The following is a 57,671-nucleotide window of genomic DNA, read 5'->3' as shown; positions in this document are numbered from 1 at the left end:
GCCGTCAGCGCCTGCTCGCCGCCCGACAAAAGCGACAGCGTCTGCGGCTTCTTGCCCGGCGGCTTGGCGATGATCTCGAGGCCGGCCTCGAGCGGGTCGTCGCTCTCGATCAAATGCAGCGCGGCCTCGCCGCCGCCGAACAGCTCGGTGAAGAGACGCTTGAAGTGATCGTTGACGGTCTCGAACGAGGATTGCAGGCGCTCGCGCGCCTCCTTGTTGAGGCTCTGGATGCCCTGGCGCAGCCGCTTGATCGCCTCGACGAGGTCGTCGCGCTCGGTGGTCAAAGCGGTGTGCGAGCCCTCGACCTCGGTCAGCTCCTCCTCGGCGCGCAGATTGACGGCGCCGAGCCGCTCGCGGTCGCGCCGCAGCTTCTCCAGGGTCTCTTCGATCTCGTGTAGCGGCGGCAGCTCGGTGTCCGGGCCGATCTCGGCCATGGCGGCGACGGCCTGCGGCTCGCATTCGAGCATGTCGTGGATCTCGCGCTCGACGTCGGCGACGCGGCGCTTGGCGCTTTCCAGCCGCTCCTCGGCGCGGGCGGCGGCCTCGCGCGCCTTCGACAATGCTTCCAGCGATGCCTTGGCGGCGCGATCGGTGTCGCCCATCGCGGTCTCGGCCTCGGCCAATGCGTCGGCGGCGACCTGACGCTCTTCCTCGGCGATGGCGAGTTCGTCGATCAGGGCGCTGCGCTTCTCGGCGAAGATCTCCGGCGCGTTTTCCAGCTCGGCGCGTTCGTCCTTCACCTCGGCGATGCGCGCCTCGATGGTGGCGATCTGCGAGCCGGCGCCGCGGATGCGATTGAACCAGTCGTTGCGCTCGGTGATGATCGCCTGGACGCGGCGGTCGGCGAGCTCGGCTTCGCGGGCCAGCGCCTGCGCTTCGGCGCGGACCTGCGCCGCGGCGCGCCGCTTGGTCTCGATCTCGGCGCGCACGGCGGCCAGCCGGCCATCGGCCTCGGTGGTTGCCGGCAGCTCCTCGATCGCTTCCAGCGCATTCTGATGCAGCTCGGCGATCTCGGCGCGGTCATGGGCGAGGCGGGTGGAGGCCTCGACCAGCGCCGATTTGCGTGCCGAATGGCGGTTGATCTCGCGCTCGGCATTGGCATGGCGCTCGCGGGCGGAGTTCACCTCGCGTTGCGCGGCGCGCCAGGCTTCGCGCGCGGCGCTCTCGGCTGATGTCGCCGCCTTCACCTCGGCCTCGGCGCTCTCCAGCGCCTGGCGCTTGTTGGCGGCATCGACGCGCGCCTGCTCCAGCTCGGCCTCGATGTCGATCAGGCGGGCACGCTCGGCGAGACGGCGGGCCGCGCCGGTCGGCGCATGCGCCGCGGCGATGAAGCCGTCCCAGCGCCAGACGTCGCCTTCCGGCGACACCAGCCGCTGGCCGGTGCGCAGCTGCGACACCAGCTGGGCGCCGCGATCGCGCGACACCACGCCGATCTGGGCGAGGCGGCGCGACAGCTCCGGCGGCGCCTGGACATAGGCCGCGAGCGGCTCGACGCCATCGGGCAGCGCGGGGTCGGTGACCTCGGCGCCGGCGACCGTCCAGTGCATCGGCGCGGAGGCATCGACCGGCGCATCGAGGTCGTCGCCGAGCACCGCGCCGAGCGCCTTCTCATAGCCCTTGGCGACCGTGACGCCGTCGATGATCGGCGGCCACAAATTCTTGGTCTCGCTATTGACCATCTTGGAGATGGTGCGCGCCTCGGTCTCCAGCCGCTGCGCCCGCTTCTCGGCCTCGGCGAGCGGGGCGCGCGAAGCTTCGAGCTTCTGCCGCGCATTGGCCTGCGCCGACTCGTTGGTCTGCACCGCGGCCTCGGCCTGCGCCTCGGCTTCCTCGGCCGCTTCGAGCGCGGCCGCGAGGGTGTCGAGATCGCCGAGATGGGCGGTCTCCTGCGCCAGCCGCGCCTCGTCAGCGCGGACATTGGCGATGTCCTGGTCGAGGCGGGCGAGCCGGTCGCGATGGCTTCGGACGTTAGCCTCTAACTGGTTGCGCCGCGCGGTAAGATCGGCGAGCTGCGTCGTCAGCTCGGTGAACTGGCGCTCGGTCTCGGTGAGCAGGGCCTCGGCCTCGGCGACGCGCTCGTCGACGCCGCTGCGCATCTCGACGCGCGCCTTGATCTCTTCCTTCAGTTCGGCGTCTTCGGTCTCCAGGCGCTGCAGCGCGACCTGGGCGTCCTGGTTCTGCTGCTGCTCGCGCGCAACGTCGGCGGTGAGCTGCATCAGGCGGCGATCGAGCTCGCCGGCGCGCTCCTTGGCGCGCAGCTCCTCGCGGTCGAGCAGGTCGCGGGCATTCTTCAGCCGCTGCATCGTCGCCGCGGCGCGGGCCTCGGCCTCGCGCAGCGCCGGCAGATGCGCGGAGCGGATGGCCTGGATGCGGGCGGATTCGGCCTGCTCGCGGGTCCGCTCCGCCATTTCGCGGACGCTGAGATCGTGCACGCGCGCGGCGTCGTTGAGGTCGGCATGCGCGCCCATCCAGCGCAGATGATACAGCGTCGCTTCCGCCTTGCGCACCTTGGCGGCGACCTCGCGATAGCGGATCGCCTGGCGCGCCTGCTTGCGCAGGCCTTCCATCTGGCCGGAGAGCTGGCCGATGACGTCCTCGACGCGCAGCAGGTTGGTCTCGGCCGCCTTCAGCCGCAGCTCGGCCTCGTGGCGGCGCGCATGCAGGCCGGCGACGCCGGCGGCGTCTTCCAGCACGCGGCGGCGCTGCTCAGGTTTCGCTTGAATGATCTCGCCGATCTTGCCCTGGTGGACCAGCGCGGGAGAGCGCGCGCCGGTGGCGGCGTCGGCGAACAGGATCTGCACGTCGCGGGCGCGCACGTCGCGGCCGTTGATGCGATAGACCGAGCCGGCCTCGCGCTCGATGCGGCGCGAGATTTCGAGAATGTCGCGGTCGTTGACGGCGGCCGGCGCGGTACGATCGCTGTTGTCGATCGTCATCACCACTTCGGCGTGGTTGCGCGCCGGACGGGTGTTCGAGCCGGAGAAGATCACCGCGTCCATGTCGGCCGCGCGCAGCGATTTGTGCGAGGTCTCGCCCATCGCCCAGCGCAGCGCCTCGACCAGATTCGACTTGCCGCAGCCGTTCGGGCCGACGACGCCGGTGAGGCCGGGTTCGATCACGAAATCAGTCGGTTCGACGAACGTCTTGAAACCGTGAAGACGAAGACGCGTGAGTTTCATGCACAGATTCTCTGTTGGCGGGAGACGAATCTCCCAGCCCCGACAATACCATGGAAGGCAATGTCAATGTGGACTGAGTCGCCGGGGGCCGCCCGTTCTAGGGGCCGGACAATGGCGAGAGCCGCCCACGAGGGCAACCCGCCGGCCCTGCTTTTCCAAGGCTTTCTCGTGGCAATGGGCCCGCCAAACAGAAGCGGCCCCACGAAGGGGCCGCGTTGTGTCCTCCAGGACTCAGTCAGTCCTGCTGATTCGAATCAGCTCTTCAGAAGCGGGTTGATGCGCTTCTGAAACTCCTCGATCGAGGATTCGCCTTTGATCTTCTCGCCATTGATGAAGAAGGTCGGTGTCGAATCCACTTTAAGAATGTCGCTCGCGTATTTCTGGTCGGCGGCGATCTTGTCGAGCAGCGCCTGGTCCTTCAGGCAGGCTTCCACCTGCTGCTGGCTGAGGCCGGCCTGCTTGCCGATCCGCGTCAGGGTCTCGGTGGTGTTCTTCACCACCCAGTCGTTCTGCGAACGGAACAGCATGTCGGTGACGGCAAAATACTTCTGCGCGTCGCCATTGGCGATGCAGCGCGTCAGCATCGAGCCAGCGGCGGCCTTGATGTCCAGCGGGAACTCGCGGAAGATGTAGCGCACCTTGCCAGTATCGATGTACTCGGCCTTCAGCTTCGGGAACACGGTGGCATTGAACGCCGCGCAATGCGGGCAGGTCATCGAGGCGTATTCGGTGATGGTCACCGCGGCGTCTGCCGGCCCGATCGCCATGTCGGGCAGCGACTGCGGCTTGGCGACATCGGCGGCGCTCTGCGCGAGGGCGTCCGAGATCAGCCGCAGCGGCGACAGGCCGGCCAGCGCGGCGAGGCCGGTCAGGGACAGGGCAGCGGTGAAGGCGCGGCGGGTGATGATCAAGGCTCTGCTCCGGAAATGGGCGCATCTCGCGCCTGAAACGCTCGTAACTCGGCTTTTCGCTAGCTTGAAACCCCGTCTGAGGCAATGCCGGGCCGCAAGGCCGGATCAAACAGCGAACGTCAATTTCGCTTGATGGCGGCGCCGAGCCGCGCCAGCGCGTCGCGCAGCGCGTCGTCCTCGATCGCCGTCAGGGTTTGCGCCACTTTCGAGACTGTTGTCGGATCGGGCGGGGCCGGGCGGCGCTTCACCGGCGGCCGGGTCAACGGGCCCTGGCGCAGCGCCAGCTTGCCCACCGCGTGCCAGCCGAAGAAGCGGTTGACCCGTTCCAGGATGACATCCGACGAATGCTGGATCTCCAGCGCCATCGGCCCCTCGACGCGCAGGATCAAGGTCGCCGGCTCCTGCGGCTGGCCCTCGACCGGCCGCGGCCATTGCATCTTCAGCGGCTGGGCATGCTCGGCAATGTCGCGTCCCGCGATCTCCGGCCAGCGCGTCACCAGCTCGCGCGCGGCAAAGCCCTGCTTGGCATAGGCGGCCGACAGCACGTCGCCCATCATCAGCGACAGCGGTTTTGCGGTGAGGCGGCCGGGTCTTGCCATGGATGCGGGCTCTTGTGGTCTGCCGCCAGTCCGAACCGCCGGGGCTCGAAGAAAGCCGTGGATGCCGCAGACGAGACGACGGTCCAGCGGGGCGACGTTGGCCCCTGACGTACTAGATTAAGCCAATGGTGTCATCAGCCCTTCCTTCCAAGCGCAAGAGCCAGCCAGAGAAACCTGGTCCCGCCGAGCGCCCCGCGCAACTGCTCGCCTGGTACGACCGCCATCGCCGGCGGCTGCCCTGGCGCGCGCCGGTCGGGCAGCGCTCCGATCCGTATCGGGTCTGGCTGTCCGAGATCATGCTGCAGCAGACCACGGTGAAGGCGGTCGGGCCGTATTTCGAGAAGTTTTTGGCGCGCTGGCCGGATGTCTCGGCGCTCGGCAGCGCCGATCTCGACGACGTGCTCCGGATGTGGGCCGGCCTCGGCTATTATTCGCGGGCGCGCAACCTGCATGCCTGCGCCGTCACCGTGCTGCGCGAGCATGGCGGCGTGTTCCCGGACACCGAGGAGGGGCTGCGCAAGCTGCCCGGCATCGGTCCCTACACCGCGGCCGCCATCGCCGCGATCGCGTTCGATCGCCTGACCATGCCGGTCGACGGCAATATCGAGCGCGTCGTCTCGCGGCTGTTCGCCGTCGAGGAGGCGCTGCCGCAGGCCAAGCCGCAGATCCAGGCGCTGGCGGCGACGTTGCTCGGACCATCGCGCGCCGGCGATAGCGCCCAGGCGCTGATGGATCTCGGTGCCACCATCTGCACGCCGAAGAAGCCGACCTGCTCGCTCTGTCCGCTGAACGACGACTGCACGGCGCGCGCCCGCGGCGACCAGGACACCTTCCCGCGCAAGGCCGCCAAGAAGACCGGCACGCTGCGGCGAGGGGCGGCGTTCGTCGTCGTCAGGGGCGATGAGCTACTGGTGCGCTCACGCCCCGCAAAGGGCCTGCTCGGCGGAATGACCGAAGTCCCCGGCTCGGACTGGCACGCCGGCCAGGACGATGCCGACGCCCTGGCCCAGGCCCCGGAGCTGGCGAGCGTGAAACGCTGGCACCGCAAGCTCGGCGTCGTCACCCACGTCTTCACCCATTTCCCGCTGGAGCTCGTGGTCTACACGGCCAAGGTGCCGGCCCGCACGCGCGCGCCCGACGGCATGCGCTGGGTCCCGATCGCCACGCTCGACGGCGAGGCGCTGCCGAATGTGATGCGCAAGGTGGTGGCGCATGGGCTGGGTGAGTGACCTCCGATGCTGTTACAGGGCCGGCAGTCTCGCGGAGCGAAGGATAACGGTGGGGATGCCAGATCTCTCTTCCGTCGTTGCGAGCGCAGCGAAGCAATCCAGGGTGGTGTGCGGGACTCTGGATTGCTTCGCTGCGCCCGCAATGACGACCTGGCGAACTGATGAGCTGGAGCCACGTACGCCGCTGTCGTCCTGGCAAGGTGCTTCTCAGCAACGCGCAGGGGTGGATGCTGAAAATCCGTCCGTGAACCGGTCGTGCGCATCAGGCACCGAGGACCCCGCACGAGTGTGGGCACGCAGCCGCCCTGCCGGGCGGCTGCTTTGCGCACACTTGTAATAGCGACTACCGTCAATGCGGCTTTGGCGTCTCCACCACGAGCGCCACGATCCGCCGCACCAGCGGAAGCACGGCGAGCAGCGTGGGGAACGCAACGACCCAGGAGATGGCCCAAGCTGCGGGCCAGGTCGCGATGAATGCCGGGGTCGGCCCAAGGCTCCTTAGGGTTGCGATCGCCGAGACCACGAAGGTCATCAGCACCGAGAGCGTCAGCGGCATGATCACGGCCGCATAGCGCGCCGGCAGTCTTCCGCGCGAGCGCGGTTCGGCAGTTTGTTTCATGATGTCATTCTGGATTTCGATCGGTCGATCACGGGCAACGCATCATGCATTCCTCCGGATCGAGCCGATCCGTTGAATGCGTTGCCTGACGTGAGACGCTTACGGCGCGCAGGAGCGCAGCAGTGACTTGATAGCGCGACGACGGGCCGGGCGCCAGTCAAAAGTCCTTACGATTCGGGATCCGTACCGGCGGTGTTCGTATGACGGAAGGCCGTCTTTCCATGACGACCGTGAGCATGACGGTCAATTGTCTCGCACCGGCAAGGCCCCGGCCGATCGTCGGCAAGCGGCGCGTCGTCCGGCTCGACAAGACCATCGCTTCATCAAGGGAAGCCAGCTGTCTCGGAGTACGCAGCATCACGGCGAGCACGCCGCCGCTCTGCGCTCCCCCTATGCGACAACCCACGGCTGGCAGTCGTGCCGAGCTGGGGACAGCGTTGCGGACACCAAGTGTGTCTCCCGTCATTGTGAACGCAGCGACGCTGCGAAGCAATCCAAAACCTTTCAGAAGAATATGCCGCGCCGTCAATCGTGCTGCCGGCATCCCAAACCCGCCGCCCGTAACGTTTTCTTGTTCGGATAGTGAGCAGTAATGACCATTCATCCGTGGTGCGCTGCGAGTAAAGAAACGTAGACACCCATGCATCGTTTGATGACTCAGTTCTGAGGATGCCTTGGTTGAGCTCTATGGAGGATTCAATGACCGGTTTTGCTCCCGTACAAGAAAAGCTCGCCGCAATAGCCACTGCTCACTCCGATTATGCGAAGGCGGCTTTCGAGGCGAACAAAGCGTATTTCGAGAAGTTCGCCACTTTGAAGTCTCCCAATGACGCCGCGCAACTGACGTCTGATCACATCAAGTCGGGCTATGAGACGTTCGTTGCCGAGTCCAAAAAGATCGGCGACATGTACAAGGATTTCTTTTCATCGGCGTTCACGCCGGCAGCTCACTGACATCCTAGAATTTGCGACGAACTGCCCGCCGCGTTGGCGGGTTTTTCGTTTGGCTAGTCGGCATCGGGCTATCACGATCCGATCGAGCCAGAAGCAGGCCCGGCCATGTCAGCTTTCAGAATGCGCCGACCTTTCCCGTCATCCGATCCGTTGCTGCGCTCCGTTCTGGTTGCGTATTCCGTTTTTCAGAATTTTCCTTGACGCCAATCCCAAATCAGGTGTCTTATCCGCCCCGTTCCGTCCCGGCAGGAGGGGCGTACGCGTCGTCACGACACGCGGGGCGGGATGCGGTGGCTGCGACGGCGTCGTCGGACGAACGATGTCGATCGGTCTCGTGCAGCGCTGCGCCGGCTTGCCGGCGTCAAGCGGGTGCGAGGTCTTTCGCGGACGTTGAAATCGTGTAGTCCTGGCATCCCGATGCTGATGTCAACTCACGTTGAGGCTTCGCTTCGCGTGGGGATGGTGGCCAGAAAGCCCGGCGCACCAGGGAGATCACGTATAAGACGGTAGCCCATCGCGCAGGGAATGCCGGATGATCCGGCTGGACCTGTGGTGACTGCCGCCTGCTTATCTTTCTGCAGGCGGGCCATGGGTAGCGGCCAGCGCCCGGCATTCCCTGCGCCCTCCTCAATTGCGAGGGTCCTTTCCGGCAACAGCTCGGGCGCGTCGCGCCGCGAGAGCGCGAGATCATGTCTCTTGTCGCGGTGCGATCCATCATCGGGAAGTGTGCCTGTATCCATTCGGGTCAGGCGTGCGGCATGGAACCTCCGGCCCGTGCCGATGTGGCCCGCGAAGGCAGCGACGATCGCATGGCGACAGGCCACGAGCTGAATCCTTCCGCTTGGCTTGTCTTTTACGTTGCGACCGCATTGCAGATGGAGATAATCTTAGATTGTGTTGAGAGGTCTCGCGCAATCAAAGGTGCCGCCTTGAGGCTCGCTGCTGTTGCGCCTCACCCTCAGGAGCCCGCCGAAGGCGGGCGTCACGAAGGGCGAGGCCAGGATTTTGGCCTCATGGTTCGAGACGCGCCTGCGGCGCTCCTCACCATGAGGATGGAGTTCCGCGACCGGAGTCGTCCATTGGCCATGGGCTGCGTGTTCACACAGGGGGAGGCCTCAGCGTCAACTTCAACAGATTTTTCGCCTTCGTCAGCTCGGACCAACGCGAGCGAGAAACAAAAGCAGTTTTCGGGAGGGAGAGATGGCAATGCCTACAGGACTCTCACGTCGTTCGATGCTAGGTCTCGGCGCCGCTGCAGGACTATACGGGCTGTCCGGGATTACGAGCCCAGGTGCGCTCGCCAAGGGGCCATTCCTCAACACCCAGGCGCCGACCTTCTTCCGCTTCAAGCTCGGCGCGGCCGAGGCCACCATCATCTCCGACGGCGTGCTGCCGCTCGGCGATCCCCATGCGGCGTTCCTCGGCATCTCGCCCAGTGATCTCGATTCGATGCTGACGAACAACTTCCTGCCGGTCGGAGCGGCGACGCTCGAGCAGAACATTCTCGTGCTCAACACCGGCGACAAGATCATCATCTTCGACAACGGCATGGGCGTATCGAAACTGTTCGGCGACACCACCGGCAAGATGCTGCTGACCCTGAAGCAGGCCGGCATCGAGGCCAAGGACGTCGATGCGCTGGTGATGACGCATGCGCATATCGATCATTGCGGCGGCGTCATCGGCCCCGACGGCAAGCCGAGCTTCCCCAATGCCGAGCTGTTCATCTCCGAGGCCGACTTTATCTTCTGGACCGATGAGGCCAAGGTCGGCCCCAATTACAAGGCGTTCTACGAGCAGGCGGTGCGCAATCTTCTCCCCGTGAAGGATCGCATCACGTTCTTCAAGGATGGCCAGGAGTTCCTGCCGGGCGTGCAGGCGATGTTCACGCCGGGCCATACGGTCGGACATACGATCTTCCTGATTCAGTCCGGCAAGGACCAGCTCGCCTATATCGGCGACATCTCACACCATCCGGTGCTGCTGATCGAGAAGCCGCTGATCGAATTCGCCTATGACACCGATCCGAAGCAGGCCGCCAAGACCCGCGTCCGTGTGCTCGACATGCTCGCGGCCAACCGCACGCGGATTCTCGGCTATCACTTCCCGTGGCCGGGCATCGGGCATATCGGCAAGCTGGGCGATGGCTTCCGCTACTACCCGACGGCGGTGCACACGATGGATGTGGCGCCGATCTGAGCAGAGCTTTGTCCGTCGTCTCTGAAGCAGTGATGGAGTCCGCGTCATGCGGGCGCCCGCAACAGCTATGTTGCGACGTCGCGCGCAACGCTGCAAGGCACGAGGGAAGGCACGAGGGAGGGGAACCGTGCACGTCAGTCTGAAGTCTCGGAAGTCGGGTCGGCTTGGCGTCGCCGCGCTGGCCGGGCTCGGTCTGCTGGCCCAGGCCACGCTGGTGCAGGCCGGGGCAGGTGTCGATTGGCCCACCTACAACAACGACTACATGGGCCAGCGCTATCAGCGGCTGAAGCAGATCAACACCAAAAACGTGGCTGAGTTGAAGGAGGTCTGCCGGGTCCAGCTGCAGGAGGGCGGTCCGTTCCAGACCGGCCCGGTCGTGATCGACGGCGTGATGTATGTGACCACGGCGCGGCTGACGTTCGCGCTGGACGCCGCCACCTGCAAGGAAAAATGGCGGCACACCTACGAGTCCGCGCGCGAGGATGTCTGGCCGGTGAATCGCGGCGTCGCCGTCATCAACGGCCGCGTCATCCGCGGCACCCCCGATGGCCACCTGCTCGCGCTCGATGCGCAGACCGGTGCGCTGATCTGGCACAACATGGTCGGCGACTCCCTGCTGGGCGAGTTTCTGTCGGGGGCGCCGATCGGTTGGAACGGTCTCGTCTTCACCGCCACCGCGGGCTCCGACTGGGGCGTGCGCGGCCGCGTAATGGCGTTCGACGTGCTGACCGGGCGCGAGGTCTGGCGTTTCGACACCATCCCGACCGGCGACCAGCCGGGGGCCGAGACCTGGCAGAACAAGAAGTCGGCGCTGACCGGCGGCGGCGGCTCGTGGTCGACGCTGTCGCTCGACATCACCACCGGCGAGCTGTTCGTGCCGGTCGGCAATCCCGCGCCGGACATGTTCCCGGACTATCGTCCCGGCGACAATCTCTACACCGACTCGCTGGTCGTGCTCGACGGGCGCACCGGCGCGCTGAAATGGTATCATCAGGTCAAGGCCAATGACGGCATCGACCACGATCTCGGCGCCGCGCCGACCCTGTTCCGCTCGCCTGATATCCAGGACATCGTCGTGTTCGGCGGCAAGGACGGTTTTGTCACCGCGATCGACCGCGCGACGCGCAAGCCGATCTATCGCGTTCCGGTTACCACGATTGACAATGTCGCGGCGCGGCCGACGGATGCCGGCGTGCATGTCTGCCCCGGCCTGCTCGGCGGCGTCGAATGGAACGGCGGCAGCTACGACCCGGTCAATGGCGCGATCTATTTCGGCGCGGTCGATTGGTGCGGCACGTTCAAGAAGGGCGTCGCCAAATATGTCGCCGGCGAGTTCTTCTTCGGCGGCGAGCCGACACTCGATCCGCCGGACCAGGCCGCCGGCTGGGTGACCAGCCTGAATGCCGTCAGCGGCGAGGTGAAGTGGAAATACAAGGCGGCCAAGCCGGTCGTCAGCGGCATCACCGCGACATCGGGTGGGGTCGTGTTCGGCGGCGATACCGGCGGCAATTTCTTTGCGCTCGACAGTCAGACCGGCAAGCCGCTCTACACGCTGGCGACCCAGGGCATGATCGCCGGTGGCGTCGTCACCTACCAGGCCGGGGGCAAGCAATATGTCGCACTGACCTCCGGCAACGTCTCGCGCATCACCTTCGGCGAGCTCGGCAATCCGACGCTGATCATTCTGGGATTGCCGAATTGAGGGTGGAGACAGTTGTCGCGGTCGCCGCCATGCTCATCATCCTTGATGCGGCACCGGCCCGTTCAGGCGCCGACCTCGGCGAAGCCCAGTTCAAGAAGAACTGCGCGATGTGCCATTCGCTCGAGCCCGGCCGCAACCGGCTCGGACCGTCGCTGTTCGGCGTGCTCGACCGCAGGGCCGGCACCGTGGCCGGGTTCAACTACTCCTCGGCCAATAAGAGCTCCGGCCTGGTGTGGACGCGCGAGACGCTCGACGTCTATCTCGCCGATCCGCAGAAGATGGTGCCGGGCACGCTGATGGTGTTTCCCGGCGTGAAAAATGCCGGAGACCGGCAGGCGCTGGTCGACTTTCTCGCGAGCCAGCATGACTGAGGCGGCGCGCATGCATGGTCCAGGGTGGACGGCCGGGATCTGCGCGGCTAGGGTCGCCCATCATCTGTCAGGGATCACCATGCTCAAGCTCTATGTCGCGCCCGGCACCTGCGCGCTCGCCTCCCACATCGCGCTCGCCGAGACCGGCGTCGACTACGCGATCGAGAAGCTCAGCTTCAAGACCAACCAGCAGAACAGCCCCGAGTACCTCGCGATCAATCCCAAGGGGCGGGTGCCGGCGCTGGTGACGGAGCAGGGTATCCTGACCGAGACGCCGGCGATGCTGGCCTATGTCGCGCAGCGCTTCCCGCAGGCGCGGCTCGCGCCGCTCGACGACATCTTCGCCTTTGCCGAGGTGCAGTCCTTCACCAGCTATCTCTGCTCGACGGTCCACATCGCCCACGCCCACAAGATGCGCGGCCATCGCTGGGCCAACGAGGAGTCGTCGTTCGCCGACATGAAGAAGAAGGTGCCGGAGACGATGGGCGCCTGCTTCGCGTTGATCGAGCAGAAGATGCTGCGCGGGCCGTGGGTGATGGGAGAGCAGTACACGATCTGCGATCCGTATCTGTTCACGATCGCGCAGTGGCTCGAAGGCGATGGGGTCGACATCAACGCGTTTCCGAAGGTCGCCGATCATTTCAAGCGAATGGCGGAGCGGCCGGCCGTGCAGAAGGCGCTGGCGGAGCTGGCCTGACGGCCGCCGAGCTTCGTCCTGCTCGACGTCAACCTTGGCGGGGAAAGCAGCCTTCCCAACGGACACAGGTTGAAAGAGCCGAGTGTGGCGTTCATGTTCGCCACAGGCTGCTATCGGACAATATGAATCGGTGGACACGCCGCTCACATCCGCGTGTTGTCCCGACCGGGACGTTGCAGAACAGCGGCCGCCACGTGGGATATTCCAGCTGTTGCTGCGACAAAACAGCCCAAAAAAATTAGAACGCATCAAAAGGACACCGCCGTTCTAACATTGTTTCGACAAATGGAACCTCGGCAGCCTTATTCCGAACGAAGTCATCGTCGAAACGGCGCATCGGGGCGTGTTCAATCGTCGGAGGTCTGATGACGAAGCGAACGACGAGTTTGTTGCCGTGCGTTGCTGTCGCCGTGTTGGCGGGAGTGGCTGCGACGACAATCGAGTTTCAACCGGCATCGGCTGCTGACGAATGCCTGACCAAGCCGAAGGAGACTCCGGCAGGCAAGCATTGGTTCTACCGGATCGATCGCACAACGAAGAAGCAGTGTTGGTATCTTCGCGACGACGACCGCGCCTCACAGGGCGCCTCGCTCGTGACGCGGAAATTGGCCTCGCATCGCGATCGTACAGAGCTGTCGCAGTCGGCGGCCGACGCGCGGGCGGAAATCCAGCCGTCGCCGAGCCAGGCCGCTGACGATGTCAAGGTCACGTCGTCGACGCCGAGCGCTGCCGCCCGGTCTTCGGCAATGTTCCCGCCGGTTGCGGCGGCCGCTGCGCCGGCTGTCACGCCGCCTGCGGCAATGGCGCCCGCAGCCGCCGCGCCGACGAATGCTGCTCCGGCCGACTCGGTCGCCGGCGATTCGGCGCTCACATCGCGCTGGCCGGATTCGTCAGGCACATTGCAGGCGCAGCCGGCGCCGGCACCGCGTTCGAATTCCTATACGCTTGCTGCGGCGTCAAGCGACGCTGCTCCGGCCGAGACCGTCGCGCCCACGGCGTCGTCCCAGACCGTGGCCGAGGCTGCGCCGACGGCGTCGACCGTGGCGGGGCTCGACGACCCGGCGCGGACGCGGCTGTTCGCGTTCCTCGGTGCCGTCGCCGTCGCCGGCTTTTCGACAAGCGTTCTGCTCGCGCGCGCGCGTGCCAAGCGGCAGCTGCGCCTCGAGCCGGTCGCCGCGCGGCGCGTGGCCCGCTGGCCGGCCGAGCCGGAACTCGATCGGATGCATCTGCCGCCGGTGGATCGATTCCATCCGGCACTGGCGCGCGGCGAACAGCCGGTCAAGCGCGTATCGCAGGTCTCGATGGTGCCACGCGACGACGTTCGCTATGACGATCAGTACGAGGTCGAGGATCTCCTGGCGCGCTATTCCGGCCAGGCACGCCGGAAGTCTTGAGCGTCAGGCCGCGGACATCTCGGCGCGAATCTCGGCGCGAAGCTCGTCGATCAGCTTCAGGCCGCGCGTCGTCTCCACGTGCCAGAACGTCCAGCCGTTGCAGGCCGGCAGCCCCTGGGCGACTGCGCCGATGCGGTGGATCGAACCGACCTTGTCGCCGAGCATGATGGCCCCATCGGCGCGCACCAGCGCGCCGTGGCGCCGCTTGGAGTCGACGAGTTTCGTGCCCGGCGAGATCATGCCGCGCTCGATCAGCTCGGAGAAGGCGACCCGCGGCGCCTCGCGCGCGGTCATGAACGGCGCCAGCGTCGCCTCGGGCAACGGCTCGACGGCGGCGATGCGCCGCTCGGCAGCCTCAGCATAGGTCTTGTCGCGCTCGAAGCCGATGTAGCGGCGACCGAGACGTTTTGCCACGGCGCCGGTCGTGCCGGTGCCGTTGAACGGATCGATCACGAGATCGCCGGGCTTCGAGGATGACAGCAGCACCCGCGCCAGCAGGCCTTCCGGCTTCTGCGTCGGATGGACTTTCTTGCCGTCCGCATCCTTCAGCCGCTCCTCGCCGGTGCACAGCGGGATCAGCCAGTCCGAGCGCGCCTGTACGTCCTCGTTGGAGGCCTTCAGCGCTTCGTAGTTGAACGTGTAGCCCTTCGCCTTCTCGTCACGCGCCGCCCAGATCATGGTCTCATGCGCATTGGTGAAGCGGCGGCCGCGGAAGTTCGGCATCGGGTTCGATTTGCGCCACACGATGTCGTTGAGGATCCAGAAGCCGAGATCCTGCATGATCGCGCCGACGCGGAAAATGTTGTGATAGGAGCCGATCACCCAGATCGTCGCGCTCGGCTTCATCAGGCGCCGCGCGGCGAGCAGCCAGGCGCGCGTGAAGTCGTCATAGGCGGCGAAGGAGGAGAACTTGTCCCAATCGTCATCGACTGCATCGACCTGCGATTCGTCGGGACGCTTGAGCTCACCCTTGAGCTGCAGATTGTAGGGCGGATCTGCAAACACCAGGTCGACGGACGCGCCTGGCAGTTTCGACATCTCGGCGACGCAGTCGCCGACGATGATTCGTTGCTCTTCAAGAGTCTGAAATTTAGTGCGGGGCGCCCTTGCAGACGCCCCGCGACGCGACTCAACCATGACTCAAGAACTCTGACTCAGGCGACGCTGTCGGCGACGCGGGACCTAACAACCGACTGCCCACACATTGACCCGGCAAAGTAAAAATGGACTTAATCGGGAAAATTTTTCGCATCTCAGCGCATGTTTTCATCACGTGCATTGGCGATGAAGAGCGCTTCGACGACGCGCGGCATACGCGGCGCAACGCGACGATCGCGAAGGGTTTTTCGCGATGCTGCGCGCGAAAGGCGGTGCCTGCGGGTGCGGCGCTTGCGCCGGTTTATTTGCCGGCGCTAGGCAAAATTTGCCGGCCGGGTTATTGATTAACACAGTGGAAATTTTACCTGTTTGCCGCGTTGGCCATTTCGCGCAGAGCCGCGCAAGAATCGTGAGGAAAAGCCGCCATGCGTTACGATGATTTCCGTCGCAGCGACGACATCGACGACCGTCGCGACGAAGGTGGCGGGATGGGCGGCGGTATGGGTCTGCCGATCGGCGGCGGCGGGCTCGGCATCGGCACGATCATCGTGCTCGGCCTGATCGGCTACGCCTTCGGCATCGATCCGCGTATCCTGATCGGAGGAGCCGAGATGCTGAGCCATGGCAGCGCGCCAAGCTATCAGGCCGATCGCCGCTCTCCCGGCAAGACCGGGGCGCCGAAAGACGAGATGGGCGACATGATCTCGGGCGTGCTCGGTGAGATCGACGATCGCTGGAGCGAGATCTTCCAGGCCAGCGGCCAGACCTATACCGGGCCGAAGATCGTGCTGTTTCGCAACAGCACCAATGGCGGCCGCTGCGGCATGGCGCAGTCGGCGATGGGGCCGTTTTACTGCCCGCCGGACCGGCAGATCTTTCTCGACACCAGCTTCTTCCGCGAGGTCGAGACGCGCTTCCGCGGCTGCTCGGGCAATGCCTGCAAGTTCACCGCGGCCTACATCATCGCGCATGAAGCTGGACACCACGTGCAGAACCTGCTCGGCATCCTGCCGCGCGTGACGCGGATGCAGCAGCAGGTCGGCAGCAAGGCCGAAGCGAACGCGCTGCAGGTCAAGGTCGAGCTGCAGGCCGATTGCCTCTCCGGCGTCTGGGTCAATCGCGAGGAGAAGAAGCGCCCGGGCTTCATCGAGGAGGGCGACATCGACGCCGCGCTGACCACCGCCTCCGCCATCGGCGACGACACGCTGCAGCGGAAGGCGACCGGGCGCGTGGTGCCGGATTCGTTCACCCACGGTTCGGCCGCGCAGCGCAAGCGCTGGTTCATGGTCGGCTACCAGCAGGGCACGGTGCAGGCCTGCAATACATTCGGCGCCAATTCGCTGTAAGGAGTCGCGTGATGGCGATCGACGAGAGCAAGAGCTTCATTCCCCTCAACATCGCCGTGCTGACGGTGTCGGACACGCGTTCGCTCGCCGATGACAAGTCGGGCACGACCTTGAGCGACCGCTTGACGGCCGCTGGTCACAGGCTGGCCGCGCGCGAGATCGTCACCGACGACGTCGAGAAGATCCGCACCGTGGTGCGGGCGTGGATCGCCGATCCCGGCGTTGACGTCATCATCACCACTGGCGGCACCGGCTTCACCGGTCGCGACGTCACGCCGGAAGCGATCGAGCCGCTGTTCGAGAAGCGCATGGACGGCTTCTCGATCGCCTTCCATCTGCTGAGCCACGCCAAGATCGGCACCTCGACCATCCAGAGCCGCGCCACCGCGGGCGTCGCCGGCGCCACCTATATTTTCTGCCTGCCGGGATCTCCCGGCGCTTGCCGCGACGGCTGGGACGGCATCCTCGCCGCGCAATTGGATTACCGCACGCGGCCCTGCAATTTCGTAGAGATCATGCCGCGGCTGGACGAGCATCTGCGCAGGCCGAAGGCCCAGGGCGCGACGGCGTAGGGGCGGGCCCGCCAGCACGAGATGGCCGGGCGGCGAGGGCCAATCAACGGCTCGGCACGAATTCGAACGCGCCACCGCCTTCGATCGCCGCGCCGACCAGTCCTCCGACCACATTGGCTGAGTAATTCTTTGTTCGCGGTACGACGACCATCTTGTAGGTCTTTCCCGGGACAGCGGTGAAGCGATAACTCGATGATCCCGGTGTGGACCAGGTCGACACCTTGATCTCCGTGGGGCCGGGGGCGATGGGACCGTTGAAGCTCTCGCCGCGGCCGAGGCTCGCCACCTTCGTGCCTTTGATTTCGATCGCCGCCGGCGCGGCCAGAAACAGCAGATCGGTCGAACGCGTGATTGCGACAGCCGCGCTGCCTTTGGGCGCGGCATGAGCGGCTGTCGAGGCGCCATCAAGCGGCGGCAATCGCTGCGACCACCAACAGCGCGGCCGGAATGGATCGACGCAAGAGTCCCATTGTTCAGATGCCCCCGTTCACATGCCTTCGAAAACACCGGGCACACTACGTCGATGTTGGAACTCATCAATCCCGAGATGAGTGTAGTTGCAGTCGGTGCGTTGAATTGCCTGCGGTTGAGCTCGTCGCCGGCGGCGCGGCGCTACAGTGTCAACGTCCAGGTCTCGCCGATGAGCTCGACGCCGAACCGAGGTGTGCGGCTGCTCCGCGATCTTGCGGAAGCCGGCCCGCGCGTAGATGTCACGCGCGGTGGTGAGGATGCTCTGCGTCCACAGCTCGATGACCTTGTAGTGCCTGTCCCGGGCGAAGCGGATGCATTGTTCTGTCAGCGCCCGGCCGACGCCCAGCCCGCGGGCCTTCTTTTCGACCAGCAGCAGCCGTAGCTTGGCGATGTCGTCGCTGCCCTTGACCAGGAAGATCGAGCCGACCGGCTCGCCGGCGAGCTCGGCGATCCAGCAGTGCTCGCGGTCCGCATCGTAGCACCGGATGAACTGCGCGCCGATCTCGGCGACCAGCGCCTCGAAACTGGCGTCCCAGCCATATTCCTCCGCATATACGCCGCCGTGCCGCGAGATCACCCAGCCGATGTCGCCGGGGCGATGGCTGCGCAGCAGAACGGCTGGACGCGTCTGCGACGGCGGCTCCAGCAGGTCTTCGATCGTGGCCATTGCGCCGACGAGCCGCGCGCGCGAGGGCACCGGCAGGTCTGCGAGCATCGCAGCGATTTCCTGCTGCGAGCTGCGGTCGAGCCTGGCAAAGGCCTGGCGGCCCTTGGCGGTGAGGCTGAGCTGCTGCTGCCGGCGGTCCGATGGCAGCGGCGTGCGGCTGATCAGGCCTTTCTCGTCGAAGCTCTGCACGATGCGGCTGAGATAGCCGGCGTCGAGACCAAGGAGAACGCCGATCTCCTTGGCCGTGGTCGTCTCGCGATGGGCGAGCTCATAGAGCACCCGCGCCTCGGCAAGCGAAAACGGACTGTCGAGCAGGTGCTGGTCGAGCGCCCCGAGCTTTCTTGTGTAGAAGCGGTTGAACGCGCGAACGGCGGCGACGGAGTGGTCGGTCGGCAGAGCAGGCATGGCGCACCCTTTTTCAATACTTGCCATTGTCAACAAATTAATTGACTTTGGCAAGTATCGTTTGGGGCTAGACCATGACGATCCGGCTGCGTAGCGTGGTGCGGGAGGCGCGGCCGAGCTGCCGCAACAGCAACGTTTCGGCGCGCTTGGATTCGGGCCTGTAGCCGCCGACCTGGCGGTAATGCTCGCGCGCGATCAGCAGGCCCTGGTCGCCCAGCGGGCCGATCACGACCCGTGCGACCGCCCGCAGGCGGTCGCGCAGGCTCATATTGGCGTAGGGGGAGCGGGCATAGCGGAACACGCCCGCTCGCGGCCGTCCGGCCGCTGCCACGCTCTGCACGAACTGCATGGTCTCATCGATCCAGCCGGGATCCAGCACGGCGCCCGCCGGCAGAAACATCAGCCAGGGCGCGCGCGCCTGCGCGGCACCGGCAGCGAGTGCGGCGGCGGGCGAGCCCAGGAACGTCATGAAGTGGCAGCCGGCGACGTCGGCGACGCGTTCCATGACGCTGGGGTCGGGAGAACGGTCGACCAGCAGCACCTCGCTGACCACGCCAGCGGCTGCTCCCGGCACCAGCGCGGAGAGGGTCGCGACCACCGGCTGTTCGGCTCCCTCGGTCGGGATGATCACGCTCAACATCGGCCTGGCATCGTTGTTTTCAGCACCTCTGCCAGAGTTGTTATCACTTTGTCATATGCAAATCAGCCCGTTGCGGTGCGGAATTTTGCGGCACCCCGGCAGTAGGTACCGCACGGAGCGGATGTCAGGCCGACAGCCGTCGGCCGGGCTGCAGGTCACCGTGGCGCCAGGCCACGACCTCGGCGAGCTCGGCGTCCGGACGCGCAGTCACGATCTCCAGGCGGTCGCAATAGACGCGGCCCTGATCGCCGTCGATCGTGACCCAGTCGCCGCTGGCAATCCAGGTCGAGCCGAGCAAGGCACGCTCAGCGTCGCCGCTGATCGTCAATGCGTGACATCCGACGATGCAGGGCCGGCCGAGTTGGCGCGCCACCAGCGCCGCATGTGCGGTGCGCGCACCGACCGTGGTCACGATGCCCGCGGCCGCCGCGAAGCCGGCGATATCGGCGGTCGAGGTGTCCGGGCGCATCAGGATGACCGGCTCGCCGCTGTCGGCCAGACGCTTTGCGGATTCCGAATCGAAGGCCGCGCGCCCCGCCGCGATGCCGCCCGAGGCCGCAATGCCGGTCGCGGCGGGTTCGCCGGCCGCGACCAGCGATGTCTCGACGAGTTGCTCCAGATCGATCTCGCCCAGACGCTCCAGCGCCTGCTGCGGCGAGATCACCCGCTCATGCACCAAGTCGACGGCGATCTTGAGCGCCGCACGGGGCGTGCGCTTGGCGGCACGGGTCTGCAGAATCCACAAGCGGCCGTCTTCGACGGTGAACTCGACATCCTGCACGTCGCCGAATTCCGTTTCGAGCCGTCGCAGCACCGCGACAAGCTCCGTCCGCAGGTTCGGCAAAGCGCGCGCGATGGTCTCCTCGCTGTCCGGCGTGCGGCGTCCGGACACGACATCCTCGCCCTGGGCGTCGAGGACGAGGTCGATCATCGGCAGCTTGGCTCCGGTCGAGGGATCGCGCGAGAACGCGACGCCGGCCCCCGAGGCGAGGCCGCCATTGCCGAACACCATCGCCTGCACCGTGACTGCGGTGCCCGGCAGGTGCTCGAGATTCTGCAGCTTGCGATAGGTCTGTGCGCGTTCGCTGGCCCACGAATGATACACGGCGCGGGCTGCGGCATGGAGTTGGCCTTCGGCATCCTCCAGCCAGCCGTCGTTGCCGGTCTCGACCAGCGCCTGCTCGTCGGCGGCCAGCCGCGCGATGGCTTCGCTGTCCAATTCGCGGTCGGTGGCGACGCCCTCCTGCGTCACCAGATCGCGGCACAGCGTCGCCAGTCTCGTGGCCTCAAAGCCGAGGACGGTTTCAGAGAAGCTCTCGATCAGCCGGCGCCGGCAGTCGAAGGCGAGGCGCGGCCGTCCGGTGCTGCGGATCAGGCCGCGCGCGGCGGCTGACGTGCAGCCGACATTGAGGACGGTGTCGAGCATGCCGGGCATCGATCGTGCCGCGCCGGAGCGGACCGAGACCAGCAAGGGCTGGCGATGGTCGCCGAAGACGCGGCCGGTCGCCTGTTCGAGAAAGCGAATGCCGCGGCGCAGGCCGTCGCGCAGCCGCTGCTCGGCGTCGGCCTGATTGGCGATGATGTCGGCACAGAGATCCACGGGAAGCACGAAAGCGGGCGGCACCGGCAGTCCGAGCGCGGCCATCCGGGCGAGATTGGCAGCCTTGGCGCCGACCGTTTCGGCCGAGCAGGGGACGGTGTCTTTGCCGAAGATGCGGACGATGGACATGGCAGTTCCTAACCTGCGAGATCGATCAAGATGTATTGGCGCAGCAGATGTCCGAAGCTGGCCATGCGGTCGGTGGCACGCTCGACGGCGCGCGCCAGCTCCAGCGCGGCCAGCGACGTGGCGACATCGAAAGCGCCGGTGAAGACCAGGGTGGTGATCCTGCGCTCCTGTGCGTCGGCAGCGTGCTCGGCGTCCATCAGGCGCAGCACGGCGGCGAGCGCATCGTCGGAATCGACGCGCCGGCCCTCGGGCACGTCGGCAGCCGCAGCGAGGCCGCTCGCGGCCGCTTCGATCGCGCCGGTCGCGACCTTGCAGAGGTCGGCCAGTGCGGCCAGCAGGTCCGCCGGCATCGCGGCCGGGGCGAGCGAGGCGATGAAAGCCGCCTGTTCCAGTTCGTCGACGGTCTCCTCGACCCGGTCGACGAGCTGCGCGATCAATGGCTCGGCGTTGAGGCGCGCAATTTCCTGGCGGGCCTCGATCGCAATGCGGTCGGCCTTCTGCTCGATCCGTGCGGCGCGGGCGGCCAGCAGCTCGCGACCGCCGGTCAGCCCGGACTGAAACGCCCCGAGATCGCGGCTCAGTGCGGCGGCGATGTCATGCGCGAGCCCAAGCTGGCGCAGCACGATGCCGAGCAGCGCGCCGTCGGCCCGGTCGAGATGCCGCACCAGATCAGCCTCGATCTGGCCGCGGACCAGACGCACCGAGCGGCCGGCGAGCAAGCCCTCGGTGGCGTCGCGCAGCGCCGCCTTGAGAAATTCGATCGCGGTGGTGCGGCCCAGGGCGCGGTCCAGGCGTTCGCCGAAGCCGATGCGGTTGGGCGCCGCGTTGCGCACCGCGCCGCCCAGCAGCTCGTTGCCGCCGAGTTCGAGGAATGCGCGATGGCCGATCCGGTTGCGGGCCGCCCAATCGAGGATCTTGAGAGCGTCCTCCTTGGAGACCCACGTGCGCAGCAATTTGCGCGCCTTGTTCCAATCGATCAGAAACACCAGCGCGGCGCCGAGGGCTGCGAGGAACTCATCGCGCGCCTGCAGATCGCCGCCATGAAATTGGCCGGTGACCAGCACGAAGGCGTTCTCGTCGGCCAGCCCCGCCCCGGTGCGCCGATCGAGGCCGCTCCAGCTCGCCGCGAACGCATCGAACAGGCGAATGAAGAACTTCGCGCGCGCCTGATGCACGTCGGTGTAGGTGATGGTGACAGAAAGTCCGTCGACCGTGATGACCATGACATGGGCGTCGGTGGTGCCGATATCGTTCTGAATGACGAGCCGGTCGCCGGAGCGGGTCGCCATCGTATCAAGGCCGGGATGGTCGAATTTGAGGGCGCGCGTCGCGTTCAGGCCGCGCATGAAGGCGACAATGGCACTCCTGTCTTCGGTCGCGACGCCGTACACATGGGCGCCGTCGATGGTTTCCTCGGCGCAGTCGGCCGCGATGCGGTTGAGGGCCTTGTGCAGATCCATCACCAGCCGGTGCAGGCTGTCCGACTCGTCCTGAGCGGCGGTCAGCCGCGCCACGCGGTCAAACGCGATATCGTCGCTCGCCGTCAGCAGACCGGCCTGCTGCATCGTGTCGAGCCGCCGCTCGGCCGCGTCGCCCTCGGTGCTCCGTCCGGCTTTGACCGCGCGGATCATGGCCCGCGTGTCGCTTTCGATGTCCTGGACCAGCCGGGCGAGACCGGGCGCCGCAAAGCGTCCGGACGCGGTGGCGTGTGCACCGCCGATCAAGCTCGCGAGCTCGGCCGGTGCGATGTTGGCGGCACGGCACTCGGCCGAGAGATCGGTGGGCCGCGACTCCGGCGCATGCGCATGTTGCGCGGCGGCTTGCAGTGCGCTCAGGCGCACCTTGACGCGGTCGTTGGCGGCGAGTCCGTCGGCGATCAGCGACGGCAGCAGGATGTCGGCTTGGCCGAGCTCCTTGATGATCTGAGATTTCATGACGACATCGATCAGGTTTCGATGTCGCCATGATGTCGCAACGCCGCAGCGCCGGCATTGCGTTAGATCATTCATGAAACCGTCACATCAGCAAGCGCTGCTACTCAGTCGCCAGCCTACGCCGGAGTCGTTCCGCCTAGACTGTTGGGCCAGACCCAATCGCGGATCGCAGGCATGTCCTCGCCGTGCTCGCGGACATAGCGCGCGTGTTCGATCAGCGCGCCGCGGAATGTCTGCTTCACATGGGCGGCCGAGACGCTGAGCCCCGGCACGCGCTCGATGACTTCGATGGCGAGATGGAAACGATCGAGCTCGTTGAGCACCACCATGTCGAATGGCGTCGTCGTGGTGCCTTCCTCGATGAAGCCGCGCACATGCATGCCGGCATGATTGGTGCGGCTGTAAGTGAGTCGATGGATGAGATGCGGGTAGCCATGATAGGCGAAGATGACAGGCTTGTCGGTCGTGAACAGGCTGTCGAAATCGCGGTCGCTCAGTCCGTGCGGATGCTCGGTGTCGGGCTGCAGCGTCATCAGATCGACGACGTTGACGACGCGGATCTTGAGCTCGGGCAGCGCCTTGCGCAACAGGTCGACGGCGGCGAGCGTCTCCAAGGTCGGGATGTCTCCGGCGCAGGCCATCACCACGTCGGGAGCCGCGTCGGCCGGCTCGGTGCCGGCCCATGACCAGATGCCGATGCCGGCATCGCAATGCGTCGCCGCCTCCTGCATCGTCAGCCATTGCGGTGAGGGCTGCTTGCCGGCGACGATCACGTTGATGCGGTCATAGGTGCGCAGGCAATGGTCCGCGATCCACAGCAGCGTGTTGGCATCGGGCGGGAAGTAGATGCGAACGATGTCGGCCTTCTTGTTGGCAACGAGGTCGACGAAGCCGGGATCCTGATGGCTGAAGCCGTTATGGTCCTGACGCCAGACGTGAGAGGTCAAGAGATAGTTCAGCGACGCGATCGGCCGGCGCCACGGCAGATGGCGCGACACCTTCAGCCATTTGGCGTGCTGGTTGAACATCGAATCGATGATGTGGATGAAGGCCTCATAGCACGAGAACAGGCCGTGGCGGCCGGTGAGCAGATAGCCTTCCAGCCAGCCCTGGCAGAGATGTTCGCTCAACACCTCCATGACGCGTCCGTCATGGGCGAGGTGGACGTCGTAGGGCTCGATGCCTTCCATCCAGACCCGCGCGGTGACGTCGAACACCGCATCCAGCCGGTTCGAGGCGGTCTCGTCCGGGCCCATGATGCGGAAGTTTCTCGCATCCGCATTCAGCGTGATGACCTCGCGCAGGAATTTTCCGAGCTCGCGCGTCGCTTCCGCGATGGTCTCACCGGGGGCGCGCAGCGCGACGGCGAAAGCGCGGAAGTCCGGCAGCTTGAGCTCGCGCTTCAACAGCCCGCCATTGGCGTGCGGATTGGCGCCCATGCGGCGCGTGCCTTTCGGCGCCAGCGCCTGCAGCTCCGGCACCAGCCGGCCCTGCGCGTCGAACAGCGTCTCCGGCTGATAGCTCTTCATCCAGGCTTCGAGCAGCGACAGATGCTCCGGCTTGCCGCGCGGATTGGCGATCGGCACTTGGTGCGCGCGCCAGAAGCCTTCGACCTTGAGGCCGTCGACCTCTTTCGGCCCGGTCCAGCCCTTCGGGCTGCGCAGCACGATCATCGGCCAGCGCGGGCGGTGGATCACCGCATCCGGCAGCCGCGCATTCTGCTGGATCGAGCGGATGCTGGCGAGCGCGACATCGAGCGCGTCCGCCATCTGCCGGTGCATCGCCTGAGGCTCGTCACCCGCGACGAACAGCGGCGCGTAGCCATAGCCTTCGAACAGGCATGTGATCTCGGCGTCGCTCATGCGGCCGAGCACGGTCGGGTTGGCGATCTTGTAGCCGTTGAGATGCAGGATCGGCAGCACCGCGCCGTCATGGGCCGGGTTGAGGAACTTGTTCGAATGCCAGGACGCGGCGAGCGGGCCGGTCTCGGCCTCTCCATCGCCGACCACGCAGGCGACGATCAGGTCGGGATTGTCGAAGGCGGCGCCATAGGCGTGGACCAGTGCATAGCCGAGTTCGCCGCCTTCATGGATCGAGCCCGGCGTCTCCGGCGCCGCATGGCTCGGGATGCCGCCGGGGAAGGAGAACTGCCGGAACAGTTTTCGCAAGCCGTCCGCGTCGCGCGTGATGTCCGGATAGATCTCGCTGTAGGAGCCTTCGAGATAGGTGTTGGCGACCATGCCCGGGCCGCCATGGCCGGGGCCGCAGACATAGATGACGTTGAGATCCTGCATCCGGATCGCGCGGTTGAGATGCGCGTAGATGAAGTTGAGGCCCGGTGTCGTGCCCCAATGGCCGAGTAGCCGCGGCTTGATGTGCTGCGGCTGCAGCGGCTCGCGCAGCAGCGGGTTGTCCAGCAGGTAGATCTGCCCGACCGAGAGATAATTCGCCGCGCGCCAATAGCGGTCGAGCAGGTCGAGGTCGTCGGCCGTGTGGGTCTGCTGGGGAGAGGTGGTCTGCATGGGAGCTCGCTTGCCATTCGTTTCGCGCCTGCGGGAGAGTGCATTAGAGTAATGCCGCACCGTCCTGTTCCAGCGTGGCTGCAGGATAGAACGGGAATGTGATGGCTGGCGTTGCGCAGCCTCAGACGTCGGCTGCGGGGATTGTTCTTTATTGTTCTTGTAATGTTCCTCTTGTGTGCTATGTCTTGGCCATGAGCCGAGCATCTTCACATGCCCTCAAGCGCCCGCCGGTCCCGGTGCCCTCCGAGCCGGTGGGCGCGCCTTCCTCGGGTCTTGAAAAAAGCAGTCCTGAGAGGGACTTTCCCGAACTCGCGGTCGCCATCGAACAGGGCCGGCGCCGCGGTCGGGGAGCACAATCCAATGCGAGCGGCCGCTATGAGGCGGAGGCCCGTGTTGTGTTCGACGATGGCTGGCAGAGTCTCGAGGACTTGCCGCCGTTCAAGACGACGGTCGCAACCGACACGTCGCGCAAGGTCATTACCCGCAACGACTCGCCGGACATCGGCTTCGACCGCTCGATCAATCCGTATCGTGGCTGCGAGCATGGCTGCGTCTATTGTTTCGCGCGGCCGACCCACGCCTTTCTCGGCCTCTCGCCAGGCCTCGACTTCGAATCCAAGCTGTTCGTCAAGCCGGATGCGCCCGCGCTGCTGGAGAAGGAACTCGCCGCCAGCGGCTATGAGCCGCGGATGATCGCGATCGGCACCAACACCGATCCCTATCAGCCGATCGAGCGCGAGCGGAAGATCATGCGCGGCATCCTCGAGGTGCTGGAAAAGGTTGGCCATCCCCCGTCGGGATCGTGACCAAGTCGGCGCTGGTGATGCGTGATGCCGACATCCTGGCGCGGATGGCCAAGAAGAACCTGGCGAAGGTTGCGATCTCCGTGACCACGCTGGATCCGAAGCTGGCGCGCACCATGGAGCCGCGGGCCTCGACACCCTCGAAGCGACTGGAAGCGCTGCAGGCGCTGTCGAAGGCGGGCATCCCGACAACCGTGATGGTGGCGCCGGTGATCCCGGCGCTCAACGACAGCGAGATCGAGCGCATCCTCGATGCCGCCGCCCATGCCGGCGTCAAGGAAGCCGCTTATGTGCTGCTGCGATTGCCGCTGGAGGTGCGCGACCTGTTCCGGGAATGGCTGCTCGAGCATTATCCGGATCGCTACCGCCACGTCTTCACCTTGATCCGCGACATGCGGGGCGGCCGCGACTACGACTCGCAATGGGGCACGCGGATGAAGGGGACGGGGCCGATGGCCTGGATGATCGGCCGCCGCTTCGAGATCGCCTGCGAGAAGCTCGGCCTGAACAAGCGCCGCACCAAGCTGACCACCGATCACTTCGTGCGGCCGAAGGGCGGCGGCCAGCAGCTGAGCCTGTTCTGAGGCGGACGGAGGTCGAGCCCATGAGTGCACTGTCCGTCGTCCCGCGGTTCACCGTCATCACGCTCGGTGTGGCCGACATGCGGCGGAGCATCGCCTTCTACGCGTCGCTTGGTTTCGCCAGGAAATTCCAGGCGACGGGCGAGGCGGTGGCCTTCTTCGACACCGGGGGAACGGTGCTGGCATTGTACCCCTGGGACGCGCTGGCCCATGATGCGGGCGTGCCGGACGCGCCGCGGCCGCAGGCGTTTCGCGGCGTCACGCTCGCCTGGAACTGCCGCTCGGAGGCCGAGGTCGATGCGGCGCTCGCGTCGGCGGTGGAGAAGGGCGCGAGATTGCTGAAGCCGGCACAGCAGACCGATTATGGCGGTTACAGCGGCTATTTCGCCGATCCGGACGGTCATGTCTGGGAGGTGGTGACGGCGCCGGGGATCGATGTCGGCGAGGATGACCGGGTGTATCTGCCGCCTTAGCCGGTCGCCGGCCAGGTTGCGAATAGCGGGGAATTGAGCCCCGTTCGGGTTGCGTCGCTGCGGGCTGTTCCGCACCATGCCGGCCATGATTCGAGACCAAGCCAAAACACCGGGCAGGGCGAAATCGGCCACTGCTGCCAAGACCAGCGCCACTGCGAAAGGCGTCGGCAGGAAGGCCACCGGAAGCGTGGCGGGCAAGGCTGCGGCAAACCCCGCCACCAGCAAGTCCGGCAAGGGCGTCATCGCGGTGGCGCTGCCGAGCTTCCGGCGCGAGCGCGCGCTGTTGAAACAGGGGATCTGGCCGGTGGCCGGGTGTGACGAGGCTGGCCGTGGTCCGCTGGCCGGCCCCGTGGTCGCGGCCGCGGTGATTCTCGATCCCAACCGCATCCCGAAGGGGCTCGATGATTCGAAACGGCTGAGTGCGGAGCAGCGCGAGGCGTTGTTCGACAAGATCTGCAAGACATCGGCCTTCGCGGTCGCCTTCGCCTCGCCGGCGCGAATCGATCGCGACAACATCCTGCGCGCGTCGCTATGGGCGCTGTCACGCGCGGTGAAGGCGCTGCCCGAGACCCCCAGGCACGTGTTCGTCGATGGCCGCGACCGAATCGATGTCGACTGCAATTGCGAGGCGGTGATCGGTGGGGATGGGCTGGTGATGTCGATCGCGGCGGCCTCGATCGTCGCCAAGGTCACGCGCGACCGTCTGATGTGCGCCTTGGCGCAGGATTGCCCGGGCTACGGCTTCGAGCAGCACAAGGGCTATGGCGTGCCTGAGCATCTCGCCGCGCTGGATCGGCTGGGTCCCTCGGTGCATCACCGCAGCCTGTTTGCGCCTGTGGTGGCGGCACGGCGCAAGCATCAGCCCTGGACCGACGTGCCGGAGCCCGATCTCTTCGCGGACGTGACGGTGGTGACATCCAGCGAAATCGCGCTCGGCGCCTGATGCCGGTTGCCTCGACGGCGCCGCGGTCTTAATAGTTTTGCCAGCCAACCAGCACGAAGTGTCACTCCTCGCAGCGGGGGCGGTGTTGTGCGCCTCGATCATGCGGTATCGATTGCGGGCGTCGGACAACGCGGCTGCGGATGAGGGACGGTCCTGCCGGCCTCCTCGACGTCCTCAGCGATCCAGCTAAGCGATCCAGCCGTTCATGCGTTTCACGTCACTGGTTGTCGAACTGATCCGTGCGCGGCCTCGGCTGGTCGTCGTCATCGTGGTGCTGTGTCACGCCCTGCTCTGGCTGGGCATCGCGCTGGTGTTCTACCGCAGCCCTCCCGGCCAGCTCGCGATGTCGATTGCCTTCGGACGGGAGTACCAGGTCGGCACCGATCTCGGGCCGCCGCTGCCGTTCTGGCTTGCGGATATCGCCTATCGCTTCGCCGGCAACCATCTGTTCGGCGTGTATGTGCTGGCCGCGCTGTGCTCGGCCGTGACCTTCTGGGTGATCTATCTGCTCGCTCGCGCCATCGTCGGCGGCCAGCAGGCGGTGCTGGCGGTGCTGTTGACGATGACCGTCACGGCGTTCGGGGCACCGACGCTTGAATTCGGGCCGGACGTGCTCGCGCGCCCGCTATGGGCGCTGCTCCTGCTGCATAGCTGGCGGATCCTCGGAGAGGGCCAGCGCAACGCCTGGTTTGCATGGTCGATCGAGGCGGGTCTGCTGCTGCTCACCACGCCCGCCGCAGCCGGCCTGCTGCTGCTGATCGCAGGCTTCACGGTGTCGTCCGCCGAGGGCCGGCGCGTGCTGCGATCATTCGATCCGCTGTTCGCACTGCTGGTCGTGCTGGCGCTGGCGCTGCCCTACGTCATCTTCGTGCTGCGTTCCGACGGCGTCGGGCTTTCGGCCTTGCCGGTGCTGGCGGAGCTCTCGGCGCGCGCTTGGCATTGGCTCGCTTTGGCCGGCGGATTGCTGCTGGCGATCTCCGCCATGCTGTTTCTCGTGGCGCTCGACGCCGGCTGGTTCGCCCGCGGTGAAGCCGACGCTCCAATCATCTACCGCCGGCCGGTGCCCGCGCTGGCCCGCGACTTCGCTTATTGCTTTGCGATCGCCCCCGCTTTGCTCGGCAGCGTGATCTCGGGTCTGTTCGGCCTTCCCACCGTGTTCGGCGGCACCGCCGTCGCGCTGACCATGGTCGGCCTCGCCATGGTGGTCGCCTCGGGCGATCTGATCTATCTGCGGCGCCAAAGGCTGCTGCGCAGCGTGTGGGCCGCGGCCGTGGCGGCGCCCGCCGTCCTCGTGGCTGGCAGCACGGTGATTGTCCCGTTGCTCGGCGATGGTGAGGTTGCGACCGCGATGCCGGCGCGCGACATCTCCCGCTTCTTCGTCGAGAGCTTCGAGCGCCGCACCAATCAGCCGCTGCAGGCGGTGGCCGGCGATCCGCAGCTTGCCAGCCTGGTTGCGCTCGGCCGCCGCCGCGCGCATCTGTTTCTCGACGCCGCGCCGCAGCGGACGCCCTGGATCAGCCCAGCCAGGTTTGCCGAAACCGGAGGCGTCGTGGTGTGGCGTGCCTCCGACACAGTCGGCACGCCGCCGCCGGAGCTTGCCCAGCGCTTTCCAGGCCTCGTGCCGGAGGTGCCGCGCAGCTTCGACTGGCTGATCAACGGCCGCCAGCCGCTGCTGCGCATCGGCTGGGCGATCATGCGGCCAAAGGCGCCGTAGGCTTTCCACCAGCGACGTCCGGCGAGCATACCGTAACGCTCTCCGCGTCATTGCGAGGAGCCCTTACGACGAAGCAATCCAGAGTCGCGGGCGGGACTCTGAATTGCCTCGTCGCTTCGCTCTTCGCAATGACGGCGAAGACGGTCGTCAGACCGCCATCACCTTCGCGATCGCGCGCAAATCCTGCCAGGACAGCCGCTTGTAGGACGGCGAGCGCAGCAGATAGGCCGGGTGGAAGGTGGCGATGGCGCGGATGGTCCGTTTGCCGGTGTCGTAGTCGCGCCATTTGCCGCGGCTGCGCATGATGCCCTCGGTCGTTCCGAGGATCGCCTGGGTCGACGGGTTGCCGAGCGTCACCAGCACGTCGGGATCGACCAGCTCGATCTGGCGGCGGATGAAGGGCAGGCAGATCTGTGTCTCCTGCGGCGTCGGCGTGCGGTTGCCGGGCGGCCGCCACGGAATGACATTGGCGATGTAGACCTTGCTGCGGTCGAGCCCGATCGCGCCGATCATGCGGTCGAGCAGCTTGCCGGAGCGGCCGACGAACGGCAGCCCTTCGATATCCTCGTCACGGCCCGGCGCCTCGCCGACCAGCATGATGCGCGCCTGCGGATTGCCGTCGGCGAACACCAGCCGCGACGCGGTCTGCTTCAGCGCGCAGCCGTCGAAATTCTCCAGCAGTTCGCGGAGCGCCTCCAGGGTCGGCGCCGTCAGCGCCGCCTCGCGGGCAGAGGCAATGGCGGCCTCCGGTGGGGGCGGCGGTTCGCCGCGTGGCGGAATAATCGCCGGTGCCGGCAATCGGCCGGCTGGCGACGCTGCCGCCGGACGCGCCACGGCAGCGGCCGGGGCCGGCGCCACCTCGGGCTCCACCAGGCGATTGATCGGCTCGTCGGCCAGCGCGCAATCGACCCCGGCCTCCAGATAGAAGGCGAGCAGTTGCCGGACGTCGGGGAGGGGCTCGGGAGTCATCATGATTTGCGACAGTCTACGCCGCCTTGGCGCATGGCGGAATGCATTTACGTGGTTGTCCTGCCCCGAAAAATCGGAAACAAGAGCTTGGAATAACCCAAAAAAAGGGACGGAACGCCCTAGTGTTCCGGCGCCGGCCTTCGCTCCCCTTCAGGATCACCTCCAGCGGACGGCCAACGCCTTCGGAACCCTAGTTAAGTCATTGTTGCTATTGCAGCTCTCCGGGTTTGACCTTTGCTTGCGCCAGGGGGCTGCAAAGGCCACATCCACTGCACCAGCCGGGCCTGAGATCGAGAGACATGAGCACCGAAGAATTACCTCCGCGCGAATCCATGGAGTTCGACGTCGTCATCGTCGGCGCCGGCCCTTCGGGCCTGACCGCCGCGATCCGGCTGAAACAGCTCAATGCCGACCTTAACATCGTGGTCGTCGAGAAGGGCTCCGAGGTCGGCGCGCACATTCTGTCGGGGGCCGTGATCGATCCGCTCGCGCTGGACAAGCTGATCCCGGACTGGCGGTCGGACGACGATTGCCCGCTGAAGACCCAAGTCAAGGACGACAAGTTCTTCTGGATGACCGAGAGCGGCGCGATCAAGCTTCCGGCCTTCGCGACGCCGCCCTTGATGCACAATCATCACTGCTACATCGGCTCGCTCGGCAATGTGTGTCGCTGGCTGTCGCGCAAGGCCGAGGCGCTCGGCGTCGAGATCTATCCGGGCTTCGCGGCGACCGAGGTGCTGTATGACGAGCAGGGCGCGGTGCGCGGCATCGCCACCGGCGACATGGGCATCGGCAAGGACGGCAAGCCGAAGGCCTCGTTCACGCGCGGCATGGAGCTGCTCGGCAAGTATACCCTGTTCGCGGAAGGCGCGCGCGGCAGCCTGTCCAAGCAGCTGATCGCGAAATTTGCGCTGGATGCCAAGAGCGAGCCGCCGAAATTCGGCATCGGCCTGAAGGAAGTCTGGCAGATCGATCCCGCCAAGCACCAGAAGGGACTGATCCAGCACTCGTTCGGCTGGCCGCTCGACATGAAGACCGGCGGCGGCTCGTTCCTCTATCACTACGACGACAACCTGGTCGCGGTCGGCTTCGTCGTGCATCTGAACTACGACGATCCCTATCTGTCGCCGTTCGAGGAATTCCAGCGTTTCAAGACGCATCCCTCGATCCGGGGCGTGTTCGAAGGCGGCAAGCGTCTGGCCTATGGCGCGCGCGCCATCACCGAGGGCGGCTATCAATCGGTGCCGCGGCTGTCGTTCGCCGGCGGCGTACTGATCGGCTGCGCGGCGGGCTTCGTCAACGTGCCGCGTATCAAAGGCGTGCACAATGCGATGGGCAGCGCCATGCTGGCGGCCGAGCATGTCAATGCGGCGCTCGCGGCCGGCCGCGCCAATGACGAGCTGGTCGACTACGAGAACGCCTGGCGCTCATCGCCAGTCGGCGAGGACCTGTTCAAGGTCCGCAACGTCAAGCCGCTGTGGTCGAAGTTCGGCACCGTGCTCGGCGTCATCCTGGGCGGCTTCGACATGTGGTGCAACACGCTCGGCTTCTCGCTGTTCGGTACGCAGTCGCACGCCAAGCCGGATCGCGCAACGCTCGATCCTGCCAAGGCGCACCAGCCGAAGCCCGTGATGAAGCCGGACGGGAAGCTGACCTTCGACCGGCTGTCGTCGGTATTCTTGTCCAATACGAATCACGAGGAAGACCAGCCGGTGCATCTGAAGGTCGCCGACATGGCGCTGCAGAAGAGCTCCGAGCACGACGTCTATGCTGGCCCGTCCAACCGCTATTGCCCGGCGGGCGTCTATGAGTGGGTCGAGGACGGCGCCAGCCCGCGCTTCGTCATCAACGCGCAGAACTGCGTCCACTGTAAGACCTGCGACGTCAAGGATCCCAATGGCAACATCACCTGGGTTCCTCCGGAAGGTGGCGGGGGGCCGAACTACGAAGCCATGTAGCGCAATTCACGCACGATTGCGTGAGGCGGTCGCCCCTGCAGGGGCGACCGGCCACGATACGGCCATACTGGCGCGGTTTGACGCAGGTCACCTTCGTCAAAGGGGTTCGCGGCTGACCCGAATATCCTGCAAATCCTTGCGGTTGGCCGCCAAACGCGGCATTGTCGGCGCCTTGAAGAGCGGCCGACCGGGGTCGCGTCCGATACGACCATTCCTTTCCAACAACCAGAGCGCACCGTGATGTTATCCATTCGCAATCGCTGGACCGCAATTGCCGTTGCCGCCGTGCTGCTTCCGGGCGCCGTTCTGGCTCAGACGCCAGATCACCCGTCGGATAACAGCGCGAAGTTTCCCGCCGGCGTCGATCTGAAGTCGCTCACCACCTCGGGCAGCTATCTGGCGGCCCGCCACGCCAGCGTCGAGCGCGATGCCGCGTCCGCCGCCGCGTTCTACCGTTCCGCGCTGCGCACCGACCCCAAGAACAACGAGCTGCTCGATCGCGCCTTCATCTCCTCGGTCGCCGATGGCGACATCGAAGAAGCGGTCAAGCTGGCGGAGCGCATCCTCACCGTCGACAAGTCGAACCGCATCGCGCGTCTCGTCGTCGGCGTGCAGGACATCAAGCAGAAGAAATACGCCGCCGCCCAGACCAACATCAATCAGTCGGTGCGTGGACCGATCACCGATCTCGTCGCGACCTTGCTGTCGGCCTGGGCCGCGGCCGGTGCGGGTGACGCCAAGACCGCGGTCGCCAATATCGACAAGCTGACCGGTCCGGAATGGTATCCGCTGTTCAAGGATCTGCATGCCGGCATGATCCTGGAGCTGGCCGGCAAGGAGAAGGAAGCCGGCACGCGCTTCGAGCGCGCCTACAAGCTCGACGATTCGATGTTGCGGATCACCGAGGCCTATGCGCATTGGCTGTCGCGCAACAAGGATGCCGCGTCCGCCACCGCGATCTATGAGGCGTTCGACAAGAAGCTTGCCCGTCATCCGCTGGTGCAGGAGGGCCTGCGCGACACCAAGGCGGGCAAGAAGCTGCCGCCGCTGGTCGATTCGGCGCAGGCCGGCGCCGCCGAGGCGCTGTACGGCATCGGTGCGACCTTGAGCCGCCGCGGCGGCGAGGATCTCGCGCTGGTCTATCTGCAGCTGGCACTGCACCTGCAGCCCAGCCATCCGCTGGCGCTGCTGTCGCTCGCCGATCTCTACGAGACGGTGAAGAAGCCGCAGATGGCGATCAAGGTCTATGAGCGGGTGCCGGCGAGCTCGCCGCTGAAGCGCAACGCGCAGATCCAGCTCGCCACCGATCTCGACAGCGCCGACCGCAGCGACGAGGCGATCAAGATCCTCAAGGACGTGATCGCGCAGGATCCGAAGGATCTCGAGGCGATCATGGCGCTCGGCAATATCGAGCGCGGCCGCAAGAAGTTCGCCGATTGCGCCAAGACCTATTCGCTCGGCGTCGACTCGCTGCCGGCGAACAATGACAAGGCCAACAGCGTCTATTACTACTATCGCGGCATCTGCCTGGAGCGCTCCAAGCAGTGGCCCAAGGCCGAGGCCGACATGCGCAAGGCGCTTGAGCTGCAGCCCGACCAGCCGCATGTGCTGAACTATCTCGGCTATTCCTGGATCGACCAGGGCGTCAATCTCGACGAAGGCATGAAGATGATCAAGCGCGCCGTCGAGCAGCGTCCGGACGATGGCTACATCGTCGACTCGCTCGGCTGGGCCTATTACCGCATCGGCAATTACGAAGAGGCGGTGAAGCATCTCGAGCGCGCGATCGATCTGAAGCCCGAGGATCCGACCATCAACGACCATCTCGGCGATGCCTATTGGCGCGTCGGCCGCAAGCTGGAAGCGAAATTCCAGTGGGCCCATGCCCGCGATCTGAAGCCGGAGGCCGAGGAGCTGCCGAAGATCGAGGCCAAGATTCAGAATGGTCTGACCGACGATCCGGCGCCTGCGGCGGCGAGCGCGGACACCAAGGACACGCCGTCCGACGCCAAGAAGGACGACGGCAAGGGCGGTTAGTTCGTCCAATCACGGTTTGAGAGCGATTGCGGGCTCCTCGGTTTGCCGGGGAGCCCGGATGATTTTGATGAAGCATGTGGCGGTGCCGGCCACGTTCGTTTCGGCCGCGGGCTGACAGCGACACCGGACCCCGCCACCGAGTTGGGGGCATTGCGCCGATGTTGGCGTCCACGGTCACCGGCGCGCCGCTGCAGGAGCAGGGCCGCGCCAAGGTCAATCTGACATTGCGCGTCGTCGGCCGCCGCGTCGACGGCTATCATGATCTCGAAAGCGTCGTCGCCTTCGCCGATTGCGCGGACCAGCTCACCCTGGTCCCTGGGCCGGAGCTGTCGCTGACCACCACCGGGCCTCTTGCGGCGGCCTGCGGCGAGACCTCCGACAATCTGGTGCTGAAGGCGGCGCGTCTGCTGGCCGAGGCCGTTCCCGGCCTGAAGCTCGGCGCGTTCGAATTGGAGAAGGTGCTGCCCGTCGCGGCCGGCGTCGGCGGCGGCTCCGCGGATGCGGCGGCCGCGCTGCGGCTGCTCGCCAGGCTGAACGACCTTCCGCTTGATGATCCGCGTCTGCAGGCGGTGGCGCTGAAGACCGGCGCGGACGTGCCGGTCTGCGTGCCCTCGCGGGCCTGCACCATGACGGGCGTCGGCGAAAATCTGCAGCCGCTCGCGCTGCCCGTCCTGCCCTGCGTGATGATCAATCCGCGCGTGCCGGTGGCGACCAAGGACGTGTTCCAGGCGCTCGGTCTCAAGCCGGGTGATCTCTTGGTCGGCGTGACCGATGTGCTGATGGCGCCGTCCTGGCCAGCGGCCGGCGGCACCATCGCCGACTGGGTCGATGCGCTCGGCCAGGTGAAGAACGATCTGGAGCCGCCGGCGCTGCAGGTGCAGCCGATCATCGGCACCGTGCTCGACGCGCTGCGCGCCAGCCAGGGCGTGTTGTTCGCCCGAATGTCCGGCTCAGGTGCGACCTGCTTTGCGATCTACGGCAGCGAGGCCGATGCGAAGGCGGCAGGCGCTGCAATCGCCGCCGCGCACCCCGAGTGGTGGGTGCATGCGGGGACATTGAGTTAGCTTGCGCAGCCGTCATTGCGAGCGAAGTGTTCAGACCGGGGACATAGCTTACACCTGTTCGGAGACATAGTTGACACTTTTCGGGCAGCGCAAATCGATCGCTGCGATCTGATGCGCGGCAAAGAAAATTCCGAATTTTCCGTCGGAACTGAGCGGACGAATAGCGAGCCGCTCACCGCGAAAGGCTTGCGGGACTTTCCAGAGCCGTCCCTTGAAACTGACATAGGCCTTGGTGGTGGATACCGAACGGACGATCTCGCCATCGTCGTATTCCACCGTCGGAAGGCGATCCAGCATCGTGCGCTGGCTGGGTCGATAGCGGCTTGCGGGCACATCGAAGTCCAACGCCTCGTGCGGCCGGTCGAGATTGTAGACGGCCCGCCAGTCGTCGAACGCCCGCTGGACGTCGATCAGGTCGCGATAGCGCTTGAGGGCAAAGACCTCGGCCTTCAAGGTGCGGTGGAAGCGTTCGTTCTTGCCCCGGCTCTGAGGATGGTAGGGCCGGCTGTGGATCGTTCGGACGCCGAGCTTCAGAAGCCACACCGTCAGCGTGGTCCAGGGGTCTTCAAGGGTGAAGCCCCAGGGGCCGCCATTGTCGACGAACATCGCATCCGGCAGTCCGTAGCGGCGGAACGTCGTCTCCAAATGGCCTTGTACCGTAGAGCCTCGTTCGTTGTCACAGGCGGCCAGGCACAAGGAGAAGCGCGAGTGGTCGTCCAACGCCGTCAGCGGATGACAGGACACGCCGTTCTCCAGCGCGCTGTGCCCCTTGAAGTCCATCTGCCAAAGCTGATTGGGCGCATCCTTCTCGAAGCGCGTGTAGGGCTGCCCGGGCGTGCCTGCAGGCTCGCTCACGCGATCGTAACGGCGCAGGATGGAGTGCACGGTGGATATCGCCGGGACAGCTTGCCCATCGCGCTCGAGACGACGTGCGAGCTTGCGCGCGCCCCAGGCCGGGTGAGCATCGCGCAGCGCGACAATCTGCTGCTCAGTCGCAGCCGCCGTGCGCTCCGGACTCCGATGCGGCCGCCGCGATCGGTCCGCCAGCGTCGTATCGCCAGCATCATCCCGCTGGATCCACTTGTAGCCGGTCTGGGGGCTGATGCCGAACTGCCGACACAGCTGCCGCCGGTTTACTCCCTCCTGCTTGGCAAGCATCACAAACTCTCGTCGCTGATCCATGACAGACACCTCTCGCCACGGCATCGCTCGCCCCCTTGTTTGACGAATCGAGCCGATTTTGACGTGTCAAACCATGTCCCCGAACACCCGTCAGCCATGTCCCCGGGCTAAACAGAAGCGAAGCAATCCAGAATCTTTGTCGCGCCCCTGGATCGCTTCGTCGCTTCGCTCCTCGCGATGACGGTGAGTGGAGCTACGGTGCTCGTCAATCAGCCCGCGCAGTCATCGCCCGGCTTGACCGGGCGATCTAGTATTGCAGAGGCTGTCGTGTCGATCGCGACAGGGCGGCGTAGTGGATACCCCGTCTGCGCGTGGCATGATACCCGCGATGGAGCCGGCAGGCGAACGAACTAATGCGACCTCGCCAGACAGAACGCGACGACCTGCTCGAGCGCGGTCTTCATCGGCGAGGCCGGGAACAGCGCTAGCGCGTCGACGGCCATGGCGCCGTAATGATGGGCGCGGCTGATCGTATCCTCCAGCGCGCGGTGCTTGTTCATCAGGCCGATGGCGTGGTCGAGATCGGAATCGCTGATCTCGCCGCGCTCCAGCGACTTGATCCAGAAGGCGCGCTCGCTGTCGCTGCCGCGGCGGAAGGCGAGCACCACCGGGAGCGTGATCTTGCCTTCGCGGAAATCGTCGCCGACATTCTTGCCGAGCTTGGCGGCCTTGCCGCCATAATCGAGCACGTCATCGACGAGCTGGAACGCAATGCCGAGATTCATGCCGAACGAGCGCGACGCGGTCTGCTCGGCCTTGGGACGATCGGCGAGCACCGGGCCGACCTCGCAGGCGGCGGCGAACAGCTCGGCGGTTTTGCCGCGGATCACGGCCAGATATTCATCCTCGGTGGTCGCGGTGTTCTTGGCGGCGGCGAGCTGCATGACCTCGCCCTCGGCGATCGTGGCCGCAGCAGCCGACAGGATGTCGAGCGCGCGCAGCGAACCGACTTCGACCATCATGCGGAACGCCTGGCCGAGCAGGAAGTCGCCGACCAGCACGCTGGCCTCGTTGCCCCAGAGCATGCGTGCGGACAATTTGCCGCGGCGCATCTCGCTCTCGTCAACCACGTCGTCATGGAGGAGCGTCGCGGTGTGCATGAATTCGACCGCCGCGGCGAGTTTGACATGGCCGTCGCCAGCATAGCCGGTGAGATGCGCCATCGCCAGCGTCAGCATCGGCCGCAGCCGTTTGCCGCCCGAGGAGATCAGGTGGTTGGCGACCTCGGGAATCATCGTCACGTCCGAACCGGTACGTGACAGGATCGTGGCGTTGACCCGTTCCATGTCGGCTGCGACCAGGCCGACCAGCCCATCGATGGAAGCGCCCGATGGACTCTCGAAAGGTACGATAACCGCCACGCTGGTCTCCAATTTTGCTATTCTGGGTTCGACAATAGAAACTGCGGCCGCAGGCGGCAAGGGCGGACACGTAACCTTGACCCAACCCGCCCCTGCATGGACCTCAGCCTGCACGGAGACATAACGATTGAAGGAATTGGTTCGGACCAACGATATCGTGCTGGTTTCGGCTGTTGGCGCGCTGCTCGACGGCGCTGATATCCACCATCTCGTGCTCGACCAGAATATGAGCATCATCGAGGGCTCGCTCGGCATTTTGCCGCGACGGATCCTGGTTCACGAGGACGACAATCTGCAGGCCCGCCGGCTTCTCACCGACGCCGGGCTCGGGCATGAACTCCGTCCCGATGAGTGACGCGGTCGCGATCTCCGAAGATGCCGTGCTCGGCGGCCGATTGCGGTTGAGGCAGCCGACCTCGGGTCATCGCGCCGGCCATGACGCCATCCTGCTGGCCGCAGCAACCTCCGCGCGTCCCGGCCATCGCGTCGTCGATCTCGGTGCGGGCGTCGGAACCGCCGGGCTGGCGCTGGCATGCCGCATCGGTGGTGTAGCCCTGACGCTGGTCGAACGCGAGCCTGAGCTGGCGCGCTTGGCACAGGACAATGCACGCGCCAATGAATTGCCTGCTGATGTGGTCACGCTGGATGTCGGCGCGGACGCTGCGGCCTTTGCCGCGGCTGGGCTCGGCCCCGACAGTGTCGATGTCGTGCTGATGAATCCGCCTTTTCACGACGCCGCGCGTCACCGCGCCTCGCCGGACAGTGCGCGGGCGACGGCGCATATGGCGACGGCAACGACATTGGAGGTCTGGACCCATGCCGCGCGCCGGATGCTCAAATCCGGTGGCGTGCTGACCTTGATCTGGCGGGCCGATGGTCTCGGTGAGGTGCTGGCGGCGCTGGCGCGCGGCTTCGGTAGCCTCGGGGTGCAGCCGGTGCACGGGCAGGCCGGGAAGCCGGCAATCCGTATCCTGGTCAGGGCCGTTAAAGGAGGGCGGGCACCCCTCCAGATCTGGCCGGGGGTGATGCTCAATGAGGCAGCAGGTGTACCTCATGACGACGTTGTGCGCGTGCTGGAGGGGCAGGGGGCGCTGGCCTTGGCTGGCTCCGGGCACCCCCTGAACGGTTGATCGAGGCCGCGCGTTATTGCGTCTGCGCTTCGGATTGGCGTTCAGTTACCGTCGTGAAACGGATCGCAGTCAAGAGAGTACCGATCAGCAGCATCAACAGGTAGACCTTCATGCATTCCTCCGCCGCACTCTGCAACTTGGCTCGCCGTGCAATTGCCCAGGGGATTGCAAGGCTCGTTCCAGCCCATTGAATGGCAGTGCCACGATAAAAAGTGGTTAATCCGAGGTAACAGAATGGTGGACAATTTGACACAAGTCGGCGCTGCAGAGGGGCCTTTGGATCGGTTGAAGGCGCTGCTTCCGGCGCGGCTGCGCGGCGCACCGGTCGTGCCCGTTGTCCGCCTCTCCGGCGTGATCGGCGCGGTGACTCCGCTGCGTCCCGGGCTGACGCTGGCCGGGGTCGCCAAGATGCTGGAGCGCGCGTTCGCGATGCGCAACGCCAAGGCGGTGGCGCTGGTAATCAATTCGCCAGGCGGCTCGCCGGTGCAGTCGCGCCAGATCTATCTGAGGATCCGGCAACTCGCGGCCGAGAAGAAGCTGCCGGTGCTCGTCTTCGTCGAGGATGTCGCCGCGTCCGGCGGCTATATGATTGCCTGCGCGGGTGACGAGATCTTCTGCGATCCCTCGTCGATCCTCGGCTCGATCGGCGTGGTCGGCGGCTCGTTCGGATTGCAGGACCTGATCAAGAAGATCGGCATCGAACGGCGGCTGTATACGGCCGGCGAGCACAAGGCGATGCTCGATCCGTTCCTCCCCGAAAATCCCGACGACGTGGCGCGGCTGAAGCAGATCCAGCGTGAGATCCACGCGCAGTTCATCTCGCTGGTGAAGCAGAGCCGCACCGGCCGGCTGAAAGGCGCCGACGACGTGCTCTTCACCGGCGAGTATTGGGCCGGCGATACCGCGGTGACGCTCGGGCTTGCCGACGGCATCGGCGATCTTCGCGCCGTGTTGCGTGCCCGGTTCGGCGACAAGGTGGCGATGCCCGTGGTGGCGCCGGCCGCCGGATTGTTGTCCGGGCTGCTCGGGCGCCGGTCCCCGGGGGCCGGCAGCTTGGCCTTCGGCTGGGCCGGATTCGCCGAGGAGCTGATCTCGGCCGCCGAAACCCGGGCGATCTGGGCCAGATTCGGGTTCTAGGCCGTCGTCCCGCGCTGTTTTGCCCCCTGCGATCCGGATTGCAGGGGGAACCGGGATCGGCGAGAATACGAATCGGGGGTGGCACTCATGATGGACAAGGATCGACCAATGCCGCCGTTCGTTGCATTCGCAGGGTTGGTGGGCGGGCTTGCCGTGGTTCGCTGGGCCTACAAGACCGCGCAGAAGATCAACCGCGAGCTCGAAGAAGCGCGGCTGTCGCGCGTCGCCGAGGCGGCCCAGACCGCTGAGATCAAGACCCTGCGCCGCGATCCGGTCACGGGCGCCTATCGGCCCGGCTGACCTCACGACCTGAGCGTCGAACTGGCGGCACGCTGGCCGCCCGGCCGCGATTGCTATTGCCTTGATTCCTGGTGGCCTCGCCGATACGGTCCGCGCGCTTTTCCGACCCCCGCGCGAAAGACCGATACCGACGATGGATTCGCTGCCTCAGCACATGCGCCCCGAACGTTCGTTCCAGGGCTTCATCCTGGCCCTGCAACGGTTCTGGGCCGAGCAGGGCTGCGTGATCCTGCAGCCCTACGACATGGAGATGGGCGCCGGCACCTTCCATCCGGCGACGACCCTGCGCGCGCTCGGCCCGAAGCCGTGGAATGCCGCCTATGTGCAGCCGTCGCGGCGGCCGAAGGATGGCCGCTACGGCGAGAACCCGAACCGGATGCAGCACTACTACCAGTTCCAGGTGATCATGAAGCCGTCGCCGCCGAACCTTCAGGAATTGTACCTGAAGTCGCTCGGCGCGATCGGCATCGACGCAGCCTTGCACGACATCCGGTTCGTCGAGGACGATTGGGAGAGCCCGACGCTGGGCGCATGGGGGTTGGGCTGGGAGTGCTGGTGCGACGGCATGGAGGTGTCGCAGTTCACCTATTTCCAGCAGGTCGCGGGCTTCGAATGCGCGCCGGTTGCGGGTGAGCTGACGTACGGGCTCGAGCGTCTGGCGATGTATGTCCAGGGCGTCGACCGCGTCTATGACCTCAACTTCAACGGCCGCGACGGCGACGCCAAGGTCACCTATGGCGACGTCTTCCTGCAGGCCGAGCAGGAATATTCGCGGCACAATTTCGAGCATGCCGATACCGAGATGTTGTTCGAGCAGTTCAAGATGGCCGAGGGCGCCTGCCGCAAATATCTCACCGCCGGCTGGCAAGAAAATTCAAAGCTGGGCAACCGCAAGGAGCATCTGATGGCGCTGCCGGCCTACGACCAGTGCATCAAGGCCAGCCACGTCTTCAACCTGCTCGACGCGCGCGGCGTCATCTCCGTCACCGAGCGCCAGAGCTACATCCTGCGCGTCCGCGAACTCGCCAAGGCCTGCGGCGAGGCCTGGCTGCATACGGAAGCGGGCGGGGTGGGGGCTGGTTAGAACGAACACGGCTGCTTCCGGGCCTCATGGTTCGAGACGCGCCGCGTGCGGCGCTCCTCACCATGAGGGTTTCCGTATCCCGCCGCAAAATCAGACCTCGTCCTGAGGAGCCCGCCGAAGGCGGGCGTCTCGAAGGACGGTGGAGGGCGCGCTTCCTTCCACGAGTTTAGCAATTCGCGATGGCCTGTCCTTCCAGGGGAAGGTGGTTCTTCGTGCAGAGAGACCTGAGATATGCCCGACCTGCTTCTCGAACTGTTCTCCGAAGAAATCCCCGCGCGCATGCAGGCCAAGGCGGCCGAGGATCTGCGCCGCATGGTCACCGACAAGCTGGTCGCCGAGGGCCTGGTCTATGAGGGCGCCAAGGCGTTTGCGACGCCGCGGCGGCTGGCGCTGACCGTGCATGGCATTCCGGCGCGGCAGGCAGACCTGAAGGAGGAACGCAAGGGCCCGCGCGTCGGCGGACCCGATGCCGCGATCCAGGGCTTCCTGAAAGCGACCGGCCTGTCCTCGCTCGAGGAGGCGACGATCCAGCGCGATCCGAAGAAGGGCGACTTCTACGTCGCGCTGATCGAGAAGCCGGGCCGCGCCACGCTCGATGTGCTCGCCGAGATGCTGCCGGTCATCGTGCGCACTTTCCCCTGGCCGAAATCGATGCGCTGGGGCAAGCGCTCGGAAAAGCCGGGTGCGCTGAACTGGGTGCGGCCGCTGCATGCGATCACCGCGACCTTCGGTCTCGAAACCGAGGAGCCCGATGTCGTCAGCTTCGCCGTCGACGGCATCGAAGCCGGGCAGACCACCTATGGCCACCGCTTCATGGCGCCCGCGCCGTTCCAGGTGCGCCGCTTCGAGGACTATGAGGCCAAGCTGCTCGACGCCAAGGTCGTGCTCGATCCGCAGCGCCGGAAGGACACCATCGTCACCGACGCCAAACAGCTCGCGTTTGCGCAAGGCTATGAGCTGGTCGAGGACCCTGTCCTGCTCGATGAGGTCTCAGGCCTCGTCGAATGGCCCGTGGTGCTGATGGGCTCGTTCGATCCGGAGTACCTGAAGGTCCCCGGCGAGGTGATCCGCGCCACCATCCGCAACAACCAGAAATGCTTCGTGGTGCGCGACCCCAAGACGGGAGGCTTGGCGCCGAAATTCATCCTGACCGCCAACATCGAGGCGACCGACGGCGGCAAGACCATCATCGCCGGCAATGAGCGCGTCATCCGCGCCCGGCTGTCGGACGCGAAGTTCTTCTATGAGACGGACCTCAAGACCAAGCTCGAGGACCGGCTGCCGAAATTCGAGCAGATCGTGTTCCACGAGAAGCTCGGGACGCAGGCGGAGCGGATTAAGCGGATTGAACAGCTCGCAACGGAAATCAGTGAGGTTATCAGAGCGGACGACATAAAGGTCAAACGAGCTGCGAAACTTGCGAAAGCAGACCTGCTTACCGAGGTGGTTGGCGAGTTTCCGGAAGTGCAGGGCCTGATGGGCAAGTACTACGCGCTCGCCCAGGGCGAGGACGCCTCAGTCGCCGCGGCTTGCGAGGAGCACTACAAGCCTCAGGGACCAGCCGATCGGGTGCCAACCGATCCCGTCAGCGTCGCGGTGGCGCTCGCCGACAAGCTGGACACGCTAGTCGGTTTTTGGGGGCACGATGAAAAGCCGACGGGAAGCAAGGATCCGTTCGCACTTCGGCGGGCTGCGCTCGGCATTATTCGGCTCGTGACCTCAAACAATATTCAATTGCCTCTGCTCCGATTCATTCACGTTGCCTGGCAAGGATATGCAGCAAGCCATGCAGGAGTCATTGGTCAATCGGACAAGTTTGCCGCCGATCTTCTCTCCTTCTTCGCAGACCGCCTCAAGGTCCAGCTGCGTGAGCAGGGTGCGCGGCACGATCTCGTCGACGCGGTGTTCGCGCTCGGCGGCCAGGACGATCTCCTGATGGTCGTGCGCCGGGTCGAGGCGCTCGGAAAGTTCCTCGATACCGACGACGGCAAGAACCTGCTTGCTGGCACCAAGCGCGCCTCCAACATCCTCGCCATCGAGGAGAAGAAGGACAAGCGCAAGTTCGACGGCGCGCCGGATGCTGCGCTCTACAGGCTCGACGAGGAGAAGGCGCTGGCCAAGGCGATCGGCAAAGTTGCGGCTGACGCCGGCGCTGCCGTCGCCAAGGAGGACTTTGCCGCGGCGATGCGCGCGATGGCCAAGCTGCGTCCGGCGGTCGACGCGTTCTTCGACAAGGTCAAGGTCAACGACGACGATCCGGCCATCCGCGAGAACCGGCTGAAGCTCCTGAACGAGATCCGCAGCGCCACGCGCGCGGTGGCCGACTTCTCCAAGATCGAAGGCTGAGTTCGCAGACTGTCGCGGGGGCCATGACCGGAGAAACTGTCTGCGTGGCCCCTGGATCGCGTCGCTGGCGCTCGCGATGACGGCGGTGCGAGCGAACAGCGTCCGAAAAAAAGTAAGCCCCGCCCGGCGGGGGGGACCGGGCAGGGCCTTTACATCTGGCCGCTTGCGGGGGCGTTGGCGACCAAATGCAGCTCGATAACTATTCAACCACCTGAATGATCCGTCGCGATCGCGGTTCGACCAGAACAGTTTCGCCGTTCACCACCGTGTAGCGATAAGGTGTCGCACCGAAACGCTGCGGAACGTCGTAATATGTAACACCGGACTCCGGCAGAATGGTCCCAACAACCACGCGATCGGGGATCACATAGTTGGGAACACGCTCCCGCACGACATATTCGCGGAATTCCGGACGCCGCTCGACGGTGATGACAGGCGCGTCCTCCTCGACGACGACGCGCCCCACGGTGGTGGATTGCGCCTCGGCCGCCACCGGAATCACGAGTGCGGCCACGAGGCCTGCAAGGGTGAGATGGGTTCGCATGGACGGAGCTCCTCGCTGTTGATCCGCTGACTCTCGAGGCCGGCACAGGCCGGCACCTGCCTCCCAATGCCATCGGCCGCGCATCGGTCCGCGCCGGCGGGACCCAGGCCGGAGGCATTGTCCCGGCAGTTCCCGACGGCGGGGAACCGGAACCGGTCCTGTTGCGTCTCCTATTCCGCCACGATGAGCCGGGATAAAGTCCGGCCGCCTCGAATCGCTCACCTCATCCTTCCATCAATTCAGAGTTCGCCTATGACCCTGACCGTTGCCCATATCTCGCCGATCATGTCCGTGATCGCCGGCGTGCTCATCCTGATCATGCCGCGGCTGTTGAACCTGATCGTCGCGATCTTCCTCATCCTGAACGGCCTGATCGGCATGGGCCTTCTGAAGTGGCTCCATTTCTAGTCTCCCGGCCCTCTCGTCCCAAGTTTGGGAACCTCTGTGCTTGCGCCGCAGCGCCCAAAGTGGTGTAAGGCGCGCGATTTCTCCTCCCCATTTGCGGATCGAACCATCTCATGGCCAAAGCGGTAGCGAAGTCTAAGAAAGTTACAGCGAAATCAAAGCCTTCCAAGCCGGGCAAGGCGAAGGCTGCTCCGCTCGCTCCGCCGCGCAAGGCGCTGAAGACGGCGCCGAAGCCGGCGGCCAAGGCCCCCGCCAAGGTTGCTGCTAAGGCCGCGCCCAAAGCCCCGGTGAAAACAGCTCCGAAGAAGCCGGCCAAAACAGCCGCCAAGCCGGGGGCCAAGTCCGTTGCCAAGCCTGCCAAAGCCTCGGTTGCGAAGCCTGCGGCCAAGAGCGCGGCGACCGCGATCAAGCCGAACAAGTGGGTCTATACCTTCGGTGACGGCAAGGCCGAGGGCAAAGCCGGCCTGCGCGACCTGCTCGGCGGCAAGGGCGCCAATCTCGCCGAGATGGCCAATCTCGGCCTGCCGGTGCCTCCGGGCTTCACCATTCCGACCTCGGTCTGCACCTACTTCTACGCCAATGACAAGACCTATCCGAAGGAGCTGCAGGCACAAGTCGACAAGGCGCTCGACTACATCGGCAAGCTCACCGGCAAGACGTTCGGCGATCCGGAAAACCCGCTGCTGGTCTCGGTGCGCTCCGGCGCCCGCGCCTCGATGCCGGGCATGATGGACACCGTGCTCAACCTCGGCCTCAACGACCAGACGGTGGAGGCGCTGGCACAGCTGTCCGGCGACCGCCGCTTCGCCTTCGACAGCTACCGCCGCTTCATCACGATGTATTCGGATGTGGTGCTCGGCTTCGAGCACCATCATTTCGAGGACATCCTCGACAGCTTCAAGGACAGCCAGGGCTATCAGCTCGACACCGATCTCTCGTCCGAGGACTGGGAGATGCTGGTCGGCAAGTACAAGGAAGCCGTCGCGCACGAGACGGGCAAGGAGTTCCCGCAGGATCCGCATGACCAGCTGTGGGGCGCGATCGGCGCGGTGTTCTCATCCTGGATGAACGCGCGCGCGGTAACCTATCGCAAGCTGCACGACATTCCGGAGTCCTGGGGCACGGCCGTCAACGTGCAGGCGATGGTGTTCGGCAACATGGGTGACACCTCGGCCACCGGCGTCGCCTTCACCCGCAATCCCTCGACGGGCGAGAGCAAGCTGTATGGCGAGTTCCTGATCAATGCCCAGGGCGAGGACGTCGTCGCTGGCATCCGCACCCCGCAGGACATCACCGAGGACGCGCGCATCGAGTCCGGCTCCGACCGGGCTTCGATGGAAGTCGCGATGCCCGAGGCGTTCAAGGAACTGACCCGCATCTACACGCTGCTCGAGAAGCACTACCGTGACATGCAGGACATGGAGTTCACGGTCGAGCGCGGCAAGCTGTGGATGCTGCAGACCCGCAGCGGCAAGCGCACCGCCAAGGCGGCGCTGCGCATCGCCGTCGAGCTCGCCAATGAAGGCCTGATCTCGGAGAACGACGCCGTGCTGCGAGTCGATCCGGCCTCGCTCGATCAGCTCCTGCATCCGACCATCGATCCCGCCGCCAAGCGCGACGTGGTCGCCACGGGCCTGCCGGCCTCGCCGGGCGCGGCCTCGGGTGAGATCGTGTTCTCCTCGGACGAGGCGACCAAGCTGCAGGCCGATGGCCGCAAGGTCATCCTGGTCCGTATCGAGACCTCGCCGGAGGACATCCATGGCATGCACGCCGCGGAAGGCATCCTGACGACGCGCGGCGGCATGACCTCGCATGCGGCGGTGGTCGCGCGCGGCATGGGCAAGCCCTGTGTGTCCGGCTGCGGCACCATCCGCGTCGACTACGGCCGGGGCACGATGAGCATCGGCGGGCGCACCTTCAAGACCGGCGACGTCATCACCATCGACGGCTCTGTCGGCCAGGTGCTCGCGGGACGCATGCCGATGATCGAGCCGGAGCTGTCCGGCGAGTTCGGCACGCTGATGGGCTGGGCGGACGCCGTGCGCGAGACCGGCGTGCGCGTCAATGCCGACACGCCGGAGGATGCGCGCACCGCGATCAAGTTCGGCGCCGAGGGCATCGGCCTGTGCCGCACCGAGCACATGTTCTTCGAGGAGACGCGCATCCGCACGGTGCGCGAGATGATCCTCTCCGAGGAGGAGCAGGAGCGCCGCGCCGCACTCGCCAAGCTGTTGCCGATGCAGCGCGCTGACTTCGTCGAGCTGTTCGAGATCATGAAGGGTCTGCCGGTCACGATCCGCCTGCTCGATCCGCCGCTGCACGAGTTCCTGCCGCACACCCAGGCCGAGGTGGAGGAGGTCGCGCGCGCGATGAACACCGATCCGCGCCGGCTTGCCGATCGCGCCCGCGAGCTGTCGGAGTTCAATCCGATGCTCGGCTTCCGCGGCTGCCGTCTTGCGATCGCCTATCCGGAGATCGCCGAGATGCAGGCGCGCGCGATCTTCGAGGCGGCGGTCGAGGCCGAGAAGCGTACCGGCGAGGCTGTCGGCCTCGAAGTGATGGTGCCGCTGATCGCCACCAAGGCCGAGTTCGATCTGGTCAAGGCGCGCATCGATGCGATGGCGCAGGCCGTCATCCGCGAGACCGGCGCCAAGCTGGAGTATCAGGTCGGCACCATGATCGAGCTGCCGCGTGCAGCCCTGATGGCGGGCCAGATCGCCGAGGCCGCCGAGTTCTTCTCGTTCGGCACCAACGATCTGACGCAGACCACCTACGGCATCAGCCGCGACGACGCCGGCAGCTTCCTCGGCGCCTATGTCGCCAAGGGCATCCTGGAGATCGATCCGTTCATCTCGATCGATCGCGACGGCGTCGGCGAGCTGGTCAAGATCGGCGTCGAGCGCGGCCGCGCCACGCGGCCCAACCTCAAGGTCGGCATCTGCGGCGAGCATGGCGGCGATCCGGCCTCGGTCGCGTTCTGCCACAAGATCGGCATGAACTACGTGTCGTGCTCGCCCTATCGCGTGCCGATCGCCCGCCTCGCCGCCGCGCAGTCGGCGCTCGGCAAGGAGATCGCCAGCCAGGCGTAAGCCTGCTGCAACCGAACTGATCTGATGAAGGCCGGCAGATGTTGCCGGCCTTTTTCGTTTGAGGACCTGAGCTTGTCGATGCGGTGCGCGTCAGTGGATCGAGACGGTGGCTCGCCCCCACTGCCGTCATTCCGGGGCATTCGCGCGCAAATTGGCGCAGCCATTTTGAAGCAGCGCGAATGCGCCCGGACTCCATGGCCACGAACGGTCATTGTTGCGAAGACGAGCGCCGCGCACATCTCGCGTCTCATAGCGGCCTGTGGCCATGGATTCCGGGCTCGCGCTGCGCGCGCCCCGGAATGACGAGGAGCGAGCCTGCTTGGATCGATCGCAGCTCGATGTCTTAGATACCGCCGGCAGGAACCTCCGCTTCATATGCGGTTGATTTTCATTCACCGCCTTCGTTGACCGAATGTTCACTGCTCTTGTCGATGCGCCATTTACCACGCGCATCGATCACATCACGCTGTGCGACTTCACTGCTTGCATGTTTCGATCTTGCAACGCGGGTTAACTCCTCAGCAACCTAAACCCGATACGAAGATGACGGATCGAATTGCACGGAAGCACTGTCGTTCGGTCGAGTGAGTAGCGTAGCGTTGCGTTGAGCGTATCGATGGTAGTTCTGCGTCCCGGTCCGAAGGGCGCGCGGTTTGCGTCCTTCGGACTCGGTCTCTGCGTCTTCGCTCTGATGCCGACAGAGACCGGGTATCAAGATATCGCTTCCCTGCTCGCCCGCCAGCCAGGCGTCGCCGAGCGCTGGCAGAAGCGTGTTTTCTCGGCCGCTGCCTCGGTGCAGCTCGCCACCTACAGCTTTGGTCGTCCGATTGGAACCTCGGCGCCGCAGGCGTGGAGCATCCGCCTGGCAAGCCTGGACGGTCGGGATTTCGACATCACCGGCTCGACGCCGCGCAATCCGGCGCTGCAGGTCCCGCCGCGCTATCAGGCATCTGATTTTCCGAAAGTCGACCGCACGCTGAAAGGCGATCGCCTCGTCGTGCGCCCTCCGTCTCAGCCGCAGCCATCGTCGGTGCCGACCGAGGCCGCCGAACCGGCTCCCGCGCCGCTCGAGCCCGCGCCGGCGATGTCGCCTGCGCCGACGGATTCGAATTCGTCGGTGTTCGGCGCGAAGACCACTGAAGCGCCGGTGGTGCCGCTGCCGGCGCCGCGCGCTGCACTCGATCCCGAATTGCAGGAAGCTTTGAGCGCCCCGCCGCTCGCGCAATATGAGTCGGCGAAACCCGAGATCCAGCCCTCGGCTGAGCTCAAGCCCGCGACGGATGCAGCGGCCGTCGACAGCGCCGTCAGCTATGACGGCCTCACTATCAAGACCTCCAACCTCTATTTCGGCACGTCATCGCTGGGCGGTGAGGCTGGAACCATGGAGACCTGGCAGCCCGGCGAGGCGCCCTTGATCGTCATGCCGGATCCGGACCTCAAATCGATGGCGGTGCTGTCGTACCCGGTAGGCGAGAGCGCCAAGACCGGGGATGGCGGCGAGAGCATCGCGGCCAAGGGCGAGGTCAACACCGACAATCAGCGGGCGCGGACGCCGGCCGAGCGGCTGGGACTCACCGATGAGAAGTCACGCTTCAAATCGGAAAAGTGCCTGGCCGAGGCGGTCTATTTCGAATCCCGCGGCGAGGCTGTGCGTGGCCAGATCGCGGTCGCACAGGTGGTGTTGAACCGCGCCTTCTCCGGTTATTATCCGACCACGGTGTGCGGCGTCGTCTACCAGAACAAATACCGCCACTTCGCCTGCCAGTTCACATTCGCCTGCGATAACACCGCCGACGTGATCCGCGAGCCCGAAATGTGGGAGCGCGCCAAGAAGATCGCTACGGCCATGCTCGACGGACAGATCTGGCTGCCGGAAGTGGGCAAGTCGACCCACTATCACGCCTACTGGGTGCGGCCGTCCTGGGTTGCCGAGATGAAGCGCATGTACAAGTTCGGCGTCCACACCTTCTACCGGCCGAAGAAATGGGGCGACGGCAGCGACGCGCCGAGCTGGGGCACGCCGCAGCAGACGGCGGCCATTTCGGCCGAGCTGGCAGGGGCCGCCAAGAGCGAAGCCGAGATCAATCCGAACTGGACGCGGCGATAACAGCGCACGGCGTCTCGCGCTATGCGCTCAGCGGCCGCGGCAGCCGTGCCGACGGGCGATCGGCGAGCTGGTCGGCAATCTCGCGCGCGGCGGCCAAAGTCGTCATCGTGCGCTGTGCGAAGCTTGGATTCTCCGCAGGGCAATCGGCGCGGCAATGCGCCCCGCGACTCTCGCGCCGGCTCCAGGCCGCCGTCGCGATCAGCAGCGCCGCTGTGGCCATGTTGCGCAGCGTCGAGTTGCAGCCGTCACGCTCGAGCCTGGCAATGACGGCGATGGCATCGGCCAGCCGTTCCTCGTCGCGGATCACGCCGACCTGGCTGGTCATGATCTCGCGCAACGTGCCCTCGGTGAGCGTGGGGGCGGCGCCGCCCGGCTCGGCGAAGGCGATGCTCTGCAGGTTCGATGCGGGGGCGAAGGTTCGACCGGAGATGTCCGCGGCGATCCGGTTGGCGAAGACAAGCGCGGCGAGTACCGCGTTTCCGGCGATATGGTTGGCGCCGTCCGTCGCGGTCGCGGCAACCTCGCCCGCAGCCCACAGGCCCTCGATCGAGCTGCGGCCGCAGGCATCGATCGCGATGCCGCCCATGTGAAAATGCGCTGCCGGCGCCACCGGAATCGGCTGCCGGGTCGGATCCAGGCCGCGCGCGACACAGGCTCGATGGAGGATGGGGTAGCGCGCAGCGACATCGTCGTCGAGCACGTCGCGGGCATCGAGGAAGGCGCCGCGACCGGCCGAGATCTCGGCCATGATGCCGCGCGCGACGGTGTCCCGCGGAGCAAGATCCACCAGGGGATGTCGCGGCAGCATGAAACGCTGACCGCGCCGATTGACGAGGATCGCGCCGGCGCCGCGCAGGCTCTCGGTGACAACAGGTGCGGGATCCCTGCCGCCTGTCATCGCCGTCGGGTGAAACTGGACGAATTCAGGATCGGCGATGATGGCCCCGGCGCGCGCGGCAATCGCCATGCCGATGCCGTTGGCATGGGATGGATTGGTCGTGGTGGCGAACAGATGGCCGATGCCGCCGGTCGCGAGCACGACGGCGCCCGCTGCGATCAGCAGGGGCGCGGCAGATCCGTCCTCAGAGCTGCGCAATTTCAGGCCGCGCACGACGCCGTGTTCCGTCAGCAGCGCATCGACGACATGGTTCTCGATCACGCGGATCGAGGGCGTCGCGCGCACGGCGTTGGTCAGGGCCGTCACGATCGCCTGCCCGGTGAAGTCGCCGCGGACGCTCAGGATGCGTCGCACGGAGTGGGCCGCCGCGCGGGACGTCGCCAACTCCCCCTTGTGATCGCGATCGAACGCGACGCCGAGCCGGATCAGATCCTCGATCCGCGCCGCCGCATCAGTGGCGAGCTCCAGCGCCGCAGCCGCCTCCACCAGGCCACCCCCAGCCGCGATCATGTCGGCGGCGTGAGCTTGCCGACTGTCGTCGGCCGAAATGGCCGCCGCGATGTCGGCCTGCATGGTTGAGCCGAAGGAGTCCTCGCCGAGCGTCATTGCAGAGATCAGCGTGACAGGCTGCGGCGCGAGCCTCAGGGCGCAGAACAGTCCGGCAATGCCGGCTCCGACGATCACGACATGGCCGGACGTCTCGATCTGGTGGTGGTTCATCTGCTATCCAATTCCACATTCCGAGCATATGTCTACGGCGCGACTTGTTAGTTCTTCTTCAGGGACTTCCTTCGTTGTTTAGCGGTGTTTGGTGACAAATCGCGGCTGTTCTGAAAGTCACTCCCGCGGAGGCTGAAATGCCGTCGCTCACTCGCGTGAAAGGATGTTCGAGCGGTCGAACACATCATCTGTGAGACTCTCAAACGGAACTTGTTTCGCTGACCTTGTGCTCTGTCGGCATCTGCCACCTCGCCATCTGCCACTATTTTTTCATGGCTGGGTTCCGCTTTTGGACTTGGGATTTCAATGCAGATGCATTAATCCGTGAGCAGCGAACCGGACAACACGGCGCGCGTCAGGAGGACACCCATGTCGATTCAGGCAGGCGATCTCGCGGCCTCCCGTGCCGCCGGCTGGCGAACGCCGCTCGTCATCATCGTTTGCGGCTGCGCCATCGCGCTCCTGAGCTTCGGTCCGCGTTCGAGCCTGGGCTTCTTCGTGCAGCCGATGAGCCGCGAATTCGCCTGGGGCCGCGACGTGTTCGCGCTGGCGGTCGCCGTGCAGAACCTGCTGTGGGGGCTCGGCCAGCCGCTTGCCGGCGCCATCGCCGATCGTTTTGGCGTCATGCGCGTGATCTGCGTCGGCGCGCTGCTCTATGCTGGCGGCCTGCTGATGATGCGCTATTCCACCTCGCCGCTGTCGCTCAACATCGGCGCCGGTGTGCTCGTCGGCTTCGGCCTGTCGGGTTGCTCGTTCAATCTCATTCTGTCGGCCTTCAGCAAGCTGCTGCCGCCGGAGCGGCGCGGTGTGGCGCTCGGCGCCGGCACGGCCGCGGGCTCGCTCGGCCAGTTCCTGTTCGCCCCGTTCGGCGTCGCGCTGATCGATCAGTTCGGCTGGCAGAGCGCGCTGATGGTGTTCGCGACCTTGATGCTATTCATCGTGCCGCTGTCGCTCGCGGTCGCGACGCCGCCGGCCGCAGAGGCCAAGCCGACGGATGCCGAGCAGCAGTCGTTCACGACGGCGCTGATGGAAGCGTTCGGCCACCGTTCCTACGTGCTGCTGGTGCTCGGCTTCTTCACCTGCGGCTTCCAGCTCGCCTTCATCACCGTGCACCTGCCGGCGTTCCTGGTCGACCGCGGCCTGTCCGCACAGGTCGGCGGCTGGGTGATCGCAGCGATCGGCCTGTTCAACATCATCGGCTCGCTCAGCGTAGGCTGGCTGCAGAGCCGGCTGCCGAAGCGCTATATTCTGTCCTTCATCTATTTCACGCGGGCGCTGGCGACACTCGCCTTCATCTCGTTCCCGGTCACGCCGGCCACCGCGATCGCCTTCGGCGCGGTCTCGGGGCTGGCCTGGCTCTCCACGGTGCCGCCGACCTCATCGCTGGTCGCGATCATGTTCGGCACCCGCTGGCTCGCCACGCTGTATGGCTTTGCGTTCGTCAGCCACCAGGTCGGTGGCTTCCTCGGCGTCTGGCTCGGCGGCATCGTGTTCGAGCGCTATGGCTCATATACCCCGATCTGGTGGCTCTCCATCCTGTTCGGCGTGCTGTCGGCGCTGATCAACCTGCCGATTGTCGAGAAGCCGGTGGCGCGGGCCGTGCCCGCGACCTGAGTTGCGCTGCCGATCCGATCGGCTAAACATGGCGTGAGACGCAAAGAAAGCGCAGGGAGTGCCGCTGTGGGAACGTTCAAGGCGATCCGGATCGACAAGGCCGACAAGGGGACGACAGCCACGCTGACGCAGTTCGACGAAGCGGAACTGATGGACGGCGACGTCACCGTGAAGGTCGAATGGTCGACGCTGAACTACAAGGACGGGCTGGCGCTGACCGGCAAGGCGCCGGTGGTCCGCCGCTTCCCGATGATCGCGGGCATCGATTTCGCAGGGAAGGTCGAGCAATCGTCGCATCCGCAATGGAAGCCCGGCGATGCGGTGATCTGTACCGGCTGGGGCATGGGCGAGACGCATCTCGGCGCCTATGCCGAAAAGGCCAGGGTCAAGGGAGACTGGCTGGTCGGCCTGCCTCAGGGCCTCTCGGCGCGCGATGCGATGGCGATTGGCACGGCCGGCTTCACGGCGATGCTCGCAGTCCTGGCCCTCGAGAAGCATGGGCTGACACCGGCGAGCGGCCCGGTGGTCGTGACCGGCGCGGCCGGCGGCGTCGGCTCGGTGGCGACGGCGGTGCTCGCCAAGCTCGGCTACCATGTGATCGCTTCGACCGGACGCTTAGCTGAAGCCGACTATCTGAAGTCGCTGGGTGCGGCGGAAATCATCGACCGCAAAGAATTGTCCGGGCCGGCCAAGCCGCTGGCCAAGGAGCGCTGGGCAGGGGGCATCGACAGCGTCGGCTCCAACACGCTCGCCAACCTGCTCTCGATGACCCGATATGGCGGCGCCATTGCCGCCTGCGGTCTGGCGGCCGGGATGGATCTGCCGTCCTCGGTCGCTCCGTTCATTCTGCGCGGCGTGTGCCTTCTGGGCATCGATTCGGTGATGTGCCCGCTGCCGGCCCGGAAAGCGGCCTGGTCGCGCCTGGCTGCCGATTTGGATCGCGCAAAACTATCTGAAATCACTCATGAAATCGCTTTGGGTCAGGTCGCCGCGCTGGGGCCGCAGATCCTCGCCGGCCAGGTCCGCGGCCGCACGGTGGTAAGAATATCCTGAGGTTGTTCAGACTTTTCAAACCATGCTGCTCCATTGTTGCCATGGTTGGTATGGTAAGCATGGGGTAAAGATACCGCCTTACCCGCTGCGTGGGGTTAAGTGGAGTTTGATGCATGCTCGGGCGTTTTTTGCTGGGGACCGTGACGGCCGGAGCCGTGGTCGCTCCTGCGATCGCGGGATCGATGACGGCGGATGAGGCGCGGAAATTCGTCGCCGGGAAGGTGTTCGCCTTCACCTGTGTCGATGGGACCCGCGGTGCAGGACGGATTCTCGACGATATGGGGGCTGCCGGTGCGGTGCAGTTCTCGGGCTCGGGCCCGGTCCGTCACATCCGTCTGCCCGGCAACACGCTGCAGATCCGCGGACAGAATGTCTGTGCGTCGATCAAGGGCATGCCGTTCGAGCCCTGCTTCAACCTGGACAAGAAGGATGAGCGCAGCTTCCGTGGGTCTGTCTCCGGTCTCGGCGCCTTTGCCTATTGCGACTTCCAGCACCAGGGCGGCGCCACGATGCTGATGGCGCGTGCCGTGGCGCGGCCGCGTGCGACGCGTGCCGCAGCGCCTTCTGCCGATCCGTCGCACACCGAGGTGGCGGCGCGCGTCGAGACGCCGCGCGTGGAGCGCAGCAAGGTGGAACCCGTGAAGGCGGAGCCTGCGAAGGCCGAAGCGAAATCCGAGAGCGCAAAATCCGACGTCGCGCCGGAGCTTCGTCGTTCGACTGATTAGTTGTTCGCTCGGCGATCATTCAAGACGCCGGGCCCGATTAACTTAAAGCAACATTTCTCCTGGTGACCGCACGCTAGTGGTCATTGCGCCGTAGTCGTACGGACGGCTAGATTCATGCCTCGGTAGCGACTCACGATGCAGTTTGCGGCCGGGGGGTGGCCCACAGAAAGGGTCGGTTATGTCGCTTTATTTCTTCCGTATCAGCCAGGGTCGTTATTCCGGCGCGGCTGATCAGCCTTACGAATTTGCCAATCGGGAATCGGCCTGGAAAGAGCTGACCGCGGTCTGCTCCGATCTGATTGGTGGCATCTCGCGCACGCTGCAGCAGGGGACAGAGTGGCAGATGGAACTGCTCGACGAATCCAAGCAGCCGGTATTTCGAATCCGTCTGGTTTCGGAAGCGGTCAGCTGAGTTTCGGCCGCGCCATCGCGCCGTGTGGGCAACTCCGATTGCCCTGCGCTGATTGCAGATTGTTTCGGGGTCCTGAGAGCGCTCGATGTCATTACGTCGGGCCGAAGGTTCTCAAGCTCTCGCCCTGACCTGAAAGGCGTTCCATGCCTTCGGGCCGCGGCCGTGTCAGCCAGCTCCTGGACGGCCTCTTGCTCATCGCCTTGCTCCGCTGAACCTGGGCCGGCATCGGCGATGCAGGATCATGATGCCTGCACTTTTGGCGTGATGTTGCACAAAATACATGCACTGGTAGTAACTCGCTTTTAAGAGCCTCTGGCATACCAATAAAACTTACAGATGTGTCCCTGCGGCCTACAACATCAGGCCTCCAGCAGCATTGGGCGGTTGGCCCGCCGACACCCTTGTGCCCACCGGCGGCGCAGGGGCGATAACTACGTTCCGTATTAGTACGGGCCGTAAGTTTAACGGATGTTTGGCTTGTTTTTCCCCAAATGGTTCCGATCGGGGAACGATCTTTCGCAGCCCTGATCGAAGCACTGCGCAACGCCGCGCATTTACGGATTTCCGTTTTGAGCGTTGGCAGAGAGCGGCCAGAGCCGCACAGCCATCCGGGGTCACCAGTGTCCAAACTGTCCATCCGTACGAAGATCATATCAGTCATCGCCTTCATGCTCGTCACGATGTGCGGGCTCGGCGTTCTCGCCGTGGCCAGTATGCGATCGATCAACGCGAACACGGTTGACATTGCCACCAACTGGCTGCCGAGCGTGCGTGCGATCGGTGAGCTGCGCGCAGATATCAATCTCCTCCGCATCGCGCTGCGCGCGCATGTGATGGCGGAAACGGCGGAGGCAAAGCGGGCTGCGGACCAGCGCGTTGCCGGAATTCTCGAGACGATCAACAAGGACCGGAAGAACTACGAGCCGTTGATCACGTCGCCGCAGGAGCGTGCGATCTATGACAACTGGGTGCAAGCCTGGGAGAAGTACGTCGTCGCAATCAAGCAGGTGATGGACGCATCCAACAACAGTGTCGGACGGATTCCGCGCGAGGCGACCGATCTGCTGGAGAAGTCGGCAGCCGCGATCGCGCGCGATGCCGACAAGTACTTTGTCCAGGACATCGAGTTCAACAACAAGGGCGCCGCCGACGCGACCCGGCAGGCCGCGGACAGCTACTCACGCGCGATGTGGCTCGTCGTGTCGATCATCGCGGCGGTGGTCATCGCCGGCGTCGCCGTCGGCTTCTATCTGGTGCAGAACGTCTCGCAGGGGATCGCATCGATCATCAAGCCGATGCAGGAACTGGCCAAGGGCGACCTGAGTGCGGAGGTGACGCATCGCGGCGAGCCGACCGAGATCGGCGCCATGGCGGACACCCTGCAGGTCTTCAAGGAAGCCTTGATCGCCAAGAAGGCGGCCGACGAGCTCGCTGCGCGCGATGCTGAAGCCAAGATCGAGCGCGGCCGCCGCGTCGATGCCATCACGCGCCAGTTCGAGGCGACGATCGGCGAGATCGTGCAGACGGTGTCGTCGGCGTCGACCGAGCTCGAGCATTCCGCCGGCGCGCTGTCCTCGACGGCAAACCGCTCCCAGGAAATCTCGACCGCGGTCGCAGCGGCCTCCGAGGAAGCATCGACCAACGTGCAGTCGGTCGCCTCCGCCACCGAGGAGCTGTCCTCGTCGATCACCGAGATCAGCCGCCAGGTGCAGGAATCGGCGCGCATGGCCAATGAGGCGGTCGAGCAGGCGCGTATGACCAACGATCGCGTCGGTGAGCTGACC

The 57,671-nt window shown here is 65.6% G+C and carries 45 protein-coding genes and 2 pseudogenes (2 of these 47 running past the window's edge); 30 read left to right on the top strand and 17 right to left on the bottom strand.

Annotated elements, in window-relative coordinates; genetic code table 11:
• From smc to ACVIJ6_RS01035, 3 genes are all read right to left on the bottom strand, one after another.
• On the bottom strand, positions 1–3,179 hold the 5' portion of the coding sequence (gene smc, locus ACVIJ6_RS01045) for a chromosome segregation protein SMC (protein ID WP_456771101.1). It extends 286 nt beyond the left edge of the window; 3,179 of the gene's 3,465 nt are visible here — the first part of the coding sequence; the start codon lies at positions 3,177–3,179; its stop codon lies beyond the left edge, outside the window.
• 254 nt (positions 3,180–3,433) lie between these two features.
• Positions 3,434–4,090: a DsbA family protein gene (locus tag ACVIJ6_RS01040; RefSeq protein ID WP_456771100.1), complete on the bottom strand. Its 657-nt coding sequence runs from the start codon at positions 4,088–4,090 to the stop codon at positions 3,434–3,436.
• 119 nt (positions 4,091–4,209) lie between these two features.
• Positions 4,210–4,689, bottom strand: a complete 480-nt coding sequence (locus ACVIJ6_RS01035) for a DUF721 domain-containing protein (RefSeq protein WP_456771099.1) — start codon at positions 4,687–4,689, stop codon at positions 4,210–4,212.
• 125 nt (positions 4,690–4,814) lie between these two features.
• Here ACVIJ6_RS01035 and mutY point away from each other — a divergent pair, with 125 nt between their 5' ends.
• Entirely contained in the window at positions 4,815–5,918 is a 1,104-nt protein-coding gene (mutY, locus tag ACVIJ6_RS01030) for an A/G-specific adenine glycosylase (RefSeq protein ID WP_456771098.1), read from the top strand.
• A 349-nt stretch (positions 5,919–6,267) separates the two neighbouring features.
• On the opposite strand, the gene ACVIJ6_RS01025 is transcribed toward mutY, so the two are convergent.
• On the bottom strand, positions 6,268–6,537 hold the full coding sequence (locus ACVIJ6_RS01025) for a DUF2798 domain-containing protein (protein ID WP_456771097.1): 270 nt from the start codon (positions 6,535–6,537) through the stop codon (positions 6,268–6,270).
• A 699-nt stretch (positions 6,538–7,236) separates the two neighbouring features.
• Between ACVIJ6_RS01025 and ACVIJ6_RS01020 the strand changes: the two genes are divergently transcribed.
• Positions 7,237–7,491 (top strand): phasin family protein, encoded by a 255-nt coding sequence (locus ACVIJ6_RS01020; protein ID WP_456771096.1) that lies wholly within the window; start codon positions 7,237–7,239, stop codon positions 7,489–7,491.
• Between the two features lie 431 nt (positions 7,492–7,922).
• Here the strand turns inward: ACVIJ6_RS01020 and ACVIJ6_RS01015 are convergent, their stop codons facing one another.
• Positions 7,923–8,315 carry a hypothetical protein gene (locus ACVIJ6_RS01015; protein ID WP_456771095.1) on the bottom strand — a complete coding sequence of 131 codons (393 nt, stop codon included), beginning with the start codon at positions 8,313–8,315 and terminating at the stop codon, positions 7,923–7,925.
• Positions 8,316–8,697: 382 nt separating this feature from the next.
• On the opposite strand from ACVIJ6_RS01015, the gene ACVIJ6_RS01010 reads away from it, so the two are divergent.
• The 5 genes from ACVIJ6_RS01010 (at position 8,698) to ACVIJ6_RS00990 (ending at position 13,854) form a co-directional block, all read left to right on the top strand.
• A complete protein-coding gene (locus ACVIJ6_RS01010; RefSeq protein WP_456771094.1) occupies positions 8,698–9,690 on the top strand; it encodes an MBL fold metallo-hydrolase in 993 nt (330 codons plus the stop codon).
• A 127-nt stretch (positions 9,691–9,817) separates the two neighbouring features.
• Positions 9,818–11,392 (top strand): outer membrane protein assembly factor BamB family protein, encoded by a 1,575-nt coding sequence (locus ACVIJ6_RS01005; protein ID WP_456771093.1) that lies wholly within the window; start codon positions 9,818–9,820, stop codon positions 11,390–11,392.
• 29 nt (positions 11,393–11,421) lie between these two features.
• A complete protein-coding gene (locus ACVIJ6_RS01000; RefSeq protein WP_456771092.1) occupies positions 11,422–11,763 on the top strand; it encodes a c-type cytochrome in 342 nt (113 codons plus the stop codon).
• A 79-nt stretch (positions 11,764–11,842) separates the two neighbouring features.
• Positions 11,843–12,460, top strand: a complete 618-nt coding sequence (locus ACVIJ6_RS00995; protein ID WP_456771091.1) for a glutathione S-transferase family protein — start codon at positions 11,843–11,845, stop codon at positions 12,458–12,460.
• A 365-nt stretch (positions 12,461–12,825) separates the two neighbouring features.
• A complete protein-coding gene (locus ACVIJ6_RS00990) occupies positions 12,826–13,854 on the top strand; it encodes a hypothetical protein (RefSeq protein WP_456771090.1) in 1,029 nt (342 codons plus the stop codon).
• A 3-nt stretch (positions 13,855–13,857) separates the two neighbouring features.
• Here ACVIJ6_RS00990 and ACVIJ6_RS00985 read toward each other — a convergent pair whose 3' ends face one another.
• On the bottom strand, positions 13,858–14,991 hold the full coding sequence (locus tag ACVIJ6_RS00985; RefSeq protein WP_172239272.1) for a site-specific DNA-methyltransferase: 1,134 nt from the start codon (positions 14,989–14,991) through the stop codon (positions 13,858–13,860).
• A 386-nt stretch (positions 14,992–15,377) separates the two neighbouring features.
• On the opposite strand from ACVIJ6_RS00985, the gene ypfJ reads away from it, so the two are divergent.
• Both ypfJ and moaB read left to right on the top strand, forming a co-directional pair.
• The gene (ypfJ, locus tag ACVIJ6_RS00980) at positions 15,378–16,298 is read left to right on the top strand and encodes a KPN_02809 family neutral zinc metallopeptidase (protein WP_456771089.1); all 921 of its coding nucleotides are present in this window, start codon (positions 15,378–15,380) and stop codon (positions 16,296–16,298) included.
• 11 nt (positions 16,299–16,309) lie between these two features.
• Positions 16,310–16,870 carry a molybdenum cofactor biosynthesis protein B gene (gene moaB, locus ACVIJ6_RS00975; protein ID WP_012042534.1) on the top strand — a complete coding sequence of 187 codons (561 nt, stop codon included), beginning with the start codon at positions 16,310–16,312 and terminating at the stop codon, positions 16,868–16,870.
• 43 nt (positions 16,871–16,913) lie between these two features.
• Here the strand turns inward: moaB and ACVIJ6_RS00970 are convergent, their stop codons facing one another.
• The 6 genes and pseudogenes from ACVIJ6_RS00970 to ACVIJ6_RS00945 form a co-directional block, all read right to left on the bottom strand.
• Positions 16,914–17,288 carry a hypothetical protein gene (locus tag ACVIJ6_RS00970; RefSeq protein WP_456771088.1) on the bottom strand — a complete coding sequence of 125 codons (375 nt, stop codon included), beginning with the start codon at positions 17,286–17,288 and terminating at the stop codon, positions 16,914–16,916.
• 194 nt (positions 17,289–17,482) lie between these two features.
• Positions 17,483–18,413, bottom strand: a pseudogene (locus ACVIJ6_RS00965) (bifunctional helix-turn-helix transcriptional regulator/GNAT family N-acetyltransferase).
• A 67-nt stretch (positions 18,414–18,480) separates the two neighbouring features.
• The gene (locus ACVIJ6_RS00960; RefSeq protein WP_456771087.1) at positions 18,481–19,053 is read right to left on the bottom strand and encodes a glycosyl transferase; all 573 of its coding nucleotides are present in this window, start codon (positions 19,051–19,053) and stop codon (positions 18,481–18,483) included.
• 124 nt (positions 19,054–19,177) lie between these two features.
• Complete coding sequence (locus ACVIJ6_RS00955) at positions 19,178–20,782, bottom strand: PEP/pyruvate-binding domain-containing protein (protein ID WP_456771086.1); 1,605 nt, start codon at positions 20,780–20,782, stop codon at positions 19,178–19,180.
• An 8-nt stretch (positions 20,783–20,790) separates the two neighbouring features.
• The gene (locus ACVIJ6_RS00950; protein WP_456771085.1) at positions 20,791–22,716 is read right to left on the bottom strand and encodes a hypothetical protein; all 1,926 of its coding nucleotides are present in this window, start codon (positions 22,714–22,716) and stop codon (positions 20,791–20,793) included.
• A gap of 116 nt (positions 22,717–22,832) precedes the next feature.
• Positions 22,833–25,238, bottom strand: coding sequence for a phosphoketolase family protein (locus ACVIJ6_RS00945; protein ID WP_456771084.1), 2,406 nt, complete (start codon positions 25,236–25,238; stop codon positions 22,833–22,835).
• A gap of 191 nt (positions 25,239–25,429) precedes the next feature.
• Between ACVIJ6_RS00945 and ACVIJ6_RS00940 the strand changes: the two are divergent.
• From ACVIJ6_RS00940 to ACVIJ6_RS00925, 4 genes and pseudogenes are all read left to right on the top strand, one after another.
• Positions 25,430–26,625: pseudogene (locus ACVIJ6_RS00940) on the top strand (PA0069 family radical SAM protein).
• A gap of 20 nt (positions 26,626–26,645) precedes the next feature.
• Positions 26,646–27,095, top strand: coding sequence for a VOC family protein (locus tag ACVIJ6_RS00935; RefSeq protein WP_456771083.1), 450 nt, complete (start codon positions 26,646–26,648; stop codon positions 27,093–27,095).
• 76 nt (positions 27,096–27,171) lie between these two features.
• Entirely contained in the window at positions 27,172–28,038 is an 867-nt protein-coding gene (locus tag ACVIJ6_RS00930; protein ID WP_456771082.1) for a ribonuclease HII, read from the top strand.
• A gap of 205 nt (positions 28,039–28,243) precedes the next feature.
• Positions 28,244–29,752: a glycosyltransferase family 39 protein gene (locus tag ACVIJ6_RS00925; protein WP_456771081.1), complete on the top strand. Its 1,509-nt coding sequence runs from the start codon at positions 28,244–28,246 to the stop codon at positions 29,750–29,752.
• A gap of 147 nt (positions 29,753–29,899) precedes the next feature.
• Here ACVIJ6_RS00925 and ACVIJ6_RS00920 read toward each other — a convergent pair whose 3' ends face one another.
• Positions 29,900–30,721, bottom strand: coding sequence for a uracil-DNA glycosylase (locus ACVIJ6_RS00920; RefSeq protein ID WP_456771080.1), 822 nt, complete (start codon positions 30,719–30,721; stop codon positions 29,900–29,902).
• Positions 30,722–31,020: 299 nt separating this feature from the next.
• Here ACVIJ6_RS00920 and ACVIJ6_RS00915 point away from each other — a divergent pair, with 299 nt between their 5' ends.
• The 3 genes from ACVIJ6_RS00915 to ACVIJ6_RS00905 all read left to right on the top strand — a co-directional run bounded on the left by ACVIJ6_RS00915 (position 31,021) and on the right by ACVIJ6_RS00905 (position 35,780).
• Positions 31,021–32,679: an electron transfer flavoprotein-ubiquinone oxidoreductase gene (locus ACVIJ6_RS00915; protein WP_456771079.1), complete on the top strand. Its 1,659-nt coding sequence runs from the start codon at positions 31,021–31,023 to the stop codon at positions 32,677–32,679.
• 240 nt (positions 32,680–32,919) lie between these two features.
• A complete protein-coding gene (locus ACVIJ6_RS00910; protein ID WP_456776859.1) occupies positions 32,920–34,716 on the top strand; it encodes a tetratricopeptide repeat protein in 1,797 nt (598 codons plus the stop codon).
• Between the two features lie 158 nt (positions 34,717–34,874).
• Positions 34,875–35,780 (top strand): 4-(cytidine 5'-diphospho)-2-C-methyl-D-erythritol kinase, encoded by a 906-nt coding sequence (locus tag ACVIJ6_RS00905; protein WP_456771078.1) that lies wholly within the window; start codon positions 34,875–34,877, stop codon positions 35,778–35,780.
• A gap of 48 nt (positions 35,781–35,828) precedes the next feature.
• Here ACVIJ6_RS00905 and ACVIJ6_RS00900 read toward each other — a convergent pair whose 3' ends face one another.
• Both ACVIJ6_RS00900 and ACVIJ6_RS00895 read right to left on the bottom strand, forming a co-directional pair.
• Positions 35,829–36,986 carry an IS481 family transposase gene (locus tag ACVIJ6_RS00900; RefSeq protein WP_456771077.1) on the bottom strand — a complete coding sequence of 386 codons (1,158 nt, stop codon included), beginning with the start codon at positions 36,984–36,986 and terminating at the stop codon, positions 35,829–35,831.
• A gap of 326 nt (positions 36,987–37,312) precedes the next feature.
• Positions 37,313–38,323 (bottom strand): polyprenyl synthetase family protein, encoded by a 1,011-nt coding sequence (locus ACVIJ6_RS00895; protein WP_012042549.1) that lies wholly within the window; start codon positions 38,321–38,323, stop codon positions 37,313–37,315.
• A gap of 127 nt (positions 38,324–38,450) precedes the next feature.
• On the opposite strand from ACVIJ6_RS00895, the gene ACVIJ6_RS00890 reads away from it, so the two are divergent.
• The 6 genes from ACVIJ6_RS00890 (at position 38,451) to glyS (ending at position 44,320) form a co-directional block, all read left to right on the top strand.
• The gene (locus tag ACVIJ6_RS00890; RefSeq protein ID WP_012042550.1) at positions 38,451–38,678 is read left to right on the top strand and encodes a putative signal transducing protein; all 228 of its coding nucleotides are present in this window, start codon (positions 38,451–38,453) and stop codon (positions 38,676–38,678) included.
• Positions 38,671–39,453: a tRNA1(Val) (adenine(37)-N6)-methyltransferase gene (locus ACVIJ6_RS00885; RefSeq protein WP_456771076.1), complete on the top strand. Its 783-nt coding sequence runs from the start codon at positions 38,671–38,673 to the stop codon at positions 39,451–39,453. The genes ACVIJ6_RS00890 and ACVIJ6_RS00885 overlap by 8 nt, the downstream gene beginning before the upstream one ends.
• Positions 39,454–39,687: 234 nt before the next feature.
• Positions 39,688–40,590, top strand: a complete 903-nt coding sequence (locus tag ACVIJ6_RS00880) for a S49 family peptidase (protein WP_456771075.1) — start codon at positions 39,688–39,690, stop codon at positions 40,588–40,590.
• 108 nt (positions 40,591–40,698) lie between these two features.
• Positions 40,699–40,890 carry a hypothetical protein gene (locus ACVIJ6_RS00875; protein WP_456771074.1) on the top strand — a complete coding sequence of 64 codons (192 nt, stop codon included), beginning with the start codon at positions 40,699–40,701 and terminating at the stop codon, positions 40,888–40,890.
• A 133-nt stretch (positions 40,891–41,023) separates the two neighbouring features.
• Positions 41,024–41,974 carry a glycine--tRNA ligase subunit alpha gene (locus ACVIJ6_RS00870; RefSeq protein WP_456771073.1) on the top strand — a complete coding sequence of 317 codons (951 nt, stop codon included), beginning with the start codon at positions 41,024–41,026 and terminating at the stop codon, positions 41,972–41,974.
• Between the two features lie 231 nt (positions 41,975–42,205).
• Entirely contained in the window at positions 42,206–44,320 is a 2,115-nt protein-coding gene (gene glyS / locus ACVIJ6_RS00865) for a glycine--tRNA ligase subunit beta (protein WP_456771072.1), read from the top strand.
• Positions 44,321–44,519: 199 nt separating this feature from the next.
• Here glyS and ACVIJ6_RS00860 read toward each other — a convergent pair whose 3' ends face one another.
• Complete coding sequence (locus ACVIJ6_RS00860) at positions 44,520–44,864, bottom strand: DUF1236 domain-containing protein (protein ID WP_456771071.1); 345 nt, start codon at positions 44,862–44,864, stop codon at positions 44,520–44,522.
• A gap of 252 nt (positions 44,865–45,116) precedes the next feature.
• Between ACVIJ6_RS00860 and ACVIJ6_RS00855 the strand changes: the two genes are divergently transcribed.
• From ACVIJ6_RS00855 to ACVIJ6_RS00845, 3 genes are all read left to right on the top strand, one after another.
• Positions 45,117–45,272 (top strand): DUF3096 domain-containing protein, encoded by a 156-nt coding sequence (locus ACVIJ6_RS00855; RefSeq protein WP_012042558.1) that lies wholly within the window; start codon positions 45,117–45,119, stop codon positions 45,270–45,272.
• A gap of 110 nt (positions 45,273–45,382) precedes the next feature.
• The gene (gene ppdK / locus ACVIJ6_RS00850) at positions 45,383–48,358 is read left to right on the top strand and encodes a pyruvate, phosphate dikinase (protein WP_456771070.1); all 2,976 of its coding nucleotides are present in this window, start codon (positions 45,383–45,385) and stop codon (positions 48,356–48,358) included.
• Between the two features lie 616 nt (positions 48,359–48,974).
• Positions 48,975–50,465, top strand: a complete 1,491-nt coding sequence (locus tag ACVIJ6_RS00845) for a cell wall hydrolase (RefSeq protein WP_456771069.1) — start codon at positions 48,975–48,977, stop codon at positions 50,463–50,465.
• A gap of 19 nt (positions 50,466–50,484) precedes the next feature.
• On the opposite strand, the gene ACVIJ6_RS00840 is transcribed toward ACVIJ6_RS00845, so the two are convergent.
• Positions 50,485–52,083: an L-aspartate oxidase gene (locus ACVIJ6_RS00840; RefSeq protein ID WP_456771068.1), complete on the bottom strand. Its 1,599-nt coding sequence runs from the start codon at positions 52,081–52,083 to the stop codon at positions 50,485–50,487.
• A gap of 369 nt (positions 52,084–52,452) precedes the next feature.
• Here ACVIJ6_RS00840 and ACVIJ6_RS00835 point away from each other — a divergent pair, with 369 nt between their 5' ends.
• The 5 genes from ACVIJ6_RS00835 to ACVIJ6_RS00815 all read left to right on the top strand — a co-directional run.
• Positions 52,453–53,697 carry an MFS transporter gene (locus tag ACVIJ6_RS00835; protein ID WP_456771067.1) on the top strand — a complete coding sequence of 415 codons (1,245 nt, stop codon included), beginning with the start codon at positions 52,453–52,455 and terminating at the stop codon, positions 53,695–53,697.
• A gap of 66 nt (positions 53,698–53,763) precedes the next feature.
• On the top strand, positions 53,764–54,750 hold the full coding sequence (gene acuI / locus ACVIJ6_RS00830) for an acrylyl-CoA reductase (NADPH) (protein WP_456771066.1): 987 nt from the start codon (positions 53,764–53,766) through the stop codon (positions 54,748–54,750).
• 113 nt (positions 54,751–54,863) lie between these two features.
• Positions 54,864–55,475, top strand: a complete 612-nt coding sequence (locus ACVIJ6_RS00825) for a hypothetical protein (protein WP_456771065.1) — start codon at positions 54,864–54,866, stop codon at positions 55,473–55,475.
• 178 nt (positions 55,476–55,653) lie between these two features.
• Entirely contained in the window at positions 55,654–55,887 is a 234-nt protein-coding gene (locus ACVIJ6_RS00820; RefSeq protein WP_012042565.1) for a DUF6894 family protein, read from the top strand.
• A gap of 620 nt (positions 55,888–56,507) precedes the next feature.
• On the top strand, positions 56,508–57,671 hold the 5' portion of the coding sequence (locus tag ACVIJ6_RS00815; protein WP_456771064.1) for a methyl-accepting chemotaxis protein. The gene runs 525 nt beyond the window's last position; the window shows 1,164 of its 1,689 coding nt (coding positions 1–1,164); its start codon is at positions 56,508–56,510; its stop codon lies beyond the right edge, outside the window.

The organism is Bradyrhizobium sp. USDA 4369, from assembly GCF_054056435.1.
This window is presented reverse-complemented; position numbering and strand designations above follow the sequence as displayed.

Coding starts and splice junctions, on each gene's coding strand:
- ACVIJ6_RS01035 (WP_456771099.1), bottom strand. CDS start 4,689: ATGGCAAGACCCGGCCGCCTCACCGCAAAACCGCTGTCGCTGATGATG.
- mutY (WP_456771098.1), top strand. CDS start 4,815: ATGGTGTCATCAGCCCTTCCTTCCAAGCGCAAGAGCCAGCCAGAGAAA.
- ACVIJ6_RS01025 (WP_456771097.1), bottom strand. CDS start 6,537: ATGAAACAAACTGCCGAACCGCGCTCGCGCGGAAGACTGCCGGCGCGC.
- ACVIJ6_RS01020 (WP_456771096.1), top strand. CDS start 7,237: ATGACCGGTTTTGCTCCCGTACAAGAAAAGCTCGCCGCAATAGCCACT.
- ACVIJ6_RS01010 (WP_456771094.1), top strand. CDS start 8,698: ATGCCTACAGGACTCTCACGTCGTTCGATGCTAGGTCTCGGCGCCGCT.
- ACVIJ6_RS01000 (WP_456771092.1), top strand. CDS start 11,422: ATGCTCATCATCCTTGATGCGGCACCGGCCCGTTCAGGCGCCGACCTC.
- ACVIJ6_RS00995 (WP_456771091.1), top strand. CDS start 11,843: ATGCTCAAGCTCTATGTCGCGCCCGGCACCTGCGCGCTCGCCTCCCAC.
- ACVIJ6_RS00990 (WP_456771090.1), top strand. CDS start 12,826: ATGACGAAGCGAACGACGAGTTTGTTGCCGTGCGTTGCTGTCGCCGTG.
- ACVIJ6_RS00985 (WP_172239272.1), bottom strand. CDS start 14,991: ATGGTTGAGTCGCGTCGCGGGGCGTCTGCAAGGGCGCCCCGCACTAAA.
- ypfJ (WP_456771089.1), top strand. CDS start 15,378: ATGCGTTACGATGATTTCCGTCGCAGCGACGACATCGACGACCGTCGC.
- moaB (WP_012042534.1), top strand. CDS start 16,310: ATGGCGATCGACGAGAGCAAGAGCTTCATTCCCCTCAACATCGCCGTG.
- ACVIJ6_RS00960 (WP_456771087.1), bottom strand. CDS start 19,053: ATGTTGAGCGTGATCATCCCGACCGAGGGAGCCGAACAGCCGGTGGTC.
- ACVIJ6_RS00955 (WP_456771086.1), bottom strand. CDS start 20,782: ATGTCCATCGTCCGCATCTTCGGCAAAGACACCGTCCCCTGCTCGGCC.
- ACVIJ6_RS00950 (WP_456771085.1), bottom strand. CDS start 22,716: ATGAAATCTCAGATCATCAAGGAGCTCGGCCAAGCCGACATCCTGCTG.
- ACVIJ6_RS00945 (WP_456771084.1), bottom strand. CDS start 25,238: ATGCAGACCACCTCTCCCCAGCAGACCCACACGGCCGACGACCTCGAC.
- ACVIJ6_RS00935 (WP_456771083.1), top strand. CDS start 26,646: ATGAGTGCACTGTCCGTCGTCCCGCGGTTCACCGTCATCACGCTCGGT.
- ACVIJ6_RS00930 (WP_456771082.1), top strand. CDS start 27,172: ATGCCGGCCATGATTCGAGACCAAGCCAAAACACCGGGCAGGGCGAAA.
- ACVIJ6_RS00925 (WP_456771081.1), top strand. CDS start 28,244: ATGCGTTTCACGTCACTGGTTGTCGAACTGATCCGTGCGCGGCCTCGG.
- ACVIJ6_RS00920 (WP_456771080.1), bottom strand. CDS start 30,721: ATGACTCCCGAGCCCCTCCCCGACGTCCGGCAACTGCTCGCCTTCTAT.
- ACVIJ6_RS00915 (WP_456771079.1), top strand. CDS start 31,021: ATGAGCACCGAAGAATTACCTCCGCGCGAATCCATGGAGTTCGACGTC.
- ACVIJ6_RS00910 (WP_456776859.1), top strand. CDS start 32,920: ATGTTATCCATTCGCAATCGCTGGACCGCAATTGCCGTTGCCGCCGTG.
- ACVIJ6_RS00905 (WP_456771078.1), top strand. CDS start 34,875: ATGTTGGCGTCCACGGTCACCGGCGCGCCGCTGCAGGAGCAGGGCCGC.
- ACVIJ6_RS00900 (WP_456771077.1), bottom strand. CDS start 36,986: ATGCCGTGGCGAGAGGTGTCTGTCATGGATCAGCGACGAGAGTTTGTG.
- ACVIJ6_RS00885 (WP_456771076.1), top strand. CDS start 38,671: ATGAGTGACGCGGTCGCGATCTCCGAAGATGCCGTGCTCGGCGGCCGA.
- ACVIJ6_RS00880 (WP_456771075.1), top strand. CDS start 39,688: ATGGTGGACAATTTGACACAAGTCGGCGCTGCAGAGGGGCCTTTGGAT.
- ACVIJ6_RS00875 (WP_456771074.1), top strand. CDS start 40,699: ATGCCGCCGTTCGTTGCATTCGCAGGGTTGGTGGGCGGGCTTGCCGTG.
- ACVIJ6_RS00870 (WP_456771073.1), top strand. CDS start 41,024: ATGGATTCGCTGCCTCAGCACATGCGCCCCGAACGTTCGTTCCAGGGC.
- glyS (WP_456771072.1), top strand. CDS start 42,206: ATGCCCGACCTGCTTCTCGAACTGTTCTCCGAAGAAATCCCCGCGCGC.
- ACVIJ6_RS00860 (WP_456771071.1), bottom strand. CDS start 44,864: ATGCGAACCCATCTCACCCTTGCAGGCCTCGTGGCCGCACTCGTGATT.
- ACVIJ6_RS00855 (WP_012042558.1), top strand. CDS start 45,117: ATGACCCTGACCGTTGCCCATATCTCGCCGATCATGTCCGTGATCGCC.
- ppdK (WP_456771070.1), top strand. CDS start 45,383: ATGGCCAAAGCGGTAGCGAAGTCTAAGAAAGTTACAGCGAAATCAAAG.
- ACVIJ6_RS00845 (WP_456771069.1), top strand. CDS start 48,975: ATGGTAGTTCTGCGTCCCGGTCCGAAGGGCGCGCGGTTTGCGTCCTTC.
- ACVIJ6_RS00840 (WP_456771068.1), bottom strand. CDS start 52,083: ATGAACCACCACCAGATCGAGACGTCCGGCCATGTCGTGATCGTCGGA.
- ACVIJ6_RS00835 (WP_456771067.1), top strand. CDS start 52,453: ATGTCGATTCAGGCAGGCGATCTCGCGGCCTCCCGTGCCGCCGGCTGG.
- ACVIJ6_RS00825 (WP_456771065.1), top strand. CDS start 54,864: ATGCTCGGGCGTTTTTTGCTGGGGACCGTGACGGCCGGAGCCGTGGTC.
- ACVIJ6_RS00820 (WP_012042565.1), top strand. CDS start 55,654: ATGTCGCTTTATTTCTTCCGTATCAGCCAGGGTCGTTATTCCGGCGCG.